Raw genomic sequence first — 57260 nt, forward strand, 5'->3', positions numbered from 1 at the left:
CCGTGCGGGACCGCGGCGTTCGTGCCCGCGGCGCCCGGACGGCGCCGCACCCACGAGAAAGTGAGCACCGTGTCCGCAGTCTCCTCCCGCCTTCCCGTCTTCCCGTGGGACAAGCTGGAGCCGTACAAGAAGACGGCCGCGGCCCACCCCGACGGCATCGTCGACCTGTCGGTCGGCACCCCGGTGGACCCCGTGCCCGAGCTGATCCGCCGGGCCCTGGTCGACGCGGCCGACTCGCCCGGCTACCCCACGGTGTGGGGCACGGCCGCCCTCCGCGACGCCGTCACCGGCTGGTGCGAGCGCCGCCTGGGCGCCCGCGGCCTCGCCCACACGAACGTCCTGCCGGTCGTGGGCTCCAAGGAGCTGGTGGCGTGGCTGCCGACGCAGCTGGGCCTCGGCCCGGGCGACAAGGTGGCCTACCCGCGCCTCGCCTACCCGACGTACGAGGTCGGCGCCCGCCTCGCCGGCGCCGAGCCGTTGGTGTACGACGACCCGACGGAGCTGGACCCGGCCGGGCTGCGGCTGCTGTGGCTGAACTCCCCGTCCAACCCGACGGGCCGGGTCCTCGGCAAGGACGAGCTGACCCGGATCGTCGCCTGGGCGCGCGAGCACGGGGTGCTCGTCTTCAGCGACGAGTGCTACCTGGAGCTGGGCTGGGAGGCGGAGCCGGTCTCGGTGCTGCACGAGGACGTGTGCGGCGGCTCCTACGAGGGCGTCGTCGCCGTCCACTCCCTGTCCAAGCGCTCCAACCTGGCCGGCTACCGCGCCGCGTTCGTCGCGGGCGACCAGGACGTGCTGGGCGAGCTGCTCCGCATCCGCAAGCACGGCGGCATGATGACGCCCGCCCCGGTGCAGGCGGCGACCGTGGCCGCGCTGGGCGACGACGCCCATGTGCGCGAGCAGCGCGAGCGGTACGCGCGGCGGCGGGACGCGCTGCGGACGGCACTGGTCGGGCACGGCTTCCGTATCGAGCACAGCGAGGCCAGCCTCTACCTGTGGGCCACCCGCGACGAGCCCTGCTGGGACACCGTGGGCCACCTGGCCGACCTGGGCGTGCTGGTGGCGCCGGGCGACTTCTACGGGGCGGCGGGGGAGCGGTTCGTGCGGGTCGCGTTCACCGCGACGGACGAGCGGGTCGAGGCGGCCGTCAAGCGCCTGGGCTGACGGCCCGCCACGCCGGACGCCGCGGCCGGGGCCGACGACCCGCCGCGCCGGTGCGGGGCCGGCGGCCCGTCATGTCGGGCGGCGGCCCGACCGGCGGCGGCCCCCCACGCGGACGGCGGGAACGGTACGGCCCGGACAGGGCCAGGCCCCCGTAGGCCCGGACACGGGGCAGGCCCCCGTACGGCCCGGACACGGGACAGGGCCCGGACCGCGTCACGCGGTCCGGGCCCTGCCGGTCGGCCGGGGGGGGCGGCGGGTCAGCCGAGCGGCGTGGAGACGGGCAGGCCGCCCAGGAGGCCGTCGCCGGGCAGGCCCTTCGCCGCGGTGGCGCCCAGGGCGTCGCCCGCGCCGCGCGTGACGTCGCCGACGGCCGCGCGGGCGGTCGGGGTGGCCTTCTCGGCCGTCTCGCCGAGGGCCGCGCCCGCGACCGGGACGGCCCGCTCGGCGACCTTGCCGCCCGTACCGCCCGCGAGGCCGGTGGCCTTCTCCGGGGTGTTGCCGAGCGTCTCGGTGACCGGCGCGGTGTCGAGAGCGGTGACGCCGCCGGCGAGGTCGGGGGTCTGGGGGAGGTCCACGGCGCTCGCGGAGCCGGCCGCACCGACCACGGAGGCCGCTCCCGCTGCGGTGAGCAGCGCGGCACTGGCGATCCGGCGGGTCAGGGGGAGGGACATGATGCTCCTTCGACGGGGAAGAGTCGTGTGGCTGTGATGCCTGTCCGACGATCGGACGCTGTGACAACCGCGGGGAGCCGGGGGAAGGTTGCGGTGGCGCCGGGTAAAGAGTTGGCAATGCGGGGCGGGGCCGCAGGCCCTCAAATCCGGGCAAAGGGCGGACCGGGCGCGCGGATGGGGAAACGTTCCTTCGCAGGGTGCGCCGGGGGAGTGCGGGTCGTTGGCGGTGTGGCCGCGGGCGCCGGCCGGAAGGGGTGCCGCAGGGGGTGAAGCGGCTCGGACGGGTGACGGGCCGGGCGGCTGAGCGAATGCCGCCGGGAGACGCGATGGTCACTCTCCGGAAGAGGGCGACTACCATGCGGCGCCGCCCGCCCGAGGCCCGGTGCCGGACGCTACCCCGCGACGCGGATGACGACCTCGCCGGTACCCGCGTCCGAACCCGCCGGGCGCCACCCCTCGCGGGCTTCCCGCACGCTCCACACCCGGCCCGCGTACGCCACCTCGACGACGTCCAGCTCGTCCGCCCGGGCCACCGCCCACTGCGCCAGCTCCCAGCCGCGCCGCGAGCCGGCCTCCGCCGCGCCGCCCTCGGGGCCGGAGGAGTCCGCCCCCGCGGGCACGGGCAGGCGGACCGTACGGCCCTCGGCACCGGAGGCCCCGTCACCGGCCGCCCCGCCGCCGGGCCGCGCCGACGCCGTACCGCCCCCGCCGGCCGTACCGCCCGTGCCCGTCCCGGCGTCCCCGGCGTCCGGGTCCGAACCCGAGCCGGGCCCCGGTCCGGTGCCGCCCGCCGCCGTACCGCCGCCGTCCGTACCGCCGGCCGCCGCGCCGCCGCTGTCCGTCCCGCCGCCGGACGCCGTACCACCGGCGTCCGGCTCCCCGGGCGCTCCGCCGCCCTTGCCGTCGCCGGGCCCCGCCGGCGCCCCGGACAGCACGCCCGCGCCGAACGCCCGCACCAGCTCCCCCCGCAGCCGCTCCGGGTCGCCCGGCGCGGCCCCGCGTATCGGGGCGCAGGTCAGAGAGGCCGCCGAGCGCCCGGTCAGCGCCGCCGCCAGCAGCGCCGCGTCCGGCTCGTGCTTGGCGTACGCCTGCGGGAACCCGCTGCGCTGCACCCGCTGCGCCGCCACCGTCAGCGGCAGCCGCGAGTAGCCCGGCACCTCGGCGAGCCGGTCGTAGAAGATGCCCGCCGAGTACACCGGGTCCATGATCTGCTCCGGGGTGCCCCAGCCCTGCGACGGCCGCTGCTGGAAGAGGCCCAGCGAATCCCGGTCGCCGTAGTCGATGTTGCGCAGCGCCGACTCCTGCAGCGCGGTGGCCAGCGCGATCGTCACCGCCCGCTCGGGCATCCCGCGCGTGGTGCCCACGGCGGAGATCGTCGCGGCGTTCGACGCCTGCTCGGGGGAGAGGGTGTACGTGTGGCCGCCGCTGCCGACCACGCACCGCGGCGTGCCGCCGCCGCCCGACTCGTAGCGCATCGCCACGTACCCGGCGACGGCCAGCAGGACGGCGAACGACGCCGCGACCCGCGCCCGGCGGCCGCGGCGGGCGCGGGAGGGACGGGAGGGGCGGGAGGCGCCGGGGTGGCGGGAGGAGGAGGCGGCGGACTCGGACACGCGGTCCACCGTACTAGGGGCCGGGATAGGGTCGGCACATGCCCGACTCCACGCCCGAAGCGCCCCTGCCGACCGCTCTGGACCTCACGCTGGACGGTCCGGCACTGACCGCCGCGCTGGTCGACTTCCCCTCCGTCAGCGGCACCGAGAAGCCCCTCGCGGACGCCATCGAGGCGGCCCTGCGCGCCCTTCCGCACCTCAGCGTCGACCGGTACGGCAACAACGTCGTCGCCCGCACCCACCTCGGCCGCGCCGAGCGGGTCGTCCTCGCCGGCCACATCGACACGGTGCCCATCGCCGGCAACGTCCCCTCCCGCCTGGACGAGAACGGCGTCCTGTGGGGCTGCGGCACGTCCGACATGAAGGCCGGCGTCGCCGTCCAGCTCCGCATCGCCGCCACCGTCCCCGAGCCCAACCGCGACCTGACGTTCGTCTTCTACGACAACGAGGAAGTCGCCGCACACCTCAACGGGCTCGGGCATGTGGCCGCCGCACACCCCGACTGGCTCGCCGGGGACTTCGCCGTCCTGCTGGAGCCGTCCGACGGCGAGGTCGAGGGCGGCTGCCAGGGCACCCTCCGCGTCCACCTCACCATGCGGGGCGAGCGCGCCCACTCGGCCCGCTCCTGGATGGGCGCCAACGCCATCCACGCCGCCGCGCCCGTCCTGGCCCGCCTCGCCTCCTACGAGCCGCGCCGCCCCGTCATCGACGGCCTGGAGTACCACGAGGGCCTCAACGCCGTGGGCGTCACCGGCGGGGTCGCCACCAACGTCATCCCCGACGAGTGCACCGTCGTCGTCAACTTCCGCTACGCGCCCGACCGCACCCCGGAGGAGGCGGAGAAGCACGTACGCGAGGTGTTCGCCGACTGCGGCGTGGACGAGTTCGTGGTCGACGACCACTCCGGCGGCGCCCTGCCCGGCCTCTCCCACCCGGCCGCGGCGGCGTTCATGGAGGCGGTCGGCGGCACGGCCAACCCGAAGTTCGGCTGGACCGACGTGGCCCGCTTCAGCGCGCTGGGCGTCCCCGCCGTCAACTACGGCCCGGGCAACCCCCTCTACGCGCACAAGCGGGACGAGCACGTCGTGACCGAGCGGATCACCCACTGCGAACGGCGTCTGTACGACTGGCTGACTGCCTGACGGCCACAATTTCGCCACACGTCACGTTTCCCGTCCTACGCTGATCCCGGCAAGAGAAGTCCAGCGGAGGGAGCGGACCATGGTGAACCCCGAGGCCGAAGGCGTGCGCGCACTGGCGGAGCAGCGGCTGGGGCCGGTGCTCCGCCGCAGGGGGCAGGTCCAGCCCGGCACGGCCGACCAGCGGCTTCTGGACACGGCGGGCGACTCGGACTGGGTGCACACCGACCCCTGGCGGGTCATGCGCATCCAGTCCGAGTTCGTCGAGGGCTTCGGCGCGCTCGCCGAACTGCCCAGCGCGATCAGCGTCTTCGGGTCGGCCCGCACCCCGGTCGACAGCCCCGAGTACGAGGCGGGCGTCAAGCTCGGCCGCGCCCTCGTCGAGGCGGGCTTCGCCGTCATCACGGGCGGCGGACCGGGGGCGATGGAGGCCGCCAACAAGGGCGCGCGGGAGGCCAAGGGCGTCTCCGTGGGCCTCGGCATCGAGCTGCCCTTCGAGCAGGGCCTCAACGCGCACGTCGACATCGGCGTGAACTTCCGCTACTTCTTCGTCCGCAAGACGATGTTCGTGAAGTACGCCCAGGGCTTCGTCGTCCTGCCGGGCGGAATGGGCACCCTGGACGAGCTGTTCGAGGCGCTGACGCTCGTCCAGACCCGCAAGGTGACCCGCTTCCCGATCGTGCTGTTCGGCACGGAGTACTGGTCGGGCCTGGTCGACTGGCTCCGCGGCACGGTGATCGCCCAGGGTAAGGCCGCCGAGCGCGACCTGCTGCTCTTCCACGTGACGGACGACGTGGACGAGGCGGTCGCGCTCGTCAGCAAGGAAGCCGGCCGCTGACCCGCGGCGCCCGGCGGCGGCCCGTCCGCCGGGACCCCGCCGCCCCGCCTGCTTCTCCCGGGCTTCCGCCGGGCCGCCCCCGCCTCCGCCGCGCGTCCGTCGGAGTCCTCGCCGGGGCGCACCGGCCGCCCCCGCGCATCCGCCGGCCCGCCCCGGCCCAGACTCGGGCGCCCGCGCCCCTCGGCGGGCCGGGCACCGCCCGCCGCACCGGCTCACACCGGGCCGGGGACGAGCCCCACCGCCTCCGGCCGTACGGGGGCGGCGGCGGGGCGGCGGCGACACGCCGCACCGCCCCTCACCGGACGGCGGGACGCACCGGTCACGCCAGCCCCCGCCGGGCCACGGCGGGCTCCCGGTGCCCGGCGATGCTCGCCACCATGTCCAGCACCTGCCGGGTCTCCGCGACCTCGTGCACCCGGTACACCTGGGCGCCCAGCCACGCCGACACCGCCGTCGTCGCCAGCGTGCCCAGGACCCGCTCCTTGACCGGCCGGTCCAGCGTCTCGCCCACGAAGTCCTTGTTCGACAGCGAGACCAGCACCGGCCAGCCCGTCTCCACCATCTCCCCGAGCCGCCGCGTCGCCTCCAGCGAGTGCCGGGTGTTCTTGCCGAAGTCGTGCCCCGGATCGATCAGCACCGACTCGCGCGGCACGCCCAGCGCCACGGCCCGCTCGGCCAGTCCGACCGTCACGCGCAGGATGTCCGCCATCACGTCCTCGTACGCGGCCCGGTGGGGCCGGGTGCGCGGCTCGGCGCCGCCCGCGTGGGTGCACACCAGCCCCGCCCCGTACCGGGCGGCGACCTCGGCGAGCTTCGGGTCCACGCCGCCCCAGGCGTCGTTGAGCAGGTCCGCCCCGGCCTCGCACACCGCCTCGCCGACCTCGTGCCGCCAGGTGTCCACGCTGATCACCACGTCGGGGTGGCGGCGCCGCACCTCGGCCACGAAACCGACCGTGCGCCGGGCCTCCTCCTCGGCGCCGACCTCCTCGCCGGGCCCCGCCTTCACCCCGCCGATGTCGATGATCGCCGCGCCCTCTGCCACCGCCTGCTCGACCCTGGCGAGCGCCGGCTCGTCGCGGAACGTGGCCCCCTGGTCGTAGAAGGAGTCCGGCGTCCGGTTCACGATCGCCATGACCACCGGCTCGTGCGCGTCGAATTCGCGTCGTCCCAGGCGCAGCATCCCGTAAGTCCTCCTCGCGTGGCGTCCCTGCGACCCTAACCGCCGCGACCGCGTGGCACGATCGGCACCGGACGTTCTACGCTCCATGTTTCCGGCTCCGGGAGAGGCGCACTGTGTTCTGGTTCTTGGCTGTAGCGATGGTCGTCGTCGTGGCCGCGGTGACCCTCGCCGTGGTCGGCGGCGCGGAGAACGAGGTGCTGCCCGAGGCGCCTCCGGAGCACCTGGCCGACCCGCTGCCCCTGACCCGGCCGGTCACCCGCGCCGACGTCGAGGCGGTGCGGCTGCCGCTGGCGGCCCGCGGCTACCGGATGGCCGAGGTGGACGACGTGCTCGACCGGCTCGCCGCCGAACTGGCCGAACGGGACGCCCGCATCGCGGAGTTGGAGTCGGCCCTGGCCGGTGCGCAGGCCACGGCGTCGGGCCGCGCGGACCTCTTCGCCAAGCACCCGGCGCCCGGGCCCGCCGCCGGCACCCGTGCGCCCGCCGAGGCGGCCGCACCTCCCGTGCCTCCCGCGCCTCCCGCGGACGGGCCGGGGGCCGCGGACGAGGGCGCCGCCCAGGACGAGGCGGCCGCCGCCGGCCAGGACGACGGCGGGCGGGGCGGACCCGGCGGGCCGGTGGCCGCGCCCGGGGACCGCGGCGAGCGGGGCCCGGGGGAGGACCGGTGACCGGCGTGACCGTGGTGCCCGGCCCGGACGGCGCGCCGCGCTGCCCGTGGGGCCTGTCGACCCCCGACTACCTGCCCTACCACGACGAGGAGTGGGGCCGCCCCGTCCACGGCGACGACGCGCTCTTCGAGCGCCTCTGCCTGGAGGCGTTCCAGTCCGGCCTGTCGTGGATCACGATCCTGCGCCGCCGGGACGGCTTCCGCCGGGCCTTCGCGGACTTCCGGATCACCGCCGTCGCCGCGTTCACGGAGGCCGACCGGGAGCGGCTGCTCGCCGACGAGGGCATCATCCGCAACCGCGCCAAGGTCGACGCGGCGCTCGCCAACGCGCGCGTGCTGGCCGGATGGGAGCCGGGCGAGCTGGACCGGGTCATCTGGTCCCACGCCCCGGACCCGGCGACCCGCCCGGCGCCCCGCACCTTCGCCGACGTACCGGCGATCACGCCCGAGTCGACCGCCCTCGCCAAGGACCTGAAGCGGCGCGGCATCCGGTTCGTCGGTCCCACCACGGCGTACGCGCTGATGCAGGCGTGCGGCCTGGTCGACGACCACCTCGCGGAGTGCGTCGCGCGCACCCGGCTCCCGGCGCCCGGCGCCGAGGGCCCGGCCGCGCCCCTCGGGGGCCCGGCCGCGCCCCTCGGGGGCCCGGCCGCGTAGCCCGTACCCCGCTCAGGGCGGCCCGCCCGTACCCGGCCGCCCGGCCGCACCCCCGCTCCCGCCGTCCCCGACGGCCCGCCCCGCTTCCGGGGGCCGGCCGGCGGTCGCGCCCCCGCCCCCTCCAGACGGGAGGGGGGCCCGCCCCGGGCCCCGGGCGGCGCCGCCCCGCGCGCGGAGCGGCGCCTGCGCCGTCCCCGGGCCGCCCTAGCGGCCGACGTACTTCGGCTTCTCCTTCGCCAGGAACGCCTCCACCGCGATCCGGTGGTCCTCGGAGGCGCCCGCCCGCGTCTGGAGCTCGTCCTCCTTCTCCAGCGCCTGCGCGAGGGTGTGCCCGGAGCCGTACGCCATGGCCTCCTTGATGGAGGCGTACGCGAGGGTGGGGCCCTCCGCGAGGGCGCGGGCGGTCCGCTCGGCCTCGGCGGCCAGGTCGGCGGCCGGGACCAGCCGGTTCACCAGGCCCAGCTCGTGCGCCTCGGCCGCGGAGAGCGAGCGGGGGAAGAGCATCAGGTCGGCGGCGCGGCTCGCGCCGATCAGCCGGGGCAGCGTCCACGACAGGCCCGAGTCGGCGCTGAGCGCGACCCCGGCGAACGACGTGTTGAACGACGCCGTGTCCGCCACGACCCGGTAGTCCGCCGCCAGCGCGAAGCCGAACCCGGCCCCCGCGGCGACGCCGTTCACCCCGGCCACCACGGGCTTGGGCATGCCCGTGATGGCCCGCACGATCGGGTTGTAGTGCTCCCGTACGGTCCGCATCGCGTCCTCGCCGGTCAGCGACCGCACGTGCTCCTTGAGGTCCTGACCCACGCAGAAGGCCCGGCCCGTCGCCGTCAGCAGCACCGCGCGCACGGCCGGGTCGGCGCCCGCGGCCTGGAGGGCGTCCCGGAGCGCCACCTTCGCCTCGGTGTTCATCGCGTTCATCGCGTCGGGGCGGTTGATGGTGACGGTGGCGAGTCCGTCGCTCACCTCGTACAGCACGGTGTCGGCCATGGCAGGGTCCCCTCTTCGGCTCCGGCGGTCGTGTCCCGCCCAGCATGTCGGAGATCATCGGGCTCCGGCGTGTGACCTGCGTCAAACCGCCGAGCCGCCGACCGGGTGCCGCGGCGGCGAAGTATCGCAGGAGGATCGCCGAAATGGGCGGTTTTGCGTGATCGGGTTGCGCAAGCGATAGCTCCCGATGTTGGTCATCGGGTGTCGCCATGCGGGATAATGACCTGGAAGCATGGTGTTCGACGCCGGTCCGCGCCCTTCCATGGGGCCATCGGCTGAACGATGAGCTGGTTTCAGGAAGGGGAACAAGCATGGCGGCCATGAAGCCGCGGACGGGCGACGGCCCGCTCGAGGTGACCAAGGAGGGGCGGGGCATCGTCATGCGCGTTCCGCTCGAAGGCGGCGGTCGGCTTGTCGTCGAGCTGACCCCGGACGAGGCCGTAGCCCTCGGCGAGGAGCTGAAGAAGGTCACGAGCTGACGCTTACGCCCGCGTTTTCCCGATCGCCCCGGCCGGTGCCCGCACCTCGCCGGGGCGACCGCGTTCCCCCGGCCCCCGGTGCGTGACGCCGCCCCGTCTGGTACGTGACGTCGTCCTCCGGTACGCGGTGCCGTCCCCCGGTACGCGGCGCCGGGCGTCCGCCGGTGGCCGCTCAGCCCCGGCGCACGGCGCAGAGCAGCCCGTCGCCCACCGGCAGCAGCGACGGCACCAGCTCCGCGCTCTCCCGCACCGTGCGCAGCAGCTCGCGCAGGGTCAGCACCTCCACCGGCTGGGCCCCCGAGTCGATCGTGCGGCCGTCCGCGAACACGCCCTCGAAGCACACCAGGCCGCCCGGCCGCAGCAGCCGCAACGATTCGTCCAGGTAAGCCGGGTACTCGGTGCGGTCGCCGTCGCAGAAGACCACGTCGTACCCGCCGTCCGCGAGCCTCGGCAGCACGTCCAGCGCGCGCCCCGGGATGAACCGCGCCCGGTTCCCGGCGAAGCCCGCCGCACGGAACGCCTGCTTCGCGAACTGCTGCCGCTCGGGCTCCGGGTCCACGGTGGTCAGCACCCCGTCGGGCCGCATGCCGAGCAGGAGGTAGATCCCGGAGACACCGGTCCCCGTGCCGATCTCCGCGACCGCCTTGGCGTCCGCCGTGGCGGCGAGCATCCGCAGCGCGGCGCCGGTGCCGGGGGACACCGAGGGCACCCCTGCCTCCTCGGCCCGGTCGCGGGCCCAGAGCAGCGCGTCGTCCTCGGCGGCAAAGGCGTCGGCGAAGGCCCAGCTCGTCTGCCGGTTGGCGGTAATGACCCTCTCCTGTTCCCGTAGTTGGCAACGGTGACTGTAGCCGCTCGCGGTCGGGAACCCGCAGATGGGACCAGGCGTTGGGAAGGGGTGGGGGCGGCCGTGCGGACCAAGGGCCGAAGTCGGCCCCAAATTCTCGTAAAGATTCTTATCCGGAGCTAACGGGCGAGGTGGCTATGGTAGGGGCTCCACTGGACACCACCAGAGCCGACAGGGGAGGTGCGGCTGCGCCTGTGGATCGGAGAGGAGTGCTGCGGCTGCGGCGCTTCCTCGGGTCGGCGGGTGAGCCGAAATCCGTGACCGACACCGCTGACAGCACCCGCGCCCGCACCGAGACCGCAGCCACGACGGCGACCTTCGCATCGGATGCGGAATCGCAGGCGTGGGCTCCCCCGACCTGGGAGGAGATCGTCAGCACGCACAGTGCCCGCGTCTACCGCCTCGCCTACCGGCTGACGGGCAACCAGCACGATGCCGAGGACCTCACGCAGGAGGTCTTCGTCCGGGTCTTCCGCTCCCTGTCGACGTACACGCCGGGGACGTTCGAGGGCTGGCTGCACCGCATCACCACCAACCTCTTCCTGGACATGGTGCGCCGCAGGCAGCGCATCCGGTTCGACGCCCTGGGCGAGGACGCGGCGGAGCGGCTGCCCAGCCGCGAGCCCTCCCCGCAGCAGGTCTTCCACGACACGCACTTCGACGCCGACGTGCAGCAGGCGCTGGACACGCTCGCGCCGGAGTTCCGCGCGGCCGTCGTGCTGTGCGACATCGAGGGCCTGTCGTACGAGGAGATCGCCGCGACGCTCGACGTGAAGCTCGGCACGGTCCGCAGCCGGATCCACCGCGGCCGGTCGCACCTGCGCAAGGCGCTCAAGCACCGCTCGCCCGAGGCGCGGGCGGTGCAGCAGGACGTGGTCGCGGGGCGTGCGTTCGCCGCGCTGGGGGCGGAGGGCGGAGCCGCGTGAGTGGCACACGTCCGACCCCCGCGGAACACCATCTGGGGGACCGGCTCGCCGCGCTCGTCGACGGCGAGCTGGGCCACGACGCCCGTGAACGGGTCCTCGCCCACCTGGCGACCTGCGCCCGCTGCAAGGCCGAGGCCGACGCGCAGCGCCGCCTCAAGAACCTCTTCGCCGAGTCCGCCCCGCCGCCGCCCCCGGCGGGGCTCCTGGCGCGCCTCCAGGGGCTGCCCGGCGGCGTTGCCGGGGGGGACGGCGGGCCGCCGTTCGGAGGCGGCGGCCTCGGAGCGGGCGGCTGGGCCGCGACCCGGCAGCCCGGTGGCGCCCCCGACGCCGGCCCCGGACGCGGCAGCGCCGGGCGTGAGGCCGGCGTGCTCGGGGTGGGGCCCGGAGGCTTCGGGTACGTCCCGGCCGGGGAGCACGCCCCGGCGGCGGGGTCGGGCTTCCGTATCCACGAGGTCGGGCGGGAGGCGGCGGAGCGCTCCCCGTGGCGCGGGCGCAGGTTCGCCTTCGCCGCCGCCAGCGCCGTGTCGTTCGCGGCCATCGCGCTGGGTGGCGCGATGCCGACCGTCACGGCGGTCGACGTACGGGGCGAGGGCTCCGGGAACAGCGTCAAGCCGCTCCGGTCGTCGCCCGCCGGCCAGCAGGCCGCCGCGGAGAACACCCGCCGCCGGCCTCCCGCCGGGACGGGCGCCGGCATGGCCGCGAGCCCGGGGACGGGCCGGTTCGCCGACCGGTCCGGGGTCCTGGTGCCCGGCGGGGTGCAGGTCCGGGCCCGCCACCCGGCGGCCCCGCCGTTCCCGCACGCGGCTCCGCCGCTGATCGGCGCGGACACCCTGCCGCTGATAGGGGCCACCCCGGTGCCGGCACGGGCGCCGTACCCGTCGCACAAGACACCCCCGACACCCTGAACGGCGCCCCGGAAGACCTGGTTGAATCCGTGGTCAGGGGCGCCGGTGGGGCGCTGAGCCGTCAGGAGCGGGGAGACCGGGAAGAACATGGACGACGGGAAGCCCACGCAGCCCAGGCGGACCTGGTGGAGCCGCCCGACGCCCCCGTCTCAGCCCCTTGACCCCCCGCCGGGCTCCGTACCCGGGCGCGTGTCCGAGCCGGGCTCCGTGCCCGGGCAGGCGCCTGGGCAGGGCCCTGCCGGGCCCGCGCCCGAGCAGGGGCCGCCGCACGCGGCCGTGCGGGAGCCTGTGCAGGGGGCCCCGCAGGCGTCCGACCCGGCGCCCGGCGCGGTGTCCGGTCCGGCGTCCGGTGTGGCGTCCGGTCCGGCGTCCGGTGTGGCGTCCGCTCCGGCGCCCGGCGTGGTGTCCGACCCGGCGACCCCGTCCGAGCCCGTCCCCGCGCCCCGGGTGCCCCTGGTGAAGCCCCCCGCCGCCCCGAGCCCCGGAGCGGACCCCTCAGGAGAGGCGCCCCCGCCGCCCGCCGAGCCCTCCGGCGCGGCGCCCGCCCCGGCGGGAACCGCCCCGCAGGCCGAGCCCGCCCCGGACGCCACCGCGCCCGCCGCGTCCGTCCCCGCGGCCGCAGCCCCGGGCGCCGCGCCGCCCCACGAGGGCGCCGTCCCCGCCGGGTACGCCCCCGGCCCGCAGACCCCGCACGGGGCCGGCCGGGAGGGGGCGGCCGGGCCGCTGCACGCGCCCGACGAGTACCGCACGCCCCCCTACGGCGGGCCAGGCCCCTGGGCGCCGGCCCCGCCCGTGCAGCGCCCCGCGTACGGCGCGCCCACGCACGCCGCCGCACCCGCGCCCGCCGGCCCGCCGTCCGCCGCCCCCGCGCCCGCCGCGCCCCCGCCCGGCGCCCCGCCGCACGTGCCCGCGCAGTGGAGCCAGTACGACCCGTGGAGCGGGCCCGCCGCCCCCGCGCACGCACAGCCGCTCCTCGGCACCGGCCGTGCCCCCGGCCCCGCCGCCCGCGGCGACGGGCGGGCCGGGCGGTCCCGCACGGGCCTGGCGCTCGCCGGAGCCCTGGTCTTCGCGCTGCTCAGCGGGGTCCTCGGGGGCGCCGTCGGCGCGTACGTCGAACGCAACGGCGGCCTGACCACCGTCGAACTGCCCCAGGCCGCGCCCGACGCGGGGGACCGCGCGCCCGACAGCGTCGCCGGGATCGCCGCCCGCGCCCTGCCCAGCGTCGTCACCCTCCACGTCAGCGGGGGCGGCGCGCAGGGCACCGGCACCGGCTTCGTGATCGACAAGCGCGGCCACATCCTCACCAACCACCACGTCGTCGACTCGGCCGACGGGGACGGCGACATCACCGTCACCTTCAGCGGCGGCGAGACCGCGAGCGCCACCCTCGTCGGCGGGGACAGCGGGTACGACCTCGCCGTCGTCCGCGTCAGGGGCGTGAGGAGTCTCACGCCCCTGACGCTCGGCGACTCCGACGGCGTCCGCGTGGGCGACCCGGTCGTCGCCATCGGCGCCCCCTTCGACCTCCAGAACACCGTCACCTCCGGGATCATCAGCGCCAAGGGCCGCCCCATCACCGCGGGCGGCGAGAAGGGCGACGGCAGCGACGTCAGCTACGTCGACGCCCTCCAGACCGACGCCCCCATAAACCCGGGCAACTCCGGCGGTCCCCTCCTCGACGCCCAGGCCCGTGTGATCGGCATCAACAGCGCCATCCGCGCCGCCGACAGCGGCTCCGGCATCGACGACGGCCAGTCCGGCTCGATCGGCCTGGGCTTCGCCATCCCCGTCAACCAGGGCAGGCGCGTCGCCGAGGAGCTGATCAACACGGGCAGGGCCACCCACCCCGTCATCGGCGTCAGCCTCGACATGGAGTTCTCCGGGGACGGCGCGCGCGTCGCCGACGAGGCGCAGGACGGCGGCGCGTCCGTCACCCCCGGCGGCCCCGCCGCGAAGGCGGGCATCCGCCCCGGCGACGTCATCACCCGTGTCGACGGCGAGCGGGTGCGCAGCGGCGAGGAGCTGATCGTCAAGATCCGCGCCCACCGGCCCGGCGACGAGCTCCGCCTGACCGTGCGGCGCGGCGGCGGCGAGTCGGCCCGCACCCTGACCCTGGGCTCGTCGGCGGACGGCTGACGACCAGGCGAACGCCAGGCGACGCGGCGCCGGACGGGCCCACGCGGCATCCCTCCGCGGGGGCCGAGCGGGTACCTTGGTGCAGCGGAGACCCCGAGAAGGAGCGACAAGGTGTTCAGTGACATAGGCGCACTCGAGGTGGTGGCGCTGGTGATCCTCGCCCTGCTCATCTGGGGTCCCGACAAGCTGCCCCAGCTCATCCAGGACGTCAGCCGCTTCATTCGCCGCATCCGCGAGTTCTCGGACAACGCCAAGCAGGACATCCGCAGCGAGCTCGGCCCCGAGTTCAAGGACTTCGAGTTCGAGGACCTCAACCCGAAGACGTTCCTCCGCAAGCAGCTCGCCGAGAACCCGGACCTCAAGGAGATCCAGGAGCTGCGCAGCAGCTTCGACCTCCGCAAGGAGATCGACGAGGTCGCCGACGCCGTCAAGGGCAAGACCCTCGGCCCGGCCGCGGGCTCGGTCGCCGGCCCGGCCGCGGCGGGCGCCGCCACGCCCGACCTCCTGAAGAAGCGCGACCCGTCCGGCGGGTACGAGCGGCCCCCGTTCGACGCGGACGCCACCTGAGCGGACTGGGCCACCCGGAGCACCCCGTGCCCCGTCCGGCGCGGGACCGCGCGTGCGACCCCGGCGCCGGTGACTATTCTCTCCCTCTGTCCGAACGGATCGAGGAGGCGGCCGGGCAGATGGAGACCACGAGACGGGTGGGGGCGCAGCCACAGCCGGCGCCGGGCACCGCACCCGCGTCCGAGGGGGTGCCCGCGGCCGGCCGCACCGCCGAGGGATACCTGCGGGCCCCCTTCCCCTGGTACGGACTCGACGAGGCGTTCACCGGGCCGCGCTGGCTGATGCAGGTCGGCACCGCGGCGGACGGCAGCGTGCAGCACGGTTCGACCGGCCACGGCGAGGAGCCGTCGATACGGCCCGAGGCCGCCGACCGGGAGCGCGCCGCGTTCGCGGTGGTCGTCACCGTCGCCGCCCACGCCGAGCGCGGCTCCGGCGACGGCACCGGCGTCCTGGACGCCACGGGCGTGTCCTCCGCCGCCTGGCTGGCCGGCTCGGGGCTGCTCGCGTACACCTGGCCCGCCCAGCTCGACCACACGCTGCGCGGCGAGTGGCTGGACCAGCAGACCGAGACCGCCTTCGAGCTGGCCGACGACCTCGGCGGTCCCGCCTGGACGACGCTGTCGCTGCCCGTGGACGGTGTGCCGCGTTCGTTCCACTACCGGGAGTCCGAGTTCGGCTGGGTCCTGGCGGGCACCACCGGCAGGGTGCACCTGGGCGCGTACGGGCGCGGGATGAGCGCGTACGGGCTCGGCTTCGCCGCCGTCCCGGACCTCGCCGCCTACGCCTGACGGGCCGCCTGCGTCTGACGGGCCGCCTGCGCCTGACGGGGCGGGCGCGAGGGCAGGGGGCCCGAGGCCCCCGCGGGGGCCGTCGCGGGGCCGTGCGTACGCGCGCACGGGGTGCGTACGGGGAAGGGGCGCCGCTCGCCATGAGCGGCGCCCCTTCCCCGTACCGGCCGGGCCGGACCGGTGTCAGAACTTGTTGCGCGGGGTGATGCCCAGCGACATGCCCGACAGCCCGCGCTGGCGGCCGCCGAGCTTGCCCGCGATGGCGCGCAGCGCCGCGCCCGCCGGCGACTCCGGGTCGGACAGCACGACCGGCCTGCCCTCGTCGCCGCCCTCGCGCAGCCGCACGTCGATCGGGATCGAGCCGAGGACCGGGACCGTCGCGCCCGTGGTACGGGTCAGCCCGTCCGCGACCTTCTGGCCGCCGCCCGTGCCGAACACGTCGACCATCTCGTCGCAGTGCGGGCACGGCAGGCCCGACATGTTCTCCACCACGCCGACGATCTTCTGATGCGTCTGCACGGCGATCGAGCCGGCCCGCTCCGCCACCTCGGCCGCCGCCTGCTGCGGCGTGGTGACCACCAGGATCTCGGCGTTCGGCACGAGCTGCGCCACGGAGATCGCGATGTCGCCCGTGCCCGGCGGCAGGTCGAGCAGCAGCACGTCCAGGTCGCCCCAGTACACGTCCGCCAGGAACTGCTGGAGCGCGCGGTGCAGCATCGGGCCGCGCCACACGACCGGGGCGTTGCCCGGCGTGAACATGCCGATGGAGATGACCTTCACACCGTTCGCGGACGGCGGCATGATCATGTTCTCGACCTGGGTGGGACGCCCGTCGGCGCCCAGCATGCGGGGCACGCTGTGGCCGTAGATGTCGGCGTCCACGACGCCGACCTTCAGCCCGTCCGCGGCCATCGCGGCGGCCAGGTTCACCGTCACCGACGACTTGCCGACGCCGCCCTTGCCGGACGCCACCGCGTACACCCGGGTCAGCGAGCCCGGCTTGGCGAAGGGCACCTCCCGCTCGGCGGTCGTGCCGCGCAGCGCCGCCGCCAGCTCCTTGCGCTGCTCGTCGCTCATCACGTCCAGCGTCACGTCGACGCGGGTGACGCCCTCGACGCGGGCGACCGCCTCGCTCACGTTCCTCGTGATCGTCTCGCGCATGGGGCAGCCGGAGACCGTCAGGTACACCTCGACCGCGACCGCGCCGTCCGCGCCGATCGCGACCGACTTGACCATGCCGAGTTCCGTGATCGGTCGGTTGATCTCGGGGTCGTTCACCGTCGCCAGTGCCTCGCGCACCGCGTCTTCCGTCGTCATACGCTCGATGGTACGGCGCCCACCACGGGCCCCGGAAAGCCCGTCAGCGGTCGCCTTCGTCACGTCCCTGCGCGGCGGACGGCGGCAGCACCGAGCCGCGCTCCTCCAGCTCCCGCACGAGGTCCTCCAGCTCGGAGCGGATCCAGTCGCGGGTCGCGACCTCGCCGAGCCCCATCCGCAGCGCGGCGATCTCCCGCGTCAGGTACTCCGTGTCGGCGATCGACCGCTCGTTCTGTGCCCGGTCCTGCTCCAGGTTGACCCGGTCCCGGTCGTCCTGCCGGTTCTGCGCCAGCAGGATCAGCGGCGCCGCGTACGACGCCTGGAGCGACAGCATCAGGGTCAGGAAGATGAACGGGTACGGGTCGAACCGCAGCCGGTCCGGCATGGCCACGTTCCAGGTCAGCCACGTGATGATGGCCACCGTCATCCACACGATGAAGCGGCCGGTCCCCAGGAACCGGGCGATCCGCTCCGACAGCCGCCCGAAGGCCTCCGGGTCGTACTCCGGCAGCAGTCTCGGCCGCCGCACCCGGGGCTGGTCCAGCGGCTGGTCCAGCCGGGTGCGCGGCGCGCTCCGGTCCCGCCCGCCGGCCCGCTCCCGCCCGCCCGTGCGCTCGGTGCGGCCACCCGCGCGGTCGCGTCCGGAGCCCCGCTCCGGGATGCGCTCAGGCCCCATGCGCGGCCTCCTGTCCTGCCTCGGGTCCGTACTCGGTCTCCCGCCAGTCCTCCGGCAGCAGGTGGTCCAGCACGTCGTCCACGGTGACCGCGCCCAGCAGCGAGCCGCCGTCGTCCACCACCGGCGCCGCGACCAGGTTGTACGCCGCGAGGTGACTCGTCACCACCGGCAGCGGGGTGTCCGGGGACAGCGGCTCCAGGTCCGTGTCCACGATCGCGGAGACCAGCGTGAACGGCGGGTCCCGCAGCAGCCGCTGGAAGTGCACCGTCCCGAGGAACTTCCCGGTCGGCGTCTCCTCCGGCGGCCGGCACACGTACACCTGGGCCGCCAGCGCCGGGGAGAGGTCCTGCCGGCGGACCCGGGCCAGGGCGTCCGCGACCGTCGCGTCCGGGCGCAGCACGATCGGCTCCGTCGTCATCAGACCGCCCGCCGTGCGCTCCTCGTACGACATCAGCCGCCGCACGTCCGCCGCGTCGTCCGGGCGCATCAGCTTCAGCAGCCGCTCCTTCTCCTCCTCGGGCAGCTCCGACAGCAGGTCCGCGGCGTCGTCCGGGTCCATCGCCTCCAGCACGTCGGCGGCGCGCTCCGCCTTCAGCTTGCCGAGGATCTCGATCTGGTCGTCCTCCGGCAGCTCCTCCAGCACGTCCGCCAGCCGGTCGTCGTGGAGCGCCGCGGCCACCTCGGCACGCCGCTTGGGCGTCAGATGGTGCAGCGCGTTCGCCAGGTCGGCCGGGCGCATCTGCTCGAACGTCGCGACGAGGGTCTCCGCGCCCTGCGCGTCCTCCTCCAGCGAGAAGCCGGTCACCGCCGACCACTCCACGGTCAGCGTCTCGCCCTTGCGGCGCAGCGCCCCGCGCGGCCCGCGCCGTACGAAGACCCGGTCGATCTCCCAGTCGCGGCGGGCCGGGAGCTGGCGCATCGCCACGTCGAGGACGGTCACCTCGTCACCGCCGTCGACCAGCCGGACCCGCCGGTCCAGCAGCTCGCCGAGGACCAGCCGCTCGGTGGGTCGCTGCTCGAAGCGCCGTACGTTGAGCACGCCCGTCGTGATGACCTGGCCCGACTCGATGCCCGTCACCCGCGTCATCGGCAGGAAGATGCGCCGGCGGCCGATCACCTCGACGACCAGCCCCAGCACGCGGGGCGGGCGCCGCCCCACGCGGAGCATGGCGACGAGGTCGCGCACCCGGCCCACCTGGTCGCCGTTCGGGTCGAAGACCGGCGCCCCGGCGAGGTGCGAGACGAAGATCCGGGCGGCGCCTCCAGCCATTCCCGCGCCTCCTCCCATCCGCGTCCCGTGCGCGTCACGACGAACCGACGTGCCCCGTGTGCCCGCGGTCCGGTGATCCAGGCCTGGTGCCCGCGGTCCGGTGATCCAGGCTAGCCCGACCCGTACCGGGCCGCCCGGGCAGGGCGTCCGTGCGGCTCCGTTCGAAGCGGATGATCCGGCCCCGGTACGCTGCGGTCGGCCGTCCCCCCATGTGCAACACGAGAGGCAGCGCAGGTGACCGCTCTCCCCCCGGTTCGGCGTACCCGACGCGTCGTGCTCCCCGCCGCCCTCTGCGTCGGGCTGGCCGTGGCGCTGACCGCCTGCGCGAAGGAGGACCCGGACGCGGGCACCAACGGAGTCGGCAGACTGGAGGCCGCCGAGATCGAGCGGAAGGCCCGTGCGGCCGCCGACGGCGCCGTCTCGGTGCGGCTCGTCGGCAACCTCGTCAGCAAGTCCGGCACGTACCGGCTCGACATGCGGCTCAAGGCGCAGGGCGCCACCGGGTCGGTCACCACCAGGAAGTCCACCTTCGAACTGCTGCGCGTCGGCGACGCCCTGTACCTGAAGGCGGGCGCCTCCTTCTGGCGGCACGCGGAGAGCTCCGCCGAGCCGGGGGACGCGGGCGGGTCGGGAGAGACGGGTGGGTCGGGAGCGTCGGGCGGGCCCACCCGGTCGACCGGGCCGACCGGGCCGACCGAGGCCGACATCCAGGCGGCGGACAAACTCGACGGCAAGTACGTCAAGGTCCCCCAGGACGACCCCTCCTACAAGCAACTGCGCGGCTTCACCGAGATGAACGTCCTGCTCAAGGGCCTACTCGAACTCCACGGCGACGTCCGCAAGGGCGATCGCGACAAGGTCGGCAAGGTCCGCACCATCAAGGTCGTCGGCGGACAGCGGGGCGAGGGCGGCACCCTCGACGTCTCCCTGGAGGGCACACCCTTCCCGCTCCAGTTCGCCCGGGGCGGCGGCGGAGGCGTGGTCGTCCTCTCCGCCTGGAACCAGGACTTCCCCCTCGCGGAGCCCGCCAAGGAGGACATCCTCGACTACGGCCGCCAACTGCCGCGCACCAGCGGGTAGTTCGCAGGCTCGCTGCGCCTGGGGGGCGCTGTGAGCGGGTGCCCCCTTCTTTTCCGGCTCGTTGCGCCTGCGGGGCGCTGTGAGCGGGTCCCGGGCGACCGAACGTGCTCAGCGCTTCGCGCCCCCTTTTCGGCTCGTTGCGCCTGCGGGGCGCTGTGAGCGGGTCCCGGGCGACCGAACGTGCTCAGCGCTTCGCGCCTCCGCGCGATCGGCCTCCCGGCACCCGCGCGCCCCTTCGGCTCCGCTCGCGCGCCAGGTGCGCGGCCACTCCCTCCCGGGTGCAGGTGGCTTCCCTGCCGAGGCCGTCACCCGCGCGCCAGGCGCGCGGCCGACCCCTCCCAGGGGCAGGTGGCTCTCCTCCCGAGGCCGGGGGCCTCCAGCCGAGCCCAGGCAGCGCCGCCCCGTCGAGCCCAGGCGGCAGCGTGGGCTCCGTCAGCGGGCCCTTCGGCGCCTCAGGAGCTTCGGGAGGGCCGCCGGGACGGGGTCGCGGGTCGTCGCCGGGGTCGGCAGCGGCACCGCCGCCAGGGAGCCCGTCGGCAGGTCCGTCACCGCCTCGCGCGGCGTCAGCCGCAGCACCCGGCACTCGCGGGCCCACCGCTCCGGCATCGTCTGCGCGTCGGGTGCGTTGAGCCGCTTGCCCTTCAGCTCGTCCACCGCCGCCCGCCACTCCTCCGAGCCGGGCGCCGGCTCCGAGACCACCGCCGTCCACGCCACGACCCGGCCGCCCTTGTCCTTGCTGCGCACGGTCACCTCGGCCACCGCCCCGTCAGCCAGCCCGGACGGCAGCGGCTGCTCGCCCGGGCCGCCCCCGACGACGTACGCCGCGCCCTCGTGCCACACGTGCCACAGCGCCCGCGCCGGCCCGTCGCTCCGCACCCAGACGAGGCCGGACTTCTTGGTGGCCTCCTCGACCAGGGCGCGGGCGAGCAGCGAGTCGTCAGTCATGGCCGCAGCTTAGCCAGCGGGCCCGCGGCCCTACAGCCAGCCGTTGCGCTTCAGCGTGCGGTGGATCACGAAGCACGCGCCGATGATCGCCGTCAGCACCATCGGATAGCCGTACTTCCACTGGAGCTCCGGCATGTACGCGAAGTTCATGCCGTACACCCCGCACACCGCCGTCGGCACGGCGATGATCGCCGCCCATGAGGTGATCTTGCGCATGTCCTCGTTCTGCGCGACCGTGGCCTGCGCCAGGTTCGCCTGGAGGATCGAGTTCAGCAGCTCGTCGAAGCCCACGACCTGCTCCTGCACCCGCGCCAGGTGGTCGGCGACGTCCCGGAAGTACTTCTGGATGTCCGGGTCGACCAGCCGCATCGGCCGCTCGCTCAGCAGCTGGAGCGGCCGGGCCAGCGGCGTCACGGCCCGCTTGAACTCCAGCACCTCCCGCTTCAGCTGGTAGATGCGCCCGGTGTCCGTACCGCGCGTGCCGCCCTTCGCCGGCGGCGAGAACACGTCGATCTCGATCTGGTCGATGTCGATCTCCACGGCGTCCGCCACCGCGATGTACCCGTCCACGACGTGGTCGGCGATGGCGTGCAGGACCGCCGACGGGCCCTTCGCCAGCAGCTCCGGGTCCGCCTCCAGGCGGTGGCGCAGATTGCGCAGCGAACCCTGGCCGCCGTGCCGGACGGTGATGACGAAGTCCCGGCCGGTGAAGCACATCAGCTCACCGGTCTCCACGACCTCGCTCGTCGCGGTCAGCTCCGCGTGGTCCACGTAGTGGATCGTCTTGAAGACCGTGAACAGCGTGTCGTCGTACCGCTCCAGCTTCGGCCGCTGGTGGGCGTGGACCGCGTCCTCCACGGCCAGCGGGTGCAGCCCGAACTCCGCGGCGATCCCCGCGAACTCGGCCTCCGTCGGCTCGTGCAGCCCGATCCACGCGAAGCCGCCGCCCTCCCGGACCCGCCGCATCGCCTCACGCGGCGTCAGGCAGCCCTCTCCCTCCATCCGCCGCCCGTCGCGGTACACGGCGCAGTCCACCACGGCGGTGGAGGCGGACGGGTCGCGGGTCGGGTCGTAGGCGTTGTACGGCTGGTACGGCGAGGCGCTGCGCTTGCGCAGCGACGGGCGTACGACGGCGCGCAGGTCACGGATCATCGACATGGGCGGGCTCCTTCACGCAGGAAGCCGTCGGCGAGGGCGTGGCACAGCCCGGAATGGGGACGTGGCGTTGCGTACGTCCGCAAAGCGGGCGGCACCGCGGATCGCGGGACGGTGTTCGCGGTTCGCGGTTCGCTTACGAGCAGGCGGGGACGACGTGCTCTTCCGTCGTGCGCGGTGCCCGGCGTGCGGAGTACGGGCGGGAACGCCTCAGACGCCCGTGCGGACTGTCGTACGGGAGGCGGGGCGTGCGCGGAGTGTGCGCGGCGGGAGCTGCCCGCGCGGCGCGGAAGAGCGGCTGGTACTGCACGGTCGACTTCGATCCACCGCAGCCCCACCTCCTCCGGCCGGTCCCCCGTGGGGGACGACGTGACGTCGGGACCGGAAAGCACGTCGCACCGGCTTCCACCGGCGGGCGGAGAACCCTCCACCGCGTACCGTCCCGACCAGCGGCCCACCCTATCAGCCGTCTGAGGGTCAATCCCTGTCTTTGCCCGCTGGATACCCGCTCTATGCTCGCCGCATGGAAAAAGTTCTCGCGCTGGTCGAGGCGCGGCTCCGTACGGCGCTCGGCGAGCCGGACGCGCGGGCTTCCGTCACGTTCCTCGGGACCGACCGCATCGAGGTGCTGCGCTTCACCGGCACCGAGAACGGCGAGGACCGCCCGGTCGTCCGCTACGCCACGCTCGGCATGTCGGCGCAGCCCATGAGCGACCCGACGGACCTGGTCGCCGACCCGGTGCGCGGCCCGCGCGCGGAGCTGCTCCTCACCGTGCGGGCGGGGCTCGCGGACACCGACAAGGCGCTCAGGCCGCTCGCCGTGCTGGCCGCGTCGCCGCAGGTGGAGGGGGTCGTCGTGGCGCCCGGCGCGTCCCTGGACACCGGCGAGCCGCTGTGGCCGGGCGCGCCCTTCACCTCCGTGCTGGTCGCGGAGCCGGGCGGGCTGGTGCCGGACCTGGAGCTGGACGGCGGGATGGACCCCGTACGGTTCCTGCCGCTGCTGCCGATGACGCCGAACGAGGCGGCGTGGAAGCGCGTGCACGGGGCGCAGGCCCTGGAGGAGCGCTGGCTGGCCGCCGCGACCGACCTGCGCGACCCCCGGCGCGCGTCGGTCCGCCTGGACTGAGGGGCGGGAGGCGCAGGGCCCCGGCCCCCTCTCCGGCGCGTCCCGGTTCGTTCCCCGGTGCCTCCCGGTTGTCCGGCGCACCGGAAGGGTGATCGTCCTTGACGCGGCGGCGGTGGCGGAGGACCGTGGAACGCTATGAGGGGCGAACCCACTTGCCCGAAGTGCGGAGGCCGGGTCCGGGCGCCCGGACTCTTCTCCGACCGCTGGCAGTGCGGGGCGCACGGGGCGGTGTACCCGCTGCAGCCCGTGGTGCCGCCCAGCCTGGAGGCCCTGCGCGTCGCCGTGAACCGGGCGCGGGTCCCCGTCTGGATGCCCTGGCCGCTGCCGGTCGGCTGGCTGTACACGGGCGTCGCGTACGCCGGTGACGACCGCAGCGGCGGCCGCGCCACCGCCGTCGCCTGCTCGGGCCCCGGACCGCTCGGCGGCGCGGGCGAGCTGCTGCTGGTCGCCGAGGAGCTGGGCGTGGGCCTCGGCGCGCGGTACGCCGGGCTGGACGGCCCCGATCCCGGGCCCCGCCTGCGCGTCGACGACGCCCCGCACGGCAAGGTCCTGGCCGGCGGCCGGCTGACCCCACTGTGGCAGGTGTCCGGCGTCCCCGAGGGGCGGGCCGTCTTCGCGGGCGAGGCGCGCGGCCTGTGGCTGTGGGCCATCGCCTGGCCCGAGGACTCGGGGCTGCTGCTCTACGACGAGCTGGTCCTCACGGACCTCCGCGAGGCCGGCCCGGAGATGGACATGGTCCCCTGCGGCGCCCTCTCCCCGCGCCTGCTCTCCTGACGGCTGCGGCGCCTTCGTCCGCGCTGGCTCTCCCGACGGCTGCGGGGCCTTCGTCCGGGACTGGTCCGTTTGGGGGCCGGTTATCCTTGGGTGTCCCCTGTCCGCAGCGAGCCCTGGAGCCTGTGCCGTGCGCATCGACCTGCACACCCACTCCACGGCCTCGGACGGTACGGACACCCCCGCCGACCTGGTGCGCGCCGCCGCGGCGGCCGGGCTGGACGTGGTGGCGCTGACCGACCACGACACGACGCGCGGCCACGCCGAGGCGCTGGCCGCGCTGCCCCGGGGACTGACGCTCGTCACGGGCGCCGAGCTGTCGTGCCGGATCGACGGGATCGGCGTCCACATGCTGGCGTACCTCTTCGACCCGGACGAGCCCGAGCTGGCGCGGGAGCGCGAGCTGGTGCGCGACGACCGGGTGCCGCGCGCCCGCGCGATGGTCGGCAAGCTCCGGGAGCTGGGCGTGCCGGTCACCTGGGAGCGGGTCGCCGCCATCGCGGGCGACGGCTCCGTGGGCCGCCCGCACGTCGCGCAGGCCCTCGTCGAGCTGGGCGTGGTACCGGACGTGTCCGGCGCCTTCACGCCCGACTGGCTGGCCGACGGCGGACGCGCGTACGTCGAGAAGCACGAGCTGGACCCCTTCACGGCCGTCCGCCTGGTCAAGGCGGCCGGCGGAGTGACCGTCTTCGCGCACCCCGGCGCCGCCAAGCGCGGCCGCACGGTGCCCGACTCCGTGATCGCCGACCTCGCGGCGTCCGGGCTCGACGGCATCGAGGTCGACCACATGGACCACGACGGGCCGGCCCGCGCCCGGCTGCGCGGCCTCGCCGCCGACCTCGGGCTGCTCACCACCGGCTCCAGCGACTACCACGGCAGCCGCAAGACCTGCCGGCTCGGCGACTTCACCACCGACCCGGAGGTCTACGGCGAGATCACCCGCCGTGCGACCGGTGCGTTCCCCGTGCCGGGCACGGGCGGACGCCCGTAACCGGACCACCTTCCTTCACCCCGCCGTCGTACTCCGCCACCCCACACGGCGCCGTACGACGCCCCCGCGCGGCGCCCCGCGACGCGCGGACCCCGCTCAGTGACACCCCTCCTCCGCAAGGCCACACCGTGTTCGACGTCGCCGTCTTCGGCTCCCTGTTCCTGACCCTCTTCGTCATCATGGATCCCCCCGGGATCACCCCGATCTTCCTCGCCCTCACCTCCGGGCGGGCCACCAAGGTGCAGCGCCGCATGGCCTGGCAGGCCGTCGGCGTCGCCCTCGGCGTGATCACCGTCTTCGGCATCCTCGGCCAGCAGATCCTGGCCTACCTGCACGTCTCCGTCCCCGCGCTGATGATCGCGGGCGGTCTGCTCCTGCTGCTCATCGCGCTGGACCTGCTCACCGGCAAGACCGACGAGCCCAAGCAGACCAAGGACGTGAACGTCGCCCTCGTCCCGCTCGGCATGCCGCTGCTCGCCGGGCCCGGCGCGATCGTCTCCGTGATCCTCGCCGTCCAGCACGCCGAGGGCGTGAGCGGCCAGGTGTCGGTCTGGGCCGCGATCGTCGCCATGCACGTGGTGCTGTGGCTGACCCTGCGCTACTCGCTGGTGATCATCCGCGTCATCAAGGACGGCGGTGTGGTCCTGGTGACCCGGCTCGCCGGCATGATGCTCTCCGCCATCGCCGTGCAGCAGATCATCAACGGCGTCACGCAGACCATCCAGGGCGCCGCCTGACCGGCCCCCTCCGCGTGCCGCCGCGCCGCACACCACCGCGCCCCCGCACGGATCGGTCGGACCGGTCCGTACGGGGGCGCGGTGGTGCACGCATGGCTTCGCGGACGCGTGGCGCACCTCATCGGGCACCGACGCTTCGCGAACGCTACGACGCGGCGGATTCCGCCGGGCGGATGTAGAGCCGCTGGCCCGTGGCCGCGGCCTGCTGCACGATGCGGTTGACGGAGGCGGCGTCCACGACGGTGCTGTCCACGGCAAGGCCGTCGACGTCGTCGAGTCGCATGATCTCGAAGCGCATGGCTTCTCCCTTCGTCGAGCTGGTGTGTTACATCTGCAACGATGTACAACCGTTGAAACATTCCCTACGCTAAGGAAAATCTTTAGCCGTCTAAGGTCGCCCCGGCCGTTCGGCCCCGGCTCCGGCCTCGGCCCCGGCCCCGGAGAGGGGGGCGGCTGGCGGTGCGGGCGCCCGGAGCGGACAATGAGCCCCCTATGAACGACGAGGACATCGCCCAGCGCCTGGAGCGCACCAATGAGCTCCTGCGCCGCATGCTGGCCGAGGTCGCCAAGACGCCGTCGACACACGCCATCTTCGTCGACGCCGGTTACGTCTATGCTTCCGCCGGGTTGCTGGTCGCGGGCACCGAGGACCGGCGCTCCTTCGACCTCGACGCCGAAGGGCTCATCGACGCCTTCATCGACACCGCCCGCACGATCTTCGCGGACAGCAGGCTGCTGCGCGTCTACTGGTACGACGGCGCCCGGCGCCGCATCCACACCGCCGAGCAGCAGGCCATCGCCGAACTCCCCGACGTCAAGGTCCGCCTCGGCAACCTCAACGCCAACAACCAGCAGAAGGGCGTCGACTCCCTCATCCGTTCCGACCTGGAGTCACTGGCCCGGCACCGCGCCATCAGCGACGCCGCGCTGGTCGGCGGCGACGAGGACCTGGTCTCCGCCGTGGAGGCGGCGCAGGGCTACGGCGCGCGCGTCCACCTCTGGGGCGTCGAGTCCGCCGAGGGCCGCAACCAGGCCGAGGCCCTGCTCTGGGAGGTCGACAGCTCCCGCGTCTTCGACCTCGACTTCTGCCGCCCCTACGTCACCCGGCGGCCCGTGACGACGTACGAGAACGAGGGCGAGCCGCCGCCGTCCCGCGAGGACGTCCGGTCCGTGGGGGCGCAGATCGCCGCGGCGTGGATCGCCGAGCGCGGCGCCGACACCATGGCCGGTCTGCTGCCCGGCCGCCCCTACCTGCCCGGCCCCGTCGACCAGGACCTCCTGGTCGAGGCCGAACGGCAGCTGAGCCGGTCCCTGCGCGGGCACGCCGTGCTGCGGCGCGCCCTGCGGGACGGCTTCTGGCAGCACCTTCAGTCGCGCTTCTGAACCGCCTGCGCCGCCGGCCGGGACGCGCCCGCCGGGCCGTCCTGCGGACCGTCCACCGGGTGGTCGTCCCAGAACGCCGCGACCGCCGCCGCCGTCTCGGCGGGACGGTCGGTGTTGGGGGAGTGCTCGGCGCCCTCGATCCGCGTACGGCGCGCGCCCAGCCGCCCGGCCATCGCGTCCAGCACCGGAACCGGCCAGGTGTCGTCCCGCTCGCCCGACAGGACGTGCACGGGCAGCGGCGGGTCCAGTGCGGCCAGCTCGTCCACGCGGTCCGGCTCCGTGCGCAGCTGGTGCCCCGTCGCCAGGAGCTGCGCCGGGTTGTGGAGCAGCCAGCGGCGCCGCAGGTCGTCGCGGTCGCCGCGCAGGGGGTCCCCGGCGTCCTCCGGCGGGTCCAGGGCGCGCATCGCCTCCCACACCCGGCCCATGTCCATGGCGCCCAGCGCCTCGCCCAGCATCCGGATCCTCCGCTGCTGGTCCGGGGCGACCTCGGCGGGCCCGGACGACATGAGCGTGAGCGTACGGAACGGCGCCGGGTCCTCCAGCACGGCCGCCCGCGCGATCTGCCCGCCCAGCGAGTGGCCCAGCAGATGCACCGGCCGCCCGTCCGCGACGGCCTCGGCCTGCGCCAGCACGTCGAGGGCCAGCTCGTGCCGGGCGTACGACTCCTGGTCGCTCGGCCCGGACGTCTCGTACTGGCCGCGCCCGTCGACGGCGACGACCCGGTACCCGGCGCCCGTGAGGGGCTCCAGCAGGGCGATGAAGTCCTCCTTGCTGCCGGTGTAGCCGGGCAGCAGCAGGGCGGTACCCCTGACCGGCCCGGCCGGGGCGGCGTCGAGGACGGCGAACGGCCCCCGCGCGGTGCGCAGCGGGCGGGCCTGGGCACAGGGGGGCGGTACGAAGGTGGGCGGCCTGCTCATGCCCCCGAGGCTAACGGTCGCCGCCCCGCCCCGCGCGACGGCTCCCGCCCGGTTGCCGGGGGCGCCGGCGGCGGGGTGCCGGAGGGGCGGAGGGGGCGTGGCCGGTGGTCCGCCGCGGCGGGTCGCGGGGTGGGGGTGGGGTGGGGTCTTGACGGTCGCCGGGGTGGCGGGTGGGGTGGGCGGGTGCGTGACGGTCGTGCGGGGGCGGGCCGGGTGGGCGTGCGCGAGGACCCCGGCGCCCTGGGGGCGGCGGGGTCCTCGTGGGTGGTGCGGCCGTGCCTTACGCCTCGGCGGAGGCGGTGGCCTTGGTGGTGCGGCGGCGGCGCGGCTTGGGCTCGGTCGCCTGCTCCGGTACCGCCACGGCGTCGGCGGACGCGGCGGCCTTGCGGGTACGGCGGCGCGGCGCGGCCTTCGGGGCCTCGGCGGCCTCCCCGCCGGGTGCCGCCTCGGCGGCGGGCGCCAGCGGGGCCTCAGCCGCTACGGCGGCCTCTGCGGCCTCGGCGGTCTTGCGGGTACGGCGCCGGGGCTTGGCCTCCGCCTCGGGCGCCTGGCCCTCGGCGGTCGCCACGGCCTCGGCCGCCTTGCGCGTACGGCGGCGCGGCCTGGCCTCCGGCTGCGCCTCGGCGGCCTGGGCCTCGGGCGCCTCCGTGACGGGCGCGCCGGTCGCGGTCGCCTCGGCCGCGGGCGCGTCGCTCACGGGCGCCTGCGCCGGCTGGGCCGTCTTGCGCGTACGGCGCCGGGGCCTGGCCTCCGCCTCGGGCGCCTGGCCCTCGGTGGCCGCCAGGGGGGCCGCCGCCTCGACGACGGCCTCCGGGCGCGCGGTCCGTACGGCGCCCTCGCCGGCGGTGGCCGCCTCCGCCACGGGCGCGGAGCCCGCGCGGGTGCGGCGGCGGCGACGCGGGGTGCGGCGCTCGGCCGGGGCCTCCGTGCCGGACGCCTCCCCGCCGGGTGCCGCCTCGGCGGTGGCCTGCGGGGCGGCGGTGCCGTCCGCGGCCCCGTCCAGCGGGGTGCCGCCGCGGGTACGGCGGCGCTGGCGCGGCGCACGGGAGCGCTCCGGGCGCTCGGCGCGCTCCGGGCGGTCGTCCTCACGACGGCGCCCGCGCGGCTTGCCGCGTCCGCCCGGCTCGCCCAGGTCCTCCAGCTCCTCCGCGTCCAGCCCGGCACGGGTCCGCTCGGCACGCGGGAGGACGCCCTTCGTGCCCTCCGGGATGTCCAGGTCGGCGAAGAGGTGCGGGGACGTGGAGTACGTCTCGACCGGGTCGCCGAAGTCCAGCCCCAGCGCCTTGTTGATCAGCTGCCAGCGCGGGATGTCGTCCCAGTCGACCAGGGTGATCGCCGTACCGTGCGCCCCGGCGCGGCCCGTGCGGCCCACGCGGTGGAGGTAGGTCTTCTCGTCCTCCGGCGTCTGGTAGTTGATCACGTGCGTGACGCCCTCGACGTCGATGCCGCGCGCGGCGACGTCGGTGCAGACCAGCACGTCCACCTTGCCGTTGCGGAAGGCGCGCAGCGCCTGCTCGCGGGCGCCCTGGCCCAGGTCGCCGTGGACGGCGCCGGACGCGAAGCCGCGCCGCTCCAGCTGCTCGGCGATGTCGGCCGCGGTGCGCTTCGTACGGCAGAAGATCATCGCCAGTCCGCGGCCGCGGGCCTGCAGGATGCGGGCGACCATCTCCGGCTTGTCCATGGAGTGCGCGCGGAAGACGTGCTGCTTGATGTTGGCGACGGTCGCGCCCTCGTCGTCCGGCGCCGTGGCGCGGATGTGCGTGGGCTGCGACATGTAGCGGCGGGCCAGGCCGATGACGGCGCCCGGCATGGTCGCCGAGAACAGCATGGTCTGGCGCTTCGCCGGAAGCATGTTGATGATCTTCTCGACGTCGGGCAGGAAGCCCAGGTCGAGCATCTCGTCGGCCTCGTCCAGCACCAGGGTGCGGATGTGGGACAGGTCCAGCTTCTTCTGCCCGGCCAGGTCCAGCAGGCGGCCCGGGGTGCCGACGACCACGTCGACGCCCTTCTGGAGGGCCTCGACCTGGGGCTCGTAGGCCCGGCCGCCGTAGATGGCGAGGACGCGGACGTTGCGCACCTTGCCGGCGGTGAGCAGGTCGTTGGTGACCTGCGTGCACAGCTCGCGGGTCGGGACGACGACGAGGGCCTGCGGCGCGTCCGTCAGCTCGTCGGTGCGGGCGCGGCCGGCCTCGACGTCGGCGGGGACGGTGACGCGGTCCACGAGGGGGAGGCCGAAACCGAGGGTCTTGCCCGTGCCGGTCTTGGCCTGGCCGATGACGTCCGTCCCGGACATCGCGACCGGGAGGGTCATCTCCTGGATGGGGAACGGCGTGACGATGCCGACGGCCTCCAGGGCCTCGGCGGTCTCGGGGAGGATCCCGAGCTCTCGGAACGTCTTGGGCTGCGTAGTCAGGGTGTTGCCTCTTCTGTGAGACGCGGCACGAGGCGAACGCTGGGGGGTCTCACCGCACCGGAGAACCGTCCGGCCGCAGACCGCGGGATCGCGGCCGGGTGGCGCGGGACCACTGCCGTCGCTCGAGCGTCGTACCGCTGAGGGCCCCTCATGTGCGGTGGCGCACCGAGGGCTGTCGGGTCGGAGCCGATCGGGCCACCGACCGGGCATCCTCATTCATGCATTCATGAAACGGCCCCTCGAACACGTGCGTGATGCATCCGCGTACTCGACAGGCGCCTTATCACTGTACCCCGGAATCTCGCAGGTGTGTCGGGGCAATTCACAAGGAGGGGGACGTCACACTCGTCGGCCGAGCCCCGGGCGGGTCCCCCCGGCGGGCTATTGTGCGCTCCATGGAGACGCCTGACAACGCCACTGCCGCCGAAGAACCGACCGGGATCGCCGCCCTCGACTGGGCCGGGGCCTCCGCCGAGCCGCAGTACCGCGCGGCCGTCGTGGACCTGCTCGGCGCGCTCGCCTACGGGGAGCTGGCGGCCTTCGAGCGGCTCGCGGAGGACGCGAAGCTCGCGCCGACGCTCGCCGACAAGGCGGAGCTGGCGAAGATGGCGTCCGCCGAGTTCCACCACTTCGAGCGGCTGCGCGATCGCCTGTCCGCGATCGACGTGGAGCCGACCGGCGCCATGGAGCCGTTCGCCAAGGCCCTGGACGACTTCCACCGCCAGACCGCGCCGTCGGACTGGCTGGAGGGCCTGGTCAAGGCGTACGTGGGCGACTCGATCGCCAGCGACTTCTACCGGGAGGTCGCCGTCCGCCTCGACTCCGACACGCGCGCGCTGGTGCTGGCCGTGCTGGACGACACCGGGCACGGGAACTTCGCCGTGGAGAAGGTCCGCGCCGCCATCGAGGCCGACCCGCGGGTCGGCGGCCGGCTCGCCCTGTGGGCGCGGCGGCTGATGGGCGAGGCGCTGTCGCAGGCCCAGCGGGTCGTCGCGGAGCGGGACGCGCTGTCGACGATGCTGGTCGGCGGGGTCGCGGACGGCTTCGACCTGGCGGCGGTCGGCGAGATGTTCTCCCGGATCACCAAGGCGCACACCAGGCGCATGGCCGCCCTGGGCCTCGCGGCCTGATTCTCCTCTTCCCCCCCGGTCGGGCGGTCGGGCGGTCGGGGGAGGCGGCCTGCGCCCCCGGCCGGGGAGCGGGGGAGGCGGCCTGCGGCGGTCGTACTCCCGGTGCCCCGGCCCGTGGCCGGTGCGGGGGGCTACGACGGCTCCCGCCCCGCCGCCGTGCGCGGCGGCGGGGGGAGCGGGGTGCCGGTCACGCCGCCGCCGACCGGCGCAGGCGGCGTCCCGCCGGCCGGATCAGCAGGGACAGGACGACGGCGCTGACGGCGACCGCCCCGACGAGCGTGCCGAGCACGAGACCGGGCCCCAGCGCCGCGTGCGTGACCAGCGCGCCGAACAGCGCGCCGAGCGGCCCGGCGGCGAGCACCGTGCGGCGCGGTGGAAGCCGGTGGGCGAGCCTGTGGAGGGCAGCCCAGGAGAGGGCGAGGCCCAGCAGGACGGAGCCGAGAGCTTCCCAGATCACAGCATCACCTCGCGGGTCGGCGGGGCGGGCACGGCGGTCGTATCCCGTCCTACCCGGGCCATCCGGACGACAACCCTCCAGCGCCCGGCGATGCGGTCTGTTCATCGACTGGTACGACTCATCCGACTCACATGACAAGAGGCCCGGTGGGGGATCACCCCCACCGGGCCTCCGCGTCGCTGTGCCCCGCGGCTGTACGGCCGTGGCCGACCGCAGGGCCGTGGCGTCAGAGCGGGCCGAAGCCCACCCGGCGCACCGTGGGCTCGCCGATCTCCACGTAGGCGAGCCGGTCCGACGGGACCAGCACCTTGCGGCCCTTCTCGTCCGTCAGGCTGAGCAGCTGCGCCTTGCCGGACAGCGCCTCCGCCACCGCGCGCTCGACGTCCTCGGCGGACTGTTCGCTCTCCAGAACGATTTCCCGGGGCGCGTGCTGCACGCCGATCTTGACCTCCACGGCTATGTCCCTCCGAACGGTCAGCGTTGCGCGATCACCGCGCCGTACCCCGCACACATTAGCCCGGAGAGGCGACGGCCCACGGCCCGGCGCCGCACGCCAGGAGCGAACAGCGTCCCGGCCGCGCCGCTGCCGCGCGGATCAGTGCCCCTCGGCCCCGTGCAGCGGGAAACCGGCGATGCCGCGCCACGCCAGCGAGGTCAGCAGCTGTACCGCCTTGTCGCGCGGGACCGGGGAGTCGCTCGCCAGCCAGTGCCGGGCGACGACCTGCGACACCCCGCCCAGGCCGACGGCGAGCAGCATCGACTCGTCCTTCGACAGACCCGTGTCCTCGGCGATCACGTCCGAGATCGCCTCGGCGCACTGCAGCGACACCCGCTCGACGCGCTCGCGCACGGCGGGCTCGTTGGTCAGGTCCGACTCGAACACCAGCCGGAACGCGCCGCCCTCGTCCTGTACGTACGCGAAGTAGGCGTCCATGGTGGCGGCGACGCGCTGCTTGTTGTCCGTGGTGGAGGCCAGCGCCGTGCGGACGGCGTGCAGCAGCGACTCGCAGTGCTGGTCGAGCAGCGCCAGGTACAGCTCCAGCTTGCCGGGGAAGTGCTGGTACAGCACGGGCTTGCTGACGCCGGCCCGCTCGGCGATGTCGTCCATCGCGGCCGCGTGGTACCCCTGGGCGACGAAGACCTGCTGGGCGGCGCCCAGCAGCTGGTTGCGTCGGGCTCGGCGCGGCAGGCGTGTGCCCCTCGGGCGCGCCGCCTCTGTCTGCTCGATGGCTGTCACGCCGCCTCCCAAAATCGATCCAAGTGCGCTGTGCGCCGCGCCCGCCGCCATCGTACTTTTGGGTAACCCGGAGGTGCGCGGTGCGAGCGCAGAATTTCACGTACCGGACGGCGACGGTAGCCGGATGTTCGAAGCTGAACGATCCGGCCACCGCCAAACCTGCCGCAACCTGCGCAAACGGCGGCGATGACCGTCTCGCCGAGCGCCCCCGCCGACGCGTTCGCGCCAACGGCCGCCCGGCCGCCCGGCCGCCCGGCCTCTCGGTCCGCGACACCGGGCCACCCGGTACCGCGCCGTCCGGGCGCCCTGGCGTCCGGGCGACCGTCCGTCCTGGCGTCTGGGCCCCCGGCGTCCCGGCCTGGGGGCGTCCGGGCGTCCGGGTCCCCGGCGGGGGCGGCGAAGCGGACGGTCTCGGGAACGGGGGCGGACGGCGACCGGGTGGGTCCCGGCCGGACAGCTCCGGGACGTGCGATGCGGCAGCGGTGGGGCAGCGGAGCTGCGCGGTGTCCTGCCGGGCACGGTCCGGGAGGCGACCCCGGGCGCGGGGACGACCGCCGCCGGGCCTCCGCGCCGGGACGGGGCGGTGCCGTCCCGGCGCGGAGGCCGGACGCCGTCTCGCGGCACGCCGTACGGCCGGACGCTGCCTCGCCGTACACCGCTCGTTCCCGCCGTACGCCGTTTCCCGGCCGCCGCCGCTCCCGTGCCGCGCCGCACCACGCCGTGGTGCCCTGCCCCGCCGGGAGCCGCTACTCGCCGTCGCGGTAGTCGTCCTCGTCCAGCGCGACCACCCGAGCCTGCTCCACCACGTCCGCCTCGTTCGCCTTGGTCGGGTCGATGCGCGGCTCCGGGTCGTCCGACTGCTGCCGGAGCTCGGCGTGCTGCTCGGCGGCGTCCGCCTCCGGGGTCTCCTCGTCCGGCGCGGAGGCACCCGCCGCGTCGTCCTCCCGTGCCAGCTCCGCCAGCGTCTCGGGATCCGTGGGGTCAACGGTCATGGGCTCCCCTTCCTCACGGGCTTCCGCCCTCGCTACGAGCCTAGAAGCTCCCCCGGGACGGCGCTATGCGATCCTGTGACGGCGAACACACCATCGCGGGCGTGATCGTCTCGTAACATTGCCGCATGTCTTCGACCGAGCTGCCCGCGTCCCCCACCGCCGCGTCGGCGGTGCCCCGCGCGCACGCCGTACGGGTCGCGGAGGGCGAGCGACTGCGCTCCGTCGAGCTGCCCGGCCTCACGCTGAACGTGCGCTTCCGCCCGTCCGGCGAGGCCGGCAGGGCGCCCGCGCTGTACGTGCACGGGCTCGGCGGCTCGTCGCAGAACTGGTCGGCGCTGATGCCGCTCCTCCAGGACGTCCTGGAGGGCGAGGCCGTCGACCTGCCCGGCTTCGGCGACTCCCCGCCGCCCGACGACGGCAACTACTCCGTGACCGGCCACGCCCGCGCCGTCATCCGCCTGCTGGACGCGGGGGACCGCGGGCCCGTCCACCTGATCGGTAACTCGCTGGGCGGTGCCGTCGCCACGCGCATCGCGGCCGTCCGCCCCGACCTGGTGCGCACGCTCACGCTGGTGTCGCCCGCACTGCCCGAGCTGCGGGCGCAGCGCAGCGCGTGGCCGACGGGCCTGCTGGCGGTGCCCGGCGTGGCCGGTGCCTTCGCCCGGCTCACCAGGGACTGGACGCCGGAGCAGCGGGTGCGGAGCGTGATGTCGCTCTGCTACGGCGACCCCGGCCGGGTCACCGACGAGGCACTGCGGGCCGCCGTCGAGGAGATGGAGCGGCGCCTGCGGCTCCCCTACTTCTGGGACGCGATGGCCCGCTCGGCACGCGGCATCGTGGACGCGTACACGCTCGGCGGCCAGCACAACCTGTGGCGGCAGGCGGAGCGGGTGCTCGCGCCGACGCTCCTCGTGTACGGCGGGCGCGACCGGCTCGTGTCGTACCGCATGGCCCGCAAGGCCGCCCTCGCCTTCCGGGACGCGCGGCTGCTGACGCTCCCGGACGCGGGGCACGTGGCGATGATGGAGTACCCCGAGGCGGTCGCCCGTGCGGTACGCGAGCTCGTCGCCCACCGGGGCCGCGACGGTCACGGCGACGGCGCGAGGAGCTGATACGGGGCGTGGGACGACATAGCCGCAAGGGCCCCGCACCGACGACCGGCCGGGGGGCGGACGACAAGACGACGGCGAACGCCGCACCGCGCGGAGGCCGCCGCCGCAGGCAGGGACCGGGAGCCGAGGACCAGGCGCCCCCGCCGCCGCAGGGCCGGGAGGCCCCGCAGGCCCGGCCGGGTGCGACCCGGCACCCGCAGGACCATCAGGCACACCCCGCCTCTCACGCGCACCTCGACCACCAGGCGCCGCAGGGCCACCAGGCGCACCTCGACCACCAGGCGCAGCACGCGCACCAGGCGCCGCAGGGCGGCCGGGCACCGGAGAGCCGCCGCGCGTCGGCGCCCCAGGTCCCACAGGACGGCTGGGCCGCACAGGCGGCACCGCGAGCCCCGCACGCCGCTCACCCCGCGCAGGGGCCGTACTCACCTCCGGCGGCGCACGGCCCCCATGCCGCCCCGCATGCCCCCCGGGAGCCCTACGCCGCGCGGAATCCGCACGCTTCCGCCCCGCACGGCGGCGAGCCGGGCCCCGGCACCCCGCCGCAGGGCGTCCCGGCGTACGGCACCCCGCCGCGGCACACCCCGCCTCAGGCCACCCCGCCGTCCGGCGTTCCGGTGCCCGACCCGGCCCGTGACGTACGCGGCGGCCACCCCGAGCAGCACGAGCCCGGCGGGGGATGGGGCGCCGGCCCGTACGCCGCGGCCGCCCCGCGGCAGCCCGCCGCCCCGCAGCCGCGCATCGCCCAGACCCCGCCGCGCATACCCGGCCCGCGCCGGGAGTTCCTGGAGGCGTTCGACGAGCCGGAGCCGCGGCACGGCCAGGACGGCCCCGCCGCCGCGCCCGGGGGGCGCGCCACGTCGACCACCGCCCCCGGCGGCCCGCGGCCGCCCGGCGCCCCCGAGGCCCCCGGCACCGGCGCGTCCGGGCGAGGCGGAAGCAGCGCACCGGACGACGTCCGGGACGAGGCGTGGGAGCGGGGCGGCCAGGACCTCCCGGGCGGCTCCGGCGCCTTCGCCGGACCGGCCGGCCGAAGCGGCCGCCCCGCCCGCGCGGACGCCCCCGACGGGGACGGCGGCGACGGGGACGGCGGCGACGACGCCCGCGGCAGCGGCCGGGTCGGCCGGGGCCGCACCCTCACCGGCATCGCCGCGGCCGCGGTGACCACCGTCCTCGCGGTCATCGTCGCCGGTCAGGTCGGCGACGCCCGGCAGCAGAGCCGGGCCGAGCGCGCGGCCGACGCGTCCGACCGGGGTGCCGACACCGCCTCCCGGTCGGAGCTGCGGGCCACCCCGCAGACCGAACCGTCCCGCCCCGCCGCCGAGCCGCCCACGTACGAGCAGCTCATGGCCCGGCAGTTCCCGCTCGATCCGGCCGCGAAGGGCGTCGGCGCCTTCACGGCCGTCCCCGGTACGGACCCGGCGCCCGGCAAGGGGCGCAAGATCCGGTACCGCGTCGATGTGGAGAAGGGCCTCGCGCTCGACGGCGCCCTGTTCGCCACGGCCGTGCAGAAGACCCTCAACGACGACCGCAGCTGGGCGCACGGGGGCGCCATGACGTTCGAGCGGATCTCCACGGGCATGCCCGACTTCGTCATCACCCTCGCCAGCCCCGGCACGACCGGCGTCTGGTGCGCCAAGTCCGGCCTGGACACCACCATCGACAACGTCTCCTGCGACTCCGCCTCCACCGACCGCGTGATGATCAACGCCTACCGGTGGGCGCAGGGCGCCGAGACCTTCGGGCCCAAGGCGATGCACGCCTACCGGCAGATGCTCATCAACCACGAGGTCGGCCACCGCCTCGGACACAACCACCGCATCTGCCGGACGCCCGGCGCTCCGGCTCCCGTGATGCAGCAGCAGACCAAGTCCCTGGAGATCGACGGCGTGCGCTGCCGACCGAACCCCTGGGTGTTCCCAGGCGGCTGACGTGGCGCGCCCGCCCTCCTGTGACCCCCGGCCCCCGTCCTGACCCGGCGCCCCACATGGCCTGAGCCTGACGGAGTGTGACCGAGTGGAAGCTTAACGCAACAGAACGCCACCGGGGCGCGAAAGTCACGAGCATTCACCCCTTCCGGTGGTGCGACGGACAACCGTCCGCCGCGCCGCCCGGTCATCCGCTTACGGTCGTCCCGCCGCGAGTCGCCGGATCAACGGCGGCCGCACACAGGGGAGATCGGGGGTGTACTCGTGCGGATCGGACTGCTCACCGAGGGTGGGTACCCGTGCGCGACGGGTGAGTCCAGGATCTGGTGCGACCGGCTCGTGCGCGGGCTCCACCAGCACGAGTTCGACGTCTACGCGCTGGGCCGCGGCGAGCGCGCCGGCCGGCCGGCCGCCCCGCCGCCGGCGCACGTACGCCGCGTACGCACCGCACCGCTGTGGGACGACGGGCCGGACGGCGCCGTGCCCGGCGCCGAGGGCCCCGGGAGCGGCGGAGGCGCGGGCCTCGCCCCCGCGGCCCACGCCGGCCGCCTCCCTCGCGTGGCCGGCTCCGGCGCCCGCGCCGCCGGTACCGGCCGGACGCCGGGGCCGTGGACGTACGGCCGCCGCGACCGGCGCCGCTTCGCCGAGCACTTCGAGCGGCTCGCCACGGCCCTCTGCCGAGGGGGCGCGGCCACCGGGGGTGCCGGGGACGCCCACGAGGACTTCGCCGAGGGGCTGTACGGCCTGGCCGAACTGGCGGGCGCGCGCGGCGGCCTCGGTGGCGCCCTCCGCTCCGAGAGCGCCCTGCGCGCGCTGGAGGCGGCCTGCCGGGCGCCCGGCGCGCGCCGGAGCGCGCACGCCGCGACCGTGCCCGACCACCTGGCGCTCGCCGACCGGCTGGAGCGCCTCCTGCTTCCCCTGTCGCTCGACTGGTACGGCCCGGACGGGCTGGCGGCCGCCGACCTCTGCCACGCGGCGTCCGGCGGGACGGTGGCGCTTCCCGGGCTCCTGGCCAAACGCTTCTTCGGCACACCACTGCTGGTCACCGAGTACGGCGTCCGGCTGCGCGCCCACTACCTGGCGGGCGGCGGCACGGCGCTCGGCGCCCCCGTGCGGACGCTCCTCGCGGCGTACCACCGGCTGCTCGCGGCCGAGGTCTACCGGCAGGCCGCCCTCGTCACCCCGGGCAACGCCCACGTCCGCCGCTGGCAGGAACGGTGCGGCGCCGACCGGGCCAAGCTCCGCACGGTGTACCCGGGCCGGGAAGCGGAACGGTTCGCCGCCGTGGGGGAGGGCTCGGACCGGGGGGACCCCCGCACGCTCGTGTGGGTCGGCACGGCCGAGCCCGCCAAGGACCTCGTCGGCCTGCTGCACGCCTTCGCACGGGTACGCGAGGCGGAGCCGGGCACCAGGCTGCGGATCGTCGCCGCCCCCGTACGGGACGAGCGGGCCGCCGCGTACCTCGCGCACTGCCGGGTGCTCGCCGCGCAGATGTTCCCCGACGAGGCCGCCACCGCCCACGCGGTCGGCGACAACCCGGTGTCGTTCGAGGAGATCGGCGGCCCGGAGGCACCCGGCCCCGCCGACGCGTACGCCGCCGGATGCGTGGTCGTCCTCTCCAGCGTGGTGGAGGGCTTCCCCGTCACCCTGGTCGAGGCGATGCTGTGCGGCCGGGCCACCGTCTCGACGGACTCCGGCGCGGTGGTCGAGGTCATCGGCGGCACAGGGCTCGTCGTACCGCCGCGCAATCCGCGCGCCCTCGCCGACGCGTGCGTGGCGCTGCTGCGGGACCCGGCGCGCCGGGCCCGGCTGGGCGCCGCCGCCCGCGCCCGCGCGCTGGAGCTGTTCACGGTCGAGCAGAACGTCGCCGCGTTCCGCGCCCTGTACCTCGAAGCGCTGTCGCTCGCGCCCGTACGGCGCGCTGACGAGGCGCTCGACCGGTACGGCGACCCGCTGCCCTTCGCCCACCCGGCGGAGGCGTACGTGCCGGGTCACCGTACGCCCGGCTCCGGGCCCGCTTCCGGCTTCGGCTCCGGCTCCGGTCGCACGGGCGACACGGGGGCGGGGGAGCGGCCGCGGGCGGGCGGCGGCCGGCGGGTGCCCGCCTGGGCGGTCCACGCTGAGCCCGCCGAGCCCGCCGGGGCGGCGAGCGGAGGCGGTCATGGCTGAGTACCCCGGACCCGGCCCCACCGCAGGCCGCCGCCCCGCCGTGCTTCCGGCTGCCGGGGAGGCCTCCGCGGTCCTCGCGGCGGGGACTCCTGCCGCCGGTTCCCCGGCGAGGGCCCCGATCGGGCCTCTCGCCGTCGGGCGCTCGGGCGCCGACCACCGGCCCGTTCCCGGCGGCCCCGCTCCCGCGCCTCCGGAGCGTCCTGAGCCGTCCCACGCCGGCCGTCCCGCCTGGCCCGCCGCGGCCGGCGGCGGCGGGGGAGTGCGGCGGGCGACCGGCGACCCGGTCAAGGTGCTGCTGCACCGGCACCGAGAGCTGTGCGAGCGGGCGGCCGACCCCCTGGAGATCGCGGCCGGACTGGAGGCGTGCGGGGTCACCGACCGCGCGGTCGCCCGGTACCGGCACCGGGACGTGTTCTCGCTCGCGGAGGAGCTGTACGCGCGCGTGCCGCGCGACCTGTCCTGCACGCCGGACGGGGCCCGGCGCCCCGGAGGGGACCGCGCGACCGGTTCCGAGCCGGACGCGGACCTCGCACCCGTACCCGGCCCGGCGTGTGCCGCGCCGCATGCGGGCGGGACCGCGTGGCATGCGGGCGGGACCGCGTGCGGCGCGGGGCGCGGAAGCCTCCGGCGGCGCGGCGGCCGGGCGCTCGCCGCGCTGCTGCCCGCCGCCGTGTGCGCCGCCGCGCTCGCCGTGCACGCCCGCGCCACCGGTCCGCTGCTGATCGCCGTGACCGCGGCGGGCGCCGCCGGACTCGCCGCCGCGCTCGTCCTCGCCGTACGGAGCGGCCCCCTGCGCGCCCCCCGCCGGGCGCCGCTCACCACGTGGGCCGCGACCCTGCTGCTGGTGCTGTACGCCGCGTACGGCGACGGGCTCCTCGACCAGCTGGCCGGCACGGGCCCCGTCGAGCCGCCGCCTCCCGCGACCGCCCCACTGCTGGGCCTCGCGGCGGCCGTGGCTCCCGCCGCCCTGTGCGCCCGGCTGTTCGCCGTCCGGGCCCGGCGGCGACTCGCGGTCAGCCGCGCCCTGGACGACTTCACCGCCGGGGTCCGGCCGCTGCTTCTGGCCGTCGTCGCCCTCCAGCTGGTGGCCCTCACCGGGTTGCTCGCGGCGGCCCGCCTGGTGCCGGGCACCCGTCCCGGCGCGCTCGCCCCGGCCGTCGCGCTCGGCGCGCTGCTGTTCCTGGCCCGGCTGCTGGCCGTGTACGGCTTCCCGCGCGCCGGCTCCATCGCGCTCGGCGGAGCGGCGGCGGCCCAGGCGCTGGCCTGCCTCTCCCTGCTCGCCGGACGGCTGCCCGGCTGCGACGCCGCGGCCGTGCCGGTCCGGCGGGCCGTCGAGAGCTGGGGCGCGGCGGCCGTGCCGGGCGCCGTGTGCACAGCCGCCGCGCTGGTGCTGCTGGGGTACGCCTGCGCGGTACTGGCCCGCGCCTCCGCCCACGCCCGGCGCTGAGCGCTCCACCGCCCGGCCCCGCCGCGCGCCCGCCCCCGGGCGTCTCGCAGGCCCACCAGCCGTACCGCCGCCTTCCGCCCGTCCCCTCTGCCGACCGCCCCCTCCCCGCAGCTACGACCGCAACCCCGCCCCGGGCCCAGAGAGCCCCGCAGCGACGAGCAGGCGCCCCAGACGCGCCGCGCGTCCCGACACACCGAGGAGACACACGACATGAACCCCCGAACCCCGACCACGGCCGCACGGCGCGAAGGGGGCGCGCGATGAGGGTGCTGCTGCTCGGCGCCACGGGCTTCATCGGCCGCTTCGTCGCCGACCGGCTGCTCGCCGACCCGGCGGTGCACCTCACCGCCCTGGGCCGCCGGGACGACTCCGACGTGCGCTTCGACCTGGCAGGCGGCAGTCCGGGTGCGCTCACCCGGTTCCTGGACGCCGTCCACCCCGGCGTCGTCATCAACTGCGCGGGAGCCACCCGCGGCGGCGCCCGCGAGCTGACCCGGCACAACACCGTCGCCGTCGCCACCGTCTGCGAGGCGCTGCGCCGCAGCCGCTGCGGGGCGCGCATGGTGCAGGTCGGCTGCGCCTCCGAGTACGGGCCCTCACAGCCCGGCTCGTCCACCGCCGAGGACGCCGTGCCCCGGCCCGGCGGGCCGTACGGGGTGTCCAAGCTGGCGGCGACCGAACTGGTCCTCGGCTCCGGGCTGGACGCCGTCGTCCTGCGGGTGTTCTCGCCGGTCGGCCCCGGCACTCCGGCAGGCTCGCCGCTGGGCCGGATCGCCGAGGGCATGCGCCGCGCGATGCAGTCCGGCGACCCTGAGCTGAAGCTCGGCGGGCTCGGCGTACAGCGCGACTTCGTGGACGTGCGGGACGTGGCGCGGGCCGTGCACGCCGCCTCGCTGTCGGCGGCGCAGGGCGTCGTCAACATCGGTACCGGCCGCGCCGTACGGCTCCGGGACGCCGCGTCGCTCCTGGCCCGCGTCGCCGGCTACGCGGGTGCCGTCCACGACCTGGACGGACCGCCCGCGCGGCCGGTCATCGGCGCCCAGCGCACCGAGTCGCCCGGCGAGCACCCGCCGCCGGTCGCCCCGCAGCCCTACCCCGACGGCTGCGGGGCCTGGCAGCAGGCCGACGTGCGCACCGCCCGCGACCGGCTCGGCTGGCGGCCGCGCATCCACCTGGAGGAGTCCCTCGCCGACATCTGGATGGAGGCGGCGTGCCGCATCTGACCGGTACCGGGACCGGTCTGTCCGCGACCGGCGCCGAACAGCTCGGCTTCGGCGTCCCCGGCTACGCCCACCCTCTGCTCGCGCCCGTCGAGTGGGCGGAGCTGGCGCGGCCGGGCGCGCCGGTGCACTGGGTCGTCCTCGACGTGGCGGACGGGCCGGGCGTCCGGCCCGACCCGCACTGCCTGGAGGCGGCCGGCCGGCTGCGGAACGCGGGGGTACGGGTGCTCGGCCACCTGAACCTCGGCCGGGGCGTCCGCGCCTTCGGCGACCTGGTGTCCGAGGCGCATCGCCACCTCGACTGGTACCGCGTGGACGGCTATTTCCTGGACAGCTGTCCCACGGAGCGGGACGACCTGACCGCGGTGCGGCGGCTCACCGCCACCCTGGAGGCCGTCCTCGACCGGCCCGACGGCGGGCACCTGGTCCTCGGCCACGGCGGCCCGCCGCACCCCGGCTACGCGGACGCCGCCGACCAGCTGGTCACCTTCCGCGGGCCGTGGACCGAGTACCGCTGGTCGCAGGCGCCGGAGTGGACCGCCGACCATCCGCCGGAACGGTTCGCCCACCTCGTCCACGGGGTGCCGCGCACCCATCTGGACGAGGCGGTGCGCATCGCGCGGTGGCAGGGCGCGGGCACGATCTTCTTCACGGACCGGACGGGACAATCCGACCCTTTCTCGGCCCTGCCCGGCTACTGGGACGAAATCGTCTCGCAGATCGGACCAGGTGTCTCGGAATGAGAAGGGCCGTGGCAGTGTTACGGGACATGTAGTCCCCGCCCGCGCGGGGGTAGTCCCGTACTGACATACGACCAACGGAGTCCCCGTGTCGCTGCCACCCCTGGTCGAGCCGGCCGCCGAGCTCACCGTAGACGAGGTCCGCAGGTACTCCCGCCATCTGATCATCCCGGACGTCGGGATGGACGGACAGAAGCGGCTGAAGAACGCCAAGGTGCTGTGCGTGGGCGCCGGCGGCCTCGGCTCGCCCGCGCTGATGTACTTGGCCGCGGCGGGCGTCGGCACACTCGGCATCGTGGAGTTCGACGAGGTCGACGAGTCGAACCTGCAGCGCCAGATCATCCACAGCCAGTCCGACATCGGCCGCTCCAAGGCGGAGTCCGCCCGCGACTCCGTCAAGGGCATCAACCCGTACGTGAACGTGGTCCTTCACCAGGAGCGGCTCGAAGCCGACAACGTGATGGACATCTTCAGCCAGTACGACCTCATCGTCGACGGCACGGACAACTTCGCCACGCGCTACCTGGTCAACGACGCGTGCGTGCTGCTGGGCAAGCCGTACGTCTGGGGCTCCATCTACCGCTTCGACGGCCAGGCGTCGGTCTTCTGGTCCGAGCACGGCCCCTGCTACCGCTGCCTCTACCCGGAGCCCCCGCCGCCGGGCATGGTCCCCTCCTGCGCCGAGGGCGGCGTGCTGGGCGTGCTGTGCGCGTCGGTCGGCTCCATCCAGGTCACCGAGGCGATCAAGCTCCTCGCCGGCGTGGGCGACCCGCTGGTCGGCCGCCTGATGATCTACGACGCCCTGGAGATGCAGTACCGGCAGGTCAAGGTCCGCAAGGACCCGAACTGCGCCGTCTGCGGCGAGAACCCGACCGTCACCGAGCTCATCGACTACGAGGCCTTCTGCGGCGTCGTCTCCGAGGAGGCCCAGGAGGCGGCGGCCGGCTCCACGATCACTCCCAAGCAGCTCAAGGAGTGGATCGACGAGGGCGAGAAGATCGACATCATCGACGTCCGCGAGATCAACGAGTACGAGATCGTCTCGATCCCCGGCGCTCGCCTGATCCCGAAGAACGAGTTCCTGATGGGCAACGCCCTCCAGGACCTCCCGCAGGACCGGAAGATCGTCCTGCATTGCAAGACGGGTGTCCGCAGTGCGGAAGTCCTCGCCGTCCTGAAGTCGGCCGGGTTCGCCGACGCGGTCCACGTCGGCGGAGGCGTCATCGGCTGGGTCAACCAGATCGAGCCCCACAAGCCGGTCTACTGAGCGCCACCCGCCCCGGCCGGCCGTCCGGCCGGTGGGGCCGGGGAAGCCCGCGGCACCGACCCGATGGCCGGTGCCGCGGGCTTCGCCGTGGGCGCGGTGCCGCCCACGGCGCACCGCCGGGCCGCTACGACGAGCAGGTCGTGCCGTCCGCGGGGACCTTGCCGCGCAGGAGGTAGTCGTCGACCGTGCGGGTCACGCAGCCGGACGTCCCGTACGCGCCGTGGCCCTCGCCCTTGTTGGTGACGAGCACGCCGACGCCCTTGCCGAGGCCGTCCGCCATCTTGCGGGCGCCCTCGTACGGGGTGGCCGGGTCGCCCGTCGTGCCCACGACCAGGATCGGCTGCGCGCCGGGCGCCGACACGTCCTGGCCGCCGCCCTCGCCCTTCACCGGCCAGTTCGCGCACCAGCCGGCCGTGTCCCACGCGAGGAACTCGCCGAACACGGGTGAGATGCGCCGGAACTCCGGCAGCAGCGCCTTCGCCTCGGCCGCCGTCGGCCGCTGGTCGGTGTCGGCGCAGGAGATCGCCCGCTGGGAGTGGCTGTCCGTGCCGTAGCGCCCGTCCTCGTCCCGCTCGTTGTACATGTCGGCGAGCCGCAGCAGCGCGTCGCCCCGGCCGCCTTCCGCCTCCCGCAGCGCTTCCGTCAGCAGCGGCCAGCTGCTCTCCGAGTACAGGGGCAGCACGATGCCGGTGAGCGCCAGGCCCTCCGTCAGCTTCCGGTCGCCGCTCGTCGGCAGCGGCCGCTCGTCCAGGCGGTCCAGCAGGCGGGCGATCCGCGCCGTGCCCTCGGCGGCGTCCTCTCCCGTGGACGCGAGGTAGTTGTTCAGCGCCCGCTGGAAGCCGGTCGTCTGGTGCCGGGCGTGGCCCAGGCTGTCGGCGGTCGGGTCCACCACCGCGTCCAGCACCGTCCGCCCCGTGTGCTTCGGGAACAGGTGCGCGTACGCCGCGCCGAGCTGCGTGCCGTACGAGATGCCGAAGTAGTACAGCCTGTCGTCGCCCAGCACGTGGCGGATCACGTCCATGTCGCGGGCCGTGTTGCCGGTGGTGACGTGGGGGATCAGCTTGCCGGAGCGGCGGGCGCAGCCGGCGCCGAAGTCCGCGCCGTCCTTCAGGTACGCGGCTTCCTCCGCCGGCGTGTCGGGCGTGAGGTCGATCCGCTTCTCGGCCGCCGCCTGCTCCTCGTCCGACCGGCACACGACCGCCGAGCTGCCGCCCACCCCGCGCGGGTCGAAGCCCACCAGGTCGTAGCGGGCGTTCAGCGCCTCGTACCCCGGGGCGAAGCCCGGCAGCATCTCCACACCGGACGCGCCGGGCCCGCCGAAGTTGAACAGCAGGGACCCGATGCGGCCCTTCTTCTCGCGGGCCTCCTTGCGGATCAGCGCCACCGCCAGCGTCTCGCCGTCCGGCTCGCGGTAGTCCAGCGGCACCTTCACCGTCGCGCACCGCCACCCCTCGCCGGGGTCCTCACCGCCCTCGGGCGCCTCGCACGCCCCCCACCGCGGCTTCTGCCCGGTCAGCGCCGCCGGGAGGTCCGGCATGCCCGCCGAACTGCCCGGCCGGACCGGCGCGGCCCCGCCCGCCGACGGCGCGGCGCCCGCGCCGGCCGAACCGGCCGCCCCGTCGCCCTGGCAGCCCGCGACCACACCGGCCACCAGCGCCGCCGTGGCGGCCGCCGCCACGGCCCGTACCCGCACCCGCTTGGTCATGCCTTCCCCCAGAACTCTCCGGGCCCTGCCCGGTGTCACCGCTGAACCGCCATCGTAGGCGCCGCCGCGGACAGCCCCGGCGACCCTGTGGACAACCTCACGGGCACACCGTCCCCGACGGGGGGACCTTCCCGTCCAGGAGATAGGCGTTCACCACGCGCTGCACGCAGGCGTCGCCGCTGTTGTACGCGCCGTGGCCCTCGCCCCGGTACGTCACCTCGATGCCGACGCCCTCGCCGAGCGCGGACGCCATGGCCTTGGCGCCCTCGTACGGCGTGGCGGGGTCGCCGGTCGTGCCGATCACCAGGATCGGCGGCGCTCCGGGCGCGCTCACCTCCGGGTGGTCGGCCTCGCCCGGCACCGGCCAGCTGCCGCACCACAGCAGCCCCCAGGCGAGGAGGTCGCCGAAGACGGGCGACGCCTCGCGGAACTCGGGCAGCTTCGCCTCGACCTGCTCGGGGGTGAAGCGGGCCCGGTCGTCCACGCAGTTGATCGCCGCGTTGGCGGCCTGGAGGTTGCTGTACTCGCCGTTCTCGTCGCGGCCGTTCATCGAGTCGGCCAGGGCGAGCAGCAGCGCCCCGTCGCCGCCGTCCGCCTCGTCCAGGCCCTGCTCCAGGTACTGCCAGTACTCCTTGGAGTACAGCGCCTGCGCGATGCCGTTGGCGGCCAGGGTCTGCGTCAGCGGCCGGTCGCCGATCCCGCGGATCGGGCGCTGGTCGAGCCGCGCCAGCAGGTCGGCGACGGACTGCTCGATCTCCTCCGGGGTGCTGCCCGGCAGGGCGCAGTCGTCGCCGCGCCGCACGCAGTCGCGGGCGAAGTTCCGCAGCGCCAGCTGGAAGCCCCTGGCCTGGCCGAGCGAGCCCTGCTCGGCGGTCCCCGTCGGGTCGACCACGGCGTCGAGGACGGCCCGCCCGACCCGGCGCGGGAACAGGTGTGCGTACACGCCGCCGAGCTCCGTGCCGTACGAGATGCCGAAGTAGTACAGCTTGTCGTCGCCGAGGACCTGCCGCATCAGGTCCATGTCGCGGGCCGCGTTCTCCGTGCCGACGTGCGGCAGCACCCCGCCGGAGTTCTCCTCGCAGGCGCGCGCGTACTTCTCCAGCTCGCTCCGGTACCTCGTCACCTCGGCGTCGTCGTCGGGCGTCGCGTCCTGCGCGTAGAAGGCGTCCAGCTGCGCCCGGTCCAGGCACTCCACGCCGCCGCTCTGCCCGACGCCGCGCGGGTCGAAGGAGACGAGGTCGTAGCGGCTGCGCAGCTTCTCGTAGTCGGGGGCGAACGACGGGAGCGCGGTGACCCCGGATCCGCCCGGCCCGCCGAAGTTGAAGACCAGGGAGCCGATCCGGTTCTCCTGGTCGCGTGCCTTCACGCGGATCATGGCCAGCTCGATCGTCTCGCCGCCGGGATCGGCGTAGTCGAGCGGGGCGTCCATGAACGCGCACTCCCATCCGGTGCCGTCGGGGAGCGGGCTCGGCGGGGTCGCCCCGCCCGGCGCCGCCGCGGGCGGGGTGCAGGCCTTCCACGCCGGCTTCTGCGATGCCAGCTCCCGCATCGCCTCCTGGCCCGACTCGCCGCTCTCGTCCTCGCCGCCGCATCCCGCGGCGGTGCCGGCGAGGAGGACCAGGGCGGCGAGTGCGGCGGTGCGCCGGCGGTGGGCCTGCCGGGAGGCCGTCGCGGGGGCTCTCCGCCGGGGTGTCCTCCGCCAGGAAGGGCGAGTGATCGACATGGGTCCATCGTCGGCGCGCCGCCGCCCCGGCGCCCGCGACGCACGCCCATGCGGGTGGCCGGCGGCCGTGCGGCCGCACGGCGGGTGCGGCGGGTGCGGCGGTGCGGCCAGGCGTTCGGCGCGGCCGCACGGCGGTCGCGGCGGTACTTGCCGTCACAGCGGTACGACGGTGATCTCGGTCGCCTTCACGCTCACCCACACCCCGGCGCCCTCCGCCAGGCCCAGGTCCGCCGCCGCGGCCGGGGTCACCTCGGCGACCACCTCGGCCGGCGCCCCGGCGCCGCCCGCCACGAGGACCCGCAGCCGTGCCCCGTACGCCGCCAGCTCCCGTACGGTGCCCGGCCACACGTTGCGCGGGCTGCCGGAGGGACGGGCGGCGTGCAGCGACACGGCCTCGGGGGACACCACCGCGAGGGCGGCCGCGCCGTCGGCGGGCGCCGGGTCGGCGGCCGTCACCAGCCGGGCGCCGCCCGCCGTGTCGAGACCCCCGTCCCGTGCGGTGCCCGGCCAGGCGTTGCGGCCCAGCATCCGCGCGACCCACGGCGAGCGCGGGTGCCGCGCCACCTCGGCGGGCTCCGCGTACTGCACGAGGCGCCCCTCCTCCACCACGAGGACGAGATCGGCCAGTGACACGGCCTCCACCGGGTCGTGCGTGACGATCAGGCTCACACCGGGGAACCCGGCCAGGTGCTGCCGCAGTGCGTGCCGCACCCGCGCGCGGGTCGTCTGGTCCAGGGCGGCCAGCGGCTCGTCCAGCAGCAGCAGCCGGGGCCGGGCGGCGAGCGCCCGCGCGAGCGCCACCCGCTGCGCCTGCCCGCCCGACAGCTGGCCCGGCCTGCGGTGCGCCAGCGCGCCCACGCCCAGCCGCTCCAGCCACCCGTACGCCTCCACGCGCGCGGCGGCCCGCGGCACGCCCCGCGCGCGCAGCCCGTACGCGGTGTTCGCCAGCGCGGTCAGGTGCGGGAACAGCGCCCCGTCCTGCGGCACCCAGGCGATGCCGCGCCGATGCGGCGGCAGCCCCGACAGCTCCGGCCCGCCGAGGCGCAGCCTCGTGGCCGCGGCGCGCGGGGTGAGGCCCAGCAGCGCCCGCAGCAGGGTGCTCTTCCCGGCGCCGTTCGGCCCGACGACGGCGACGGTCGTGCCGGCGGGCACGTCGAGGTCCAGGGCGGTGGCCCCGCGCACGGCGGCCGACAGCGGCCACGACGCCGGCGCCCCGCCCCGGCGCCCGTCCGGAGCGCCGTCCCCGCCCTCATCCGGACCGAGGGCCGGGCCTGTCACGCCGGGCCCCGCGCCCCGCCGCGCCGCGCCCGCCTCCGCCCCGCGTCCGCCGTCCTTCCCCGGCCGGGCGCCGTCGCCCCTCCGGAGCCTGGCGCCCGTGCCCCTCCGGAGCCTGGCGCCCGTGCCCCACCGGAGCCGGCCGGCGCCGGGCGCCCCGGCGGCCTCGGGCCCCTCCTCGTTCTCCGCTCCGCCCGGCGCGGGCCGGGCCTCCCGTACCGCCGCGTGGCCCAGCCAGCGGCCCCGCAGCGCGATCAGGACCGCCGCGGCCGTGACGAGCAGCAGCAGTGACACGGCGACCGCGCCCTCCGGGTCGTTCTGGAGCAGCAGGTACACCTGGAGGGGCAGGGTCTGCGTCGTGCCGGGCAGGTTCCCGGCGAAGGTGATGGTCGCGCCGAACTCGCCCAGCGCCCGCGCCCAGCACAGCGCCGCACCCGCCACCAGGCCCGGTCCGACCATCGGCACGGTCACCGTGAGGAAGGCCCGCAGCGGCCCGGCGCCCAGCGACGCCGCGGTCTCCTCGTAGCGCGGGTGCAGCCCCGCGAGCGCCCCCTCCAGGCTGATCACCAGGAACGGCATCGCCACGAACGCCGCCGCCACGACCGCGCCCGCGGTCGAGAAGGGCAGCGTCACGCCGAAGGAGCCGGCGAGTACCCCGCCCAGCAGACCGCGCCGCCCGAAGCCCTGCAGCAGTGCCACCCCGGCCACGGTGGGCGGCAGGACCATGGGCAGCATCACGACCACCCGCAGCAGTGCCTTGCCGGGGAAGTCGACGCGGGCCAGCACCCAGGCCAGCGGTACACCGAGCAGCAGCGACAGGGCGAGCGCCCACCCGGAGACGGCCAGCGACAGGCCGAGCGCCTCCCGCACGTCCGGAGCGGTCAGCCGCTCGCCGAGCGTGCCCCACGGCGCCTGGACCAGCACCCCGGCGAGTGGCAGCAGCAGGAAGGCGACCGCGAGGAGTGCGGGCGCCGCCAGCGCGAGGGGGGCCCGCCGGAGCGGCGTCACGGCGTCTCGAAGCCGGCCGCCGACAGCAGCCGGCGCGCGTGTGCCGAGCGCAGCCACTCCACGAAGCCGCGTGCCGCACCGGCGTCGCGCGCCGTGTCCAGGGCGGCGGCCGGGTAGGACGCGACGGCGTTCTGCGCGTCGGGCACGGCGACGGTGTCGACGGCGCCTCGGGCGGCGGTCGCGTCGGTGACGTACACGAGCCCGGCGTCCGCCTCGCCCAGCCGGATCTTGCCGAGGACGGCGCGGACGCTCGGCTCCTCCGAGACGGGCCGGACGGTCACGCCCGCCTTGTCCAGGATCCGGCGGCTGTAGCGCCCGGCGGGCACCTCGGGAGCGGCCAGCACCACCTTCAGGTCCTCCCGGGCCAGGTCGCGCAGCCCGGCGATCCGCCGCGGGTTGCCCCCGGCGGTGGCGATGGCGAGCCGGTTGCGGGCGATGACGACGGCTTCACCGGTCGCCTCCCGCAGGCCCTCCATGGTCGGGGAGTCGGCGGTGACGAGGACGTCGGCCGGGACGCCCTGGCGCACCTGGGACGCCAGCTCCTGCGATCCGGCGAAGGAGAACACCACGTCCGTTCCGGGGTGCTGCCGCTCGTAGGCGGCGCCGATCTCCCCGAAGACGTCCGTGAGGGACGCGGCGGCCAGGACGGTCAGCTTCCGGCCGCCGGGCCCGGAGGTCTCCGCCGTTCCGGCCGCGGGAGCCCCGAAGCCCCCGCAGGCCGCCAGCGGCAGCAGCAGGGCCGCCGACAGCAGGGCGGCGATCACATGGCGCGCTGTACGGCGCACGGGAACCTCCGGTGCGGGGTCGGCTTACGGGTGGTCATATGTGGTCCAGCCATCGCCGGCCGTGGTCAGACGCGGTCGATGTGGACGTTGGTGGACTTCACCCGCGCCACGGCTTCCACGCCCACCTCCAGGCCCAGCTCCTCGACGGCCTCGCGGGTCAGCAGGGACACGAGTCGGTGCGGACCGGCCTGGATCTCCACCTGCGCGGCCACGTCGCCCACCTTCACCGCGGTGACGATGCCGGGGAAGGCGTTGCGGGCGCTGGTGTACGGCACGTCGGCGCCGTCGCCGGGCTGCGCGGCCAGCTCGACGGCGAACGCCGCGAGGTCCGGCCCGTCGACGAGGCGCCGCCCGGCCTCGTCGCGGCGCGTCACGAGTCGCCCGGCGTCCGCCCAGCGGCGCACGGTGTCGGCGCTGACGCCCAGGAGGCGCGCCGCCTGCTGCGAGGTGTAGGACCGCATACGCGGCAATCTAGGCCCGGGAGGCTCGCAGAAGCAAGGGTGATCGTACGAGGCGGCTCGCATCCGCGAGGCGGTGGGTCGCACCGGGCGGGTACCCGGGTGGTGGGGCGCCCGCGCGCAGGACGGGACGGCGCCCGGCCGAAGCGGGGTCCCGCGCGCCCATGGAGCCCTCACCGCCGCACCGCCCCGCCGCGCGAGACTCCCCGCAGCTGGACCGCTCCACCCCGCAGCCACGCCGCCGCCCCCGCCAGGCATCCCGCAGCCACGCCGCCGCCCCCGCCACGCGCCCCGCAGCCAAGCCGCCCCCGCCCCGCGAGGGGGCCCGGCTACAGCGCGCCCTTGCGCGTCAGGTGGTTGAACGACACCCAGCCCGGCAGCACCGGCAGCCACAGCGTCAGCAGCCGGTACAGCAGTACCGCGGGCGCCGCGACCTCCTTGGGGACCCCGGCCAGCACCAGGCCGGCCAGCAGGGCGCCCTCGACGGCGCCGACGCCGCCGGGGGTGGGCGCCGCCGACCCGAGCGCGTTGCCCGCCAGGAACACCACGGCGAGGCTCGCGTACGTCAACGGCTGCTCGCCGCCGTTGAACGCCCGTACCGACGCGTCCAGGCACAGCACGAACGTGGCCGTCAGCAGCAGCATCCCGCCGATGCCCGTCAGCAGCTTCCCCGGCCGCTGGAGGACGTCCAGCATGCGCGGCACCACACCGGCGAACAACGACCGCAGGCGGGTCGAGACGAACTTCCGCAGCGCCGGGACGGCCGTCACCACCAGCAGCAGCACCGCGATCGTCAGCAGACCGGCGATGACCGTCCGGGAGGGGGTGAAGTCGTCCTGCGACCGCTCCGTGCCGGTCAGGTAGCCGAACGCCAGCAGCAGCAGGATGTGCGCGCCCAGCCCGAACAGCTGCGAGGCGCCGACACTCGCGACGGCGAGGCCCGGGCGCACCCCCGACCGCTGGAGGAAGCGCGTGTTCAGCGCGACGCCGCCGACCGCCGCCGGCGCGACGATCTTGACGAAGGACCCGGCCACCTGGGCCACCACGGTCCGCAGGAACGACACGCGCTCCGGCACGAAGCCGAGCAGGCTCATCGCCGCCGCCACATAGCTGAGCGCCGAACACGCGACCGCGACGGTGACCCAGCCCAGGTCCGCGTCGCTGATCGACGACAGCGGGATGCTGGCGATCTGCGACAGCAGGAAGTACGCCGCGATGGCGCCCGCGATCAGGCTGATCAGCGTGCGGGGCCTGATCCGCTCCAGCCGCACCGGCTCCACCGGCGCCTGCGGCCTGATCAGCAGCACCTGGCGGCGGATCTGCGCCAGCAGGTCCTCCTCGCGCGCCTCGTGCAGCGCGTCCTCCAGGGCCCGCTTCTCGGCCTGCTTCTCCGCCCGGACGGCCTTGCGCTCCGCCTTCGAGCCGGCCTCGGCGGAGCCGCTGCCGGCCTCCAGGCGGGCCCGCTTCGCCGCCTCCGACGCCTGGAGCACCGCCTCGCGCTCCCGCTGCGACCGCTCGCGGGCCAGCCGCCGCAGCGTCGCCCGCGTGGACCGGCTCAGCGCGATGGGCTGCAGCAGCGGCAGGCAGTCCGCCACCTTGTCGGGGCCCAGCACGTCCACCGCGGCGGCGACCGCCCGCTCGGCCCCGACCCGCAGGCCGAGCGTGGTCAGCAGCTGCGCGGTGTCCATCCGCAGCACGAGGTCGCCCGCGGCGATCTCCCCGCCCCGCAGGTCGGTGATCACCACCTTGCCGGAACGATCCACCAGCAGGGCGTCGCCCGTCAGCCTGCGGTGCGCGATGCGCCGCGACTGCAGTGCCCTCACCTGGTGCCAGCAGGAGCGCACGACCTCGTCGGTGATCTCCTCGTCGGAGAGCGCGTCCAGGGACCGCCCGCCCCGGTGCTCGTAGACGAGCATCACGGCGTCCGGGCCCAGCTCGGAGGTGGCGATCAGCTTCGGCGCGTTCGCCCCGGCGGCGATCGCCGCGTACGCGAGGAGGGCCTCCTGCTCCAGCGCCTGCCGCAGCGACTGGATCGAACGGCGGGTGGTGATGCCGCGCAGCGTCAGCCGCCGCCACACCCGGTAGAAGAACCCCTGAGCCTGCTGCTCCCGGTCGACGACGGTCACGTCGAGGGGCGAGCCCTCCTCCAGGGTGACCAGGTAGCGGCGGCCCCGGTCGCCCTGCTCGGCCGTCTCCGGCAGGCCCCCCGCGCGCATGGCGGCCACGGGCCGGAATCCGACGTGCCGCAGGCCCGCCAGGAGCGTCTGCCCCGTGGGGCGGACGTTCGGCGAGCCGACCGTGTAGAGCGTCCCGTACGCGACGGTCCAGCCGATCAGGATCGTCAGGATGATCGACAACGGGGTGGTGTAGCCCGCCACCAGCATGGTGAACGCGTCGAGCAGCAGCACCACCCACAGCACGACCCGCCAGCGGGGCCGCCGCGCCATGCCGACCGCCGACATGTACGCGATGACCGGCGCCAGGTAGCCGTGCACGGGGTCCGTCAGCCCGCCGCCGCTCTGCGGCTGGGTGAGGGCGTCCTGGATCGCCGTGGGCGCCCCCTGGGCCACCCACAGGTCCGTCGCCAGGGTCACGCCGTGCGCCAGTACGGCCGCGAGGACCCCGTCCGCGATGCGCAGGCCGTCGCGTTTGATCAGCCGCTCGATCGCGAACGCCACCGGCACCAGCAGGACGGCGATGCTGGAGACGAGGCCGGCGATCTTGACGAAGACGTCCGGCGCCTGGCCGGTGCCCTTGCTGATGTCCTGCTCGAGTCCGGAGGTGGTGCCGCTGGCGAAGGCCGCGATGCCGATGACCACGACGATCGCGAGGACGCCGACCAGCAGGCGCAGCAGATCGGAGGGGCGGTGCACGCGCGCGGCGAGCAGCGGCTCGTCCCCGGAGAGGTCGCTGTGCTGCTCGCCGAGGGGGCCGGGGGCACCGGACGCGCCGGGTGTGCCGTCGGGTGTGCCGGGCGTCCCGGCTGCGTCGGGGGCGCCGGCCGCGTCCGGTGACCCCGAGGGGTCGGACGCGTCGGGTGCCACGGGGGAGCCAGGGTTCCCGCCGGAGCCGGAGCCGGAGCCGGAGCCGGAGCCGGACCCGGACTCGGAGCCAGGGTCAGGGCCGGCGCCGGGGGCAGGGCCAGGACCGGAGCCAGGGGCAGGGCCGGAGTCGGGGGCGCCGGTGGCGCCGGTGGTGCCGGTCCCCTCCGCCGCGGGGCGGTCCGGCGCGGCGTCGTCGCGAGGCGCCGCACCGCTGTGGTGCTTCTCACCGCTGTGCCGCGCGTCACCGCTCCCGGACCCGGCGCCACCGCTGTCCGCCGCCCCGCCGCCGCGTACGCCGGGCCGCCGACCGCCGGAGCCAGGCTCGGCGGGCCCGTCCGCACCCTCGCCCCGCGAGGCGGCGTGCGGGCGCGGCCCGGCGCCGGGACCGCTCGCCACGTCGGGAGGCCGCACGTCCCTTCCCTTCTCCTCGTCCGTCTCTTCTTGATCTCGTATCACCAGTCACCGCCCGGAAGATGGTGGCACGGCGTGGCGGCGGCCGAGGGCATCAGGGTGGGGTGCCCGCGATGTCGCAGCCGTGGTGCAGGATGGAGCGGATGACTGCCGAGACGCCCCCCGACCGGCTTCCGGAGTACGCGGAGCGCGTGCTGGAGGTCGCCGAACTCATCCCACCCGGCCGGGTGATGACGTACGGCGACGTCGCCGAGTGGCTGGGTGAAGGCGGCCCCCGGCAGGTCGGCCGGGTCATGGCGCTCTACGGCGGCGCCGCGCCGTGGTGGCGCGTCGTGCGCGCCGACGGGCGGCTGCTGCCCGGCCACGAGCAGCGCGCGCTGGGCCACTACCGTGAGGAGGCCACGCCGCTGCGGGAGACCGCGACGGCGCGCGGCACCGCGGACCGGCCGGCGCGCCTCGACATGAGGCGGGCACGCTGGGACGGGACCGGCGTCGCCGACGGCGCCGGCGGCGACGCGGACGACACCGGGCGTGCGATGGCTCACAATTGACAGCTTCCGCCATCCGGCGGGGCCGCGCCCCTTCTCCACCGCACCCTCACCTTCGGCACACCTCCCAGGACCGGCGATCCACGTGAGCTCCTCCTCCACCACCCGGCGCGCGCCGCGCCAGGAACCGGCACGGCCGGGGACGCCGGGCGCGTACCGGCTGGTGCGTACCCCGCCGGCCCCGGTGGCCCCTCCTTCCCTGGACGCAGCGCAGCGGGCGGTGGTTGATCACGCGGACGGGCCCCTTCTCGTCCTGGCCGGCCCGGGCACCGGCAAGACGACGACCCTCGTCGAGGCGGTGGCGGCCCGGATCGAGCGGGGCGCCGACCCGGATCGGCTGCTCGTCCTCACGTTCAGCCGCAAGGCCGCCGTCGAGCTGCGCGACCGCATGGCCGCCCGGCTGCCCGGCGCGCGCGCCCCGCAGGCGACGACGTTCCACTCGTACTGCTACGCGCTCGTCCGCGCCCACCAGGACGCCGACCTGTTCGCCGAGCCGCTGCGCCTGCTCTCCGGCCCCGAGCAGGACGTCGCCGTGCGCGAGCTGCTCGCCGGACAGCTCGACCTGGAACGCGACGGCCTCGCGCGCATCCACTGGCCCGACGAGCTGCGGGCCTGCCTCACCACGCGCGGCTTCGCCGACGAGGTGCGCGCCGTGCTGGCCCGCTCGCGTGAGCTGGGCCTCGGCCCGCGCGCGCTGGCCGCGTTCGCCGCGCGCACGGGGCGGCGCGACTGGTCGGCGGCGGCCGAGTTCCTCGCCGAGTACCTCGACGTCCTCGACATGCAGGGCGTCCTCGACTACGCGGAGCTGGTGCACCGGGCGGTGCTCCTCGCCGGGCGCGTGACGCTGCCCGCGTACGACGCCGTGTTCGTCGACGAGTACCAGGACACCGATCCGGCGCAGGTCCGGCTGCTGCGGGCGCTGGCCGGGCAGGGCAGGACCCTGTACGCGTTCGGCGACCCCGACCAGTCGATCTACGCGTTCCGGGGCGCGGACGTCAACGGCATCCTGGAGTTCCCGCACGTCTTCCGGCGCGCGGACGGCGGCCCCGCGCCGGTCGCCGTGCTGCGCACCTCGCGCCGCTCCGCCGCGGGGGTGCTGGCGGCGACCCGGCTGCTGACCGCGCGGATGCCGCTGCCGCGCCTGCCCGCGGACACCGTCCGGGCCCACCGCGACCTGGCGCCCGTCCGGGAGGGCGGCCGCGTGGAGGCGTACACCTTCCCGACCGCGTCCACGGAGCTGGAGAACGTCGCGGACATCCTGCGGCGCGCGCACCTGGAGGACGGGGTGCCGTGGAGCGACATGGCCGTGCTGGTGCGCGCCGGGGCCCGCTCCCTGCCGTCGCTGCGCCGCGCCCTGACATCGGCGGGCGTGCCGCTGGAGACGGACGGCGCGGACGTGGCCCTGCGCCACGAACCGGCCGTCTCGCCCCTCCTGACCGCCCTGCGCGCCACGGCGACGGCGGCCCTGCGCGGGGCCGCGCGGGCGGACCAGTCCCCACCGGACGCCGCCCGCGCCGGAGAGGACGACGCCGCGCCGGCCGTGGCGGAAGGGCAGGCCGGGACGGCCGCGGCCGAGGAGGCCGACGCCCCGGCCACCGACGCCCCGGCGGCGGATGCCCCGGCCGCCGACACCCCGGCCGCCGACGCCCCGGCGGCGGATGCCCCGGCCGCCGACGCCCCGGCGGCCACCGAGGTCAGCGAGGTGGACCCCCCGGCCACCGAGGTCTTGGACGTCGCCGACCCCTCAGCCACCGACGGCACCGGCCCCGCCGCCACCGACCCCACCCACCCCGCCGCCCCCACAGCTCCCGCCGTCGCCGACCCGGCCGCCCCGGCCGACCCCGCCGCCCCGGCCACCGGCCCCGCCGCCCCCACCCCGGGCCCTGCCGCCTGGCTGGACACCGAGACGGCGCTCACGCTGCTCACCTCCCCGCTCGGCGGCATGGACGCGGCCGACCTCCGGCGCCTCGGGCGGGCCCTGCGCGACGAGGAGCGGGCGGCCGGCAACAAGGTCCCGCCACCCTCCGACGAACTGCTGGCCCGCGCCCTCGCCGAACCGGAACGGCTCGTGGCCCACGACCCCGCCTACGCGCGCGGGGCGCAGCACCTGGGCAGGCTCCTGCGCGAGACGCGGGAGCTGCTCGCCGCGGGCGGCACCGCGGAGGAGGCCCTCTGGCACCTGTGGAACGGCACCGGCTGGCCCGGCCGCCTCCACCGCGCCGCCCTGCGCGGCGGCCCCGCCGGCCGCAACGCGGACCGGGA

50 protein-coding genes (1 of these 50 only partly in view) are annotated in these 57260 nt (G+C 75.9%); 27 read left to right on the forward strand and 23 right to left on the reverse strand.

What is annotated here, in order from left to right; genetic code table 11:
- The first annotated feature begins 69 nt into the window (after positions 1 to 69).
- Complete coding sequence (locus tag CP974_RS20275) at positions 70 to 1164, forward strand: bifunctional succinyldiaminopimelate transaminase/glutamate-prephenate aminotransferase (protein WP_031133150.1); 1095 nt, start codon at positions 70 to 72, stop codon at positions 1162 to 1164.
- Positions 1165 to 1421: 257 nt separating this feature from the next.
- Here CP974_RS20275 and CP974_RS20280 read toward each other — a convergent pair whose 3' ends face one another.
- Together CP974_RS20280 and CP974_RS30380 are read right to left on the reverse strand one after the other, a co-directional pair.
- A complete protein-coding gene (locus tag CP974_RS20280; protein ID WP_031133149.1) occupies positions 1422 to 1835 on the reverse strand; it encodes a hypothetical protein in 414 nt (137 codons plus the stop codon).
- 392 nt (positions 1836 to 2227) lie between these two features.
- Positions 2228 to 3448: a VldE C-terminal domain-containing protein gene (locus tag CP974_RS30380; RefSeq protein ID WP_051839615.1), complete on the reverse strand. Its 1221-nt coding sequence runs from the start codon at positions 3446 to 3448 to the stop codon at positions 2228 to 2230.
- 38 nt (positions 3449 to 3486) lie between these two features.
- Between CP974_RS30380 and dapE the strand changes: the two genes are divergently transcribed.
- Positions 3487 to 4590 (forward strand): succinyl-diaminopimelate desuccinylase, encoded by a 1104-nt coding sequence (gene dapE, locus CP974_RS20295; protein WP_031133147.1) that lies wholly within the window; start codon positions 3487 to 3489, stop codon positions 4588 to 4590.
- A 79-nt stretch (positions 4591 to 4669) separates the two neighbouring features.
- The gene (locus CP974_RS20300; protein WP_031133146.1) at positions 4670 to 5425 is read left to right on the forward strand and encodes an LOG family protein; all 756 of its coding nucleotides are present in this window, start codon (positions 4670 to 4672) and stop codon (positions 5423 to 5425) included.
- 319 nt (positions 5426 to 5744) lie between these two features.
- Here CP974_RS20300 and folP read toward each other — a convergent pair whose 3' ends face one another.
- The gene (folP, locus tag CP974_RS20305) at positions 5745 to 6605 is read right to left on the reverse strand and encodes a dihydropteroate synthase (RefSeq protein WP_031133145.1); all 861 of its coding nucleotides are present in this window, start codon (positions 6603 to 6605) and stop codon (positions 5745 to 5747) included.
- A gap of 113 nt (positions 6606 to 6718) precedes the next feature.
- Here folP and CP974_RS31015 point away from each other — a divergent pair, with 113 nt between their 5' ends.
- On the forward strand, positions 6719 to 7273 hold the full coding sequence (locus CP974_RS31015) for a DivIVA domain-containing protein (protein ID WP_078915707.1): 555 nt from the start codon (positions 6719 to 6721) through the stop codon (positions 7271 to 7273).
- Positions 7270 to 7929, forward strand: coding sequence for a DNA-3-methyladenine glycosylase I (locus CP974_RS20315; RefSeq protein WP_078915706.1), 660 nt, complete (start codon positions 7270 to 7272; stop codon positions 7927 to 7929). The genes CP974_RS31015 and CP974_RS20315 overlap by 4 nt, the downstream gene beginning before the upstream one ends.
- Before the next feature lie 204 nt (positions 7930 to 8133).
- Here CP974_RS20315 and chcB read toward each other — a convergent pair whose 3' ends face one another.
- The gene (gene chcB / locus CP974_RS20320; protein ID WP_031133142.1) at positions 8134 to 8916 is read right to left on the reverse strand and encodes a 2-cyclohexenylcarbonyl CoA isomerase; all 783 of its coding nucleotides are present in this window, start codon (positions 8914 to 8916) and stop codon (positions 8134 to 8136) included.
- A gap of 311 nt (positions 8917 to 9227) precedes the next feature.
- Here chcB and CP974_RS20325 point away from each other — a divergent pair, with 311 nt between their 5' ends.
- Positions 9228 to 9395, forward strand: coding sequence for a DUF3117 domain-containing protein (locus tag CP974_RS20325; protein ID WP_010474836.1), 168 nt, complete (start codon positions 9228 to 9230; stop codon positions 9393 to 9395).
- 172 nt (positions 9396 to 9567) lie between these two features.
- On the opposite strand, the gene CP974_RS20330 is transcribed toward CP974_RS20325, so the two are convergent.
- Complete coding sequence (locus CP974_RS20330; RefSeq protein WP_308425527.1) at positions 9568 to 10104, reverse strand: O-methyltransferase; 537 nt, start codon at positions 10102 to 10104, stop codon at positions 9568 to 9570.
- A 272-nt stretch (positions 10105 to 10376) separates the two neighbouring features.
- Between CP974_RS20330 and sigE the strand changes: the two genes are divergently transcribed.
- The 5 genes from sigE to CP974_RS20355 all read left to right on the forward strand — a co-directional run bounded on the left by sigE (position 10377) and on the right by CP974_RS20355 (position 15561).
- Positions 10377 to 11165, forward strand: a complete 789-nt coding sequence (gene sigE, locus CP974_RS20335) for an RNA polymerase sigma factor SigE (RefSeq protein WP_078915705.1) — start codon at positions 10377 to 10379, stop codon at positions 11163 to 11165.
- Positions 11162 to 12070 carry a zf-HC2 domain-containing protein gene (locus CP974_RS20340; RefSeq protein WP_031133139.1) on the forward strand — a complete coding sequence of 303 codons (909 nt, stop codon included), beginning with the start codon at positions 11162 to 11164 and terminating at the stop codon, positions 12068 to 12070. Before sigE ends, CP974_RS20340 begins: the two co-directional genes overlap by 4 nt.
- Positions 12071 to 12157: 87 nt before the next feature.
- Positions 12158 to 14206, forward strand: coding sequence for a trypsin-like peptidase domain-containing protein (locus tag CP974_RS20345; protein ID WP_085921384.1), 2049 nt, complete (start codon positions 12158 to 12160; stop codon positions 14204 to 14206).
- A gap of 111 nt (positions 14207 to 14317) precedes the next feature.
- The gene (locus CP974_RS20350) at positions 14318 to 14773 is read left to right on the forward strand and encodes a sec-independent translocase (protein WP_031132757.1); all 456 of its coding nucleotides are present in this window, start codon (positions 14318 to 14320) and stop codon (positions 14771 to 14773) included.
- Positions 14774 to 14892: 119 nt separating this feature from the next.
- Positions 14893 to 15561: a hypothetical protein gene (locus CP974_RS20355; RefSeq protein WP_031132755.1), complete on the forward strand. Its 669-nt coding sequence runs from the start codon at positions 14893 to 14895 to the stop codon at positions 15559 to 15561.
- Between the two features lie 183 nt (positions 15562 to 15744).
- Here CP974_RS20355 and CP974_RS20360 read toward each other — a convergent pair whose 3' ends face one another.
- From CP974_RS20360 to CP974_RS20370, 3 genes are read right to left on the reverse strand one after another with little or no spacing between them, the layout of a single operon-like run.
- Positions 15745 to 16878, reverse strand: coding sequence for an Mrp/NBP35 family ATP-binding protein (locus tag CP974_RS20360; RefSeq protein ID WP_031132753.1), 1134 nt, complete (start codon positions 16876 to 16878; stop codon positions 15745 to 15747).
- Between the two features lie 43 nt (positions 16879 to 16921).
- Positions 16922 to 17554 (reverse strand): DUF1003 domain-containing protein, encoded by a 633-nt coding sequence (locus CP974_RS20365; RefSeq protein WP_031132752.1) that lies wholly within the window; start codon positions 17552 to 17554, stop codon positions 16922 to 16924.
- Complete coding sequence (locus tag CP974_RS20370) at positions 17544 to 18824, reverse strand: magnesium transporter MgtE N-terminal domain-containing protein (protein WP_031132750.1); 1281 nt, start codon at positions 18822 to 18824, stop codon at positions 17544 to 17546. Before CP974_RS20370 ends, CP974_RS20365 begins: the two co-directional genes overlap by 11 nt.
- A 273-nt stretch (positions 18825 to 19097) precedes the next feature.
- Here CP974_RS20370 and CP974_RS20375 point away from each other — a divergent pair, with 273 nt between their 5' ends.
- The gene (locus CP974_RS20375) at positions 19098 to 19904 is read left to right on the forward strand and encodes a hypothetical protein (protein WP_223844352.1); all 807 of its coding nucleotides are present in this window, start codon (positions 19098 to 19100) and stop codon (positions 19902 to 19904) included.
- A 432-nt stretch (positions 19905 to 20336) separates the two neighbouring features.
- Here the strand turns inward: CP974_RS20375 and CP974_RS20380 are convergent, their stop codons facing one another.
- Positions 20337 to 20849 carry a hypothetical protein gene (locus CP974_RS20380; RefSeq protein ID WP_031132746.1) on the reverse strand — a complete coding sequence of 171 codons (513 nt, stop codon included), beginning with the start codon at positions 20847 to 20849 and terminating at the stop codon, positions 20337 to 20339.
- Positions 20850 to 20879: 30 nt separating this feature from the next.
- Entirely contained in the window at positions 20880 to 22007 is a 1128-nt protein-coding gene (locus CP974_RS20385; RefSeq protein ID WP_031132745.1) for a magnesium and cobalt transport protein CorA, read from the reverse strand.
- A gap of 520 nt (positions 22008 to 22527) precedes the next feature.
- On the opposite strand from CP974_RS20385, the gene CP974_RS20395 reads away from it, so the two are divergent.
- The 4 genes from CP974_RS20395 to CP974_RS20410 all read left to right on the forward strand — a co-directional run bounded on the left by CP974_RS20395 (position 22528) and on the right by CP974_RS20410 (position 25629).
- Positions 22528 to 23130: a suppressor of fused domain protein gene (locus CP974_RS20395; RefSeq protein WP_031132743.1), complete on the forward strand. Its 603-nt coding sequence runs from the start codon at positions 22528 to 22530 to the stop codon at positions 23128 to 23130.
- Positions 23131 to 23265: 135 nt separating this feature from the next.
- Entirely contained in the window at positions 23266 to 23904 is a 639-nt protein-coding gene (locus CP974_RS20400) for a DUF6758 family protein (RefSeq protein ID WP_078915677.1), read from the forward strand.
- 127 nt (positions 23905 to 24031) lie between these two features.
- Positions 24032 to 24892 carry a PHP domain-containing protein gene (locus CP974_RS20405; RefSeq protein WP_031132739.1) on the forward strand — a complete coding sequence of 287 codons (861 nt, stop codon included), beginning with the start codon at positions 24032 to 24034 and terminating at the stop codon, positions 24890 to 24892.
- A gap of 128 nt (positions 24893 to 25020) precedes the next feature.
- Positions 25021 to 25629: a MarC family protein gene (locus CP974_RS20410; RefSeq protein WP_031132738.1), complete on the forward strand. Its 609-nt coding sequence runs from the start codon at positions 25021 to 25023 to the stop codon at positions 25627 to 25629.
- A 145-nt stretch (positions 25630 to 25774) separates the two neighbouring features.
- Here CP974_RS20410 and CP974_RS29725 read toward each other — a convergent pair whose 3' ends face one another.
- On the reverse strand, positions 25775 to 25927 hold the full coding sequence (locus tag CP974_RS29725; RefSeq protein WP_085921385.1) for a DUF8834 family protein: 153 nt from the start codon (positions 25925 to 25927) through the stop codon (positions 25775 to 25777).
- A 194-nt stretch (positions 25928 to 26121) separates the two neighbouring features.
- On the opposite strand from CP974_RS29725, the gene CP974_RS20415 reads away from it, so the two are divergent.
- The gene (locus tag CP974_RS20415) at positions 26122 to 27012 is read left to right on the forward strand and encodes an NYN domain-containing protein (protein ID WP_031132736.1); all 891 of its coding nucleotides are present in this window, start codon (positions 26122 to 26124) and stop codon (positions 27010 to 27012) included.
- Here CP974_RS20415 and CP974_RS20420 read toward each other — a convergent pair.
- Together CP974_RS20420 and CP974_RS20425 are read right to left on the reverse strand one after the other, a co-directional pair.
- The gene (locus tag CP974_RS20420) at positions 26997 to 27929 is read right to left on the reverse strand and encodes an alpha/beta fold hydrolase (RefSeq protein ID WP_078915672.1); all 933 of its coding nucleotides are present in this window, start codon (positions 27927 to 27929) and stop codon (positions 26997 to 26999) included. The genes CP974_RS20415 and CP974_RS20420 overlap by 16 nt on opposite strands.
- A gap of 280 nt (positions 27930 to 28209) precedes the next feature.
- Positions 28210 to 30240: a DEAD/DEAH box helicase gene (locus CP974_RS20425; protein WP_373276705.1), complete on the reverse strand. Its 2031-nt coding sequence runs from the start codon at positions 30238 to 30240 to the stop codon at positions 28210 to 28212.
- 497 nt (positions 30241 to 30737) lie between these two features.
- Here CP974_RS20425 and CP974_RS20430 point away from each other — a divergent pair, with 497 nt between their 5' ends.
- Positions 30738 to 31472 (forward strand): ferritin-like fold-containing protein, encoded by a 735-nt coding sequence (locus CP974_RS20430; protein WP_031129842.1) that lies wholly within the window; start codon positions 30738 to 30740, stop codon positions 31470 to 31472.
- Between the two features lie 187 nt (positions 31473 to 31659).
- Here CP974_RS20430 and CP974_RS20435 read toward each other — a convergent pair whose 3' ends face one another.
- The 4 genes from CP974_RS20435 to CP974_RS20450 all read right to left on the reverse strand — a co-directional run bounded on the left by CP974_RS20435 (position 31660) and on the right by CP974_RS20450 (position 34158).
- On the reverse strand, positions 31660 to 31929 hold the full coding sequence (locus CP974_RS20435) for a hypothetical protein (RefSeq protein WP_031129843.1): 270 nt from the start codon (positions 31927 to 31929) through the stop codon (positions 31660 to 31662).
- A gap of 226 nt (positions 31930 to 32155) precedes the next feature.
- Positions 32156 to 32383 (reverse strand): DUF3107 domain-containing protein, encoded by a 228-nt coding sequence (locus tag CP974_RS20440; protein ID WP_031129844.1) that lies wholly within the window; start codon positions 32381 to 32383, stop codon positions 32156 to 32158.
- A gap of 141 nt (positions 32384 to 32524) precedes the next feature.
- The gene (locus CP974_RS20445) at positions 32525 to 33166 is read right to left on the reverse strand and encodes a TetR/AcrR family transcriptional regulator (RefSeq protein ID WP_031129845.1); all 642 of its coding nucleotides are present in this window, start codon (positions 33164 to 33166) and stop codon (positions 32525 to 32527) included.
- Positions 33167 to 33912: 746 nt separating this feature from the next.
- Positions 33913 to 34158: an Rv3202a family protein gene (locus CP974_RS20450; protein WP_031129846.1), complete on the reverse strand. Its 246-nt coding sequence runs from the start codon at positions 34156 to 34158 to the stop codon at positions 33913 to 33915.
- A 125-nt stretch (positions 34159 to 34283) separates the two neighbouring features.
- Here CP974_RS20450 and CP974_RS20455 point away from each other — a divergent pair, with 125 nt between their 5' ends.
- From CP974_RS20455 to moeZ, 7 genes are all read left to right on the forward strand, one after another.
- The gene (locus tag CP974_RS20455; protein ID WP_031129847.1) at positions 34284 to 35270 is read left to right on the forward strand and encodes an alpha/beta fold hydrolase; all 987 of its coding nucleotides are present in this window, start codon (positions 34284 to 34286) and stop codon (positions 35268 to 35270) included.
- Between the two features lie 8 nt (positions 35271 to 35278).
- Positions 35279 to 37201, forward strand: a complete 1923-nt coding sequence (locus CP974_RS20460) for a DUF3152 domain-containing protein (RefSeq protein WP_078915447.1) — start codon at positions 35279 to 35281, stop codon at positions 37199 to 37201.
- A gap of 261 nt (positions 37202 to 37462) precedes the next feature.
- Positions 37463 to 39367 carry a DUF3492 domain-containing protein gene (locus tag CP974_RS20465; RefSeq protein WP_078915448.1) on the forward strand — a complete coding sequence of 635 codons (1905 nt, stop codon included), beginning with the start codon at positions 37463 to 37465 and terminating at the stop codon, positions 39365 to 39367.
- A gap of 259 nt (positions 39368 to 39626) precedes the next feature.
- On the forward strand, positions 39627 to 40814 hold the full coding sequence (locus CP974_RS20470) for a hypothetical protein (RefSeq protein WP_078915449.1): 1188 nt from the start codon (positions 39627 to 39629) through the stop codon (positions 40812 to 40814).
- A gap of 260 nt (positions 40815 to 41074) precedes the next feature.
- Positions 41075 to 42037, forward strand: a complete 963-nt coding sequence (locus tag CP974_RS20475; protein WP_031129852.1) for an SDR family oxidoreductase — start codon at positions 41075 to 41077, stop codon at positions 42035 to 42037.
- Entirely contained in the window at positions 42025 to 42777 is a 753-nt protein-coding gene (locus CP974_RS20480; RefSeq protein ID WP_031129853.1) for a spherulation-specific family 4 protein, read from the forward strand. Before CP974_RS20475 ends, CP974_RS20480 begins: the two co-directional genes overlap by 13 nt.
- A gap of 85 nt (positions 42778 to 42862) precedes the next feature.
- Positions 42863 to 44041, forward strand: coding sequence for an adenylyltransferase/sulfurtransferase MoeZ (gene moeZ / locus CP974_RS20485; protein ID WP_031129854.1), 1179 nt, complete (start codon positions 42863 to 42865; stop codon positions 44039 to 44041).
- 124 nt (positions 44042 to 44165) lie between these two features.
- Here the strand turns inward: moeZ and CP974_RS20490 are convergent, their stop codons facing one another.
- The 6 genes from CP974_RS20490 to CP974_RS20515 form a co-directional block, all read right to left on the reverse strand.
- A complete protein-coding gene (locus tag CP974_RS20490; protein ID WP_031129855.1) occupies positions 44166 to 45746 on the reverse strand; it encodes an alpha/beta hydrolase in 1581 nt (526 codons plus the stop codon).
- Between the two features lie 97 nt (positions 45747 to 45843).
- Positions 45844 to 47469: an alpha/beta hydrolase gene (locus CP974_RS20495; protein WP_031129856.1), complete on the reverse strand. Its 1626-nt coding sequence runs from the start codon at positions 47467 to 47469 to the stop codon at positions 45844 to 45846.
- A gap of 153 nt (positions 47470 to 47622) precedes the next feature.
- A complete protein-coding gene (locus tag CP974_RS20500) occupies positions 47623 to 49752 on the reverse strand; it encodes an ABC transporter permease (RefSeq protein ID WP_031129857.1) in 2130 nt (709 codons plus the stop codon).
- Entirely contained in the window at positions 49749 to 50537 is a 789-nt protein-coding gene (modA, locus tag CP974_RS20505) for a molybdate ABC transporter substrate-binding protein (protein WP_031129859.1), read from the reverse strand. The genes CP974_RS20500 and modA overlap by 4 nt, the downstream gene beginning before the upstream one ends.
- Before the next feature lie 65 nt (positions 50538 to 50602).
- Entirely contained in the window at positions 50603 to 50998 is a 396-nt protein-coding gene (locus CP974_RS20510) for a TOBE domain-containing protein (protein WP_031129860.1), read from the reverse strand.
- A 326-nt stretch (positions 50999 to 51324) separates the two neighbouring features.
- Positions 51325 to 54039: a lysylphosphatidylglycerol synthase domain-containing protein gene (locus CP974_RS20515; RefSeq protein WP_031129861.1), complete on the reverse strand. Its 2715-nt coding sequence runs from the start codon at positions 54037 to 54039 to the stop codon at positions 51325 to 51327.
- A 554-nt stretch (positions 54040 to 54593) separates the two neighbouring features.
- On the opposite strand from CP974_RS20515, the gene CP974_RS20525 reads away from it, so the two are divergent.
- Positions 54594 to 55001 (forward strand): MGMT family protein, encoded by a 408-nt coding sequence (locus tag CP974_RS20525; RefSeq protein WP_037937174.1) that lies wholly within the window; start codon positions 54594 to 54596, stop codon positions 54999 to 55001.
- An 82-nt stretch (positions 55002 to 55083) separates the two neighbouring features.
- Positions 55084 to 57260, forward strand: the 5' portion of a protein-coding gene (locus CP974_RS20530) for an ATP-dependent helicase (protein ID WP_150485840.1). It continues 1501 nt past the right edge of the window; only the first 2177 of its 3678 coding nucleotides appear in the window; the start codon lies at positions 55084 to 55086; the stop codon falls past the right edge of the window.

The organism is Streptomyces fradiae ATCC 10745 = DSM 40063, assembly GCF_008704425.1.
In the GTDB taxonomy this organism is placed as follows: Bacteria; Actinomycetota; Actinomycetes; order Streptomycetales; family Streptomycetaceae; genus Streptomyces; species Streptomyces fradiae.

Bases quoted from the DNA above. Each gene is read 5' to 3' on its own strand.
- CP974_RS20370 (WP_031132750.1), bottom strand. From the start codon at position 18,824: ATGGCTGGAGGCGCCGCCCGGATCTTCGTCTCGCACCTCGCCGGGGCG.
- CP974_RS20345 (WP_085921384.1), top strand. From the start codon at position 12,158: ATGGACGACGGGAAGCCCACGCAGCCCAGGCGGACCTGGTGGAGCCGC.
- CP974_RS20490 (WP_031129855.1), bottom strand. From the start codon at position 45,746: ATGACCAAGCGGGTGCGGGTACGGGCCGTGGCGGCGGCCGCCACGGCG.
- chcB (WP_031133142.1), bottom strand. From the start codon at position 8,916: ATGGCCGACACCGTGCTGTACGAGGTGAGCGACGGACTCGCCACCGTC.
- CP974_RS20415 (WP_031132736.1), top strand. From the start codon at position 26,122: ATGAACGACGAGGACATCGCCCAGCGCCTGGAGCGCACCAATGAGCTC.
- CP974_RS20300 (WP_031133146.1), top strand. From the start codon at position 4,670: ATGGTGAACCCCGAGGCCGAAGGCGTGCGCGCACTGGCGGAGCAGCGG.
- CP974_RS20400 (WP_078915677.1), top strand. From the start codon at position 23,266: ATGAGGGGCGAACCCACTTGCCCGAAGTGCGGAGGCCGGGTCCGGGCG.
- CP974_RS20475 (WP_031129852.1), top strand. From the start codon at position 41,075: ATGAGGGTGCTGCTGCTCGGCGCCACGGGCTTCATCGGCCGCTTCGTC.
- CP974_RS20425 (WP_373276705.1), bottom strand. From the start codon at position 30,240: ATGACCCTCCCGGTCGCGATGTCCGGGACGGACGTCATCGGCCAGGCC.
- CP974_RS20495 (WP_031129856.1), bottom strand. From the start codon at position 47,469: ATGTCGATCACTCGCCCTTCCTGGCGGAGGACACCCCGGCGGAGAGCC.
- sigE (WP_078915705.1), top strand. From the start codon at position 10,377: ATGGTAGGGGCTCCACTGGACACCACCAGAGCCGACAGGGGAGGTGCG.
- CP974_RS20455 (WP_031129847.1), top strand. From the start codon at position 34,284: ATGTCTTCGACCGAGCTGCCCGCGTCCCCCACCGCCGCGTCGGCGGTG.
- CP974_RS20385 (WP_031132745.1), bottom strand. From the start codon at position 22,007: ATGTCGATGATCCGTGACCTGCGCGCCGTCGTACGCCCGTCGCTGCGC.
- dapE (WP_031133147.1), top strand. From the start codon at position 3,487: ATGCCCGACTCCACGCCCGAAGCGCCCCTGCCGACCGCTCTGGACCTC.
- CP974_RS20280 (WP_031133149.1), bottom strand. From the start codon at position 1,835: ATGTCCCTCCCCCTGACCCGCCGGATCGCCAGTGCCGCGCTGCTCACC.
- CP974_RS20395 (WP_031132743.1), top strand. From the start codon at position 22,528: ATGGAAAAAGTTCTCGCGCTGGTCGAGGCGCGGCTCCGTACGGCGCTC.
- CP974_RS29725 (WP_085921385.1), bottom strand. From the start codon at position 25,927: ATGCGCTTCGAGATCATGCGACTCGACGACGTCGACGGCCTTGCCGTG.
- folP (WP_031133145.1), bottom strand. From the start codon at position 6,605: ATGCTGCGCCTGGGACGACGCGAATTCGACGCGCACGAGCCGGTGGTC.
- CP974_RS20450 (WP_031129846.1), bottom strand. From the start codon at position 34,158: ATGACCGTTGACCCCACGGATCCCGAGACGCTGGCGGAGCTGGCACGG.
- CP974_RS20355 (WP_031132755.1), top strand. From the start codon at position 14,893: ATGGAGACCACGAGACGGGTGGGGGCGCAGCCACAGCCGGCGCCGGGC.
- CP974_RS20510 (WP_031129860.1), bottom strand. From the start codon at position 50,998: ATGCGGTCCTACACCTCGCAGCAGGCGGCGCGCCTCCTGGGCGTCAGC.
- CP974_RS20420 (WP_078915672.1), bottom strand. From the start codon at position 27,929: ATGAGCAGGCCGCCCACCTTCGTACCGCCCCCCTGTGCCCAGGCCCGC.
- CP974_RS20525 (WP_037937174.1), top strand. From the start codon at position 54,594: ATGACTGCCGAGACGCCCCCCGACCGGCTTCCGGAGTACGCGGAGCGC.
- CP974_RS20360 (WP_031132753.1), bottom strand. From the start codon at position 16,878: ATGACGACGGAAGACGCGGTGCGCGAGGCACTGGCGACGGTGAACGAC.
- CP974_RS20365 (WP_031132752.1), bottom strand. From the start codon at position 17,554: ATGGGGCCTGAGCGCATCCCGGAGCGGGGCTCCGGACGCGACCGCGCG.
- CP974_RS20430 (WP_031129842.1), top strand. From the start codon at position 30,738: ATGGAGACGCCTGACAACGCCACTGCCGCCGAAGAACCGACCGGGATC.
- CP974_RS20380 (WP_031132746.1), bottom strand. From the start codon at position 20,849: ATGACTGACGACTCGCTGCTCGCCCGCGCCCTGGTCGAGGAGGCCACC.
- CP974_RS20325 (WP_010474836.1), top strand. From the start codon at position 9,228: ATGGCGGCCATGAAGCCGCGGACGGGCGACGGCCCGCTCGAGGTGACC.